Here is a 55994-nt window from a genome sequence, read left to right on the forward strand (position 1 = left end):
CAAATGCCCCGGAAAGTCGATGCTGGTCAGCGGAACCATCCCGCCTAGCTGTAACACGGACGTTTTCCTGCCAACAGTGGGGATGCTTCCACAAAGGGGATGCGTTCAGCATGTTCGCTTTGCTTGCCGGGATTGAAGGAACTGACTGGGCGGTGGTAGCCCATCACCCGCGTCCACACTTCGCAACGCTGGCGTTCGTTGTCTTCCAGTTTGATTGTTTGCTGTTTCATACAAATTCCTCCTGTTTTTGGCGTAATAATTCATCGTCACAGCGCGGGCAGAACTCGTGTTCCCCTGCGAGATAACCGTGTTTGGGGCAGATGGAGAAGGTGGGTGTCACCGTGATGTACGGCAGGCGGAAACATTCCAGACTGCGACGCACCAATTGCTTGCAGGCTGCCACACTGGAAATGCGTTCCTGCATATACAGGTGCAGCACCGTGCCGCCGTTGTACAGGGTTTGCAGCCCATCTTGCAGGCTCAGTGCCACAAACGGGTCATCGGTGTAGCCGACGGGCAACTGGGTGGAATTGGTGTAATACGGGCGTTCTGCTGTTCCCGCCTGCAAAATATCGGGGAAGCGTTTGCGGTCTTCCTTGGCAAAACGGTAGGTCGTGCCTTCCGCCGGAGTAGCCTCCAGATTGTACATATGCCCAGTTTCCGCCTGAAACTCACGCAAACGCCGCCGGATGTGGCGCAACAAACGTACTGCCAGTATTTGTCCGCCTGCTTCGCCGATGTGGGCGGTATCCGCGCTGAAATTGCGGATCATCTCGTTCACCCCGTTCACGCCGATGGTGGAAAAATGGTTACGCAAAGTCCCCAGATAACGTTGGGTGTAGGGGTAAAGCCCCTGATCCATGTGTTGCTGGATGACCTTGCGTTTGATTTCCAGACTATCACGCCCCAATTCCAGCAAGGTATCCAACCGCGCAAACAGCCCTGTCCTGTCACCCCGATACACATAGCCAAGTCGGGCGCAATTGATCGTGAATACCCCCAGCGAACCCGTCTGTTCCGCCGAGCCAAACAAACCATTACCACGCCGTTCCAGTTGGCTTAAATCCAGTTGCAGGCGGCAACACATCGAGCGCACCATGCCCGGTTCTAACCCTGATTTCAGGAAATTCTGGAAGTACGGCAAACCGTATTTCGCCGTGACCCGAAACAGCAAATCGGTGTCAGGGGCATCCCACGGAAAATCGCGGGTAATGTTGTAGGTGGGGATCGGGAAGGTAAACACCCGCCCACACGCATCGCCTTCTTCCATGATTTCGAGGAAAGCACGGTTGATCATGCCCATTTCCGCTTGGCAGTCGCCGTAGCTGAAGGGCATTTCTTCCCCCGCAATTACCGGAATCTGCGGTTTCAGGTCATCCGGGCACGTCCAGTCGAAGGTCAAATTTGTGAACGGGGTTTGCGACCCCCAGCGCGAAGGGAAATTCAGGTTGAAAATGAACGACTGCATCAGTTGCCGCACATAGCCATAGTCCAGCGCATCCTTGCGGATGTAGGGCGCGAGGTAGGTATCGAAGGAACTGAACGCCTGTGCGCCCGCCCATTCGTTTTGCAATGTGCCGAGGAAATTCACCGCCTGCCACAAGGCGCTGTCCAGATGCTTGGGTGCTTTGGCATCGGTACGCCCCGGCACGCCATTGAAGCCTTCATGTAGCAGGGTACGCAATGACCAGCCCGCGCAATAACCACCTAGCATATCGAGGTCGTGGATATGCACGTCGCCCTCACGGTGCGCCTGCCCAATATCCGGCGGGTACACATGGTCGAGCCAGTAGTTGGCAATCATTTTCCCCGCCGTGTTCAGGATCAGCCCACCCACGGAATAGCCCTGATTGGCGTTGGCATTTACCCGCCAATCACGCTGTTGCAAATAGCTGTCGATGGTGTCGGCAACCGCCACGCAGCTCATGCCAGCCACTCCCTTACCCCCGTACCTGCCAGCCTGTCCATGTAACGGGCGCGGTATAGCAGGCGGCGACGGTCTTGCGTGTCCGTAAAGCCGCTGCGGTCGTGCAGCACATTATTGCTGACCAAACCCATGCCCGGTTCGAGCTTGCCCCGGAAAATGTAGGTCGAGTCACCTTCCAGCCAGTCGCCAAGGGCTGCCAGTGCTTCGCGGGTCAGCGGGTCATCCTTCCATACCACATTCCTACCCCGGATGGTGTAGCGCATATGCAAATCCCCTGTCACCGCGTCAACCGAAAATACCGGCCCGACATTTTTCGCACGTGCCACGATGTCACCATCGGTGCGGGCGGGGATGGTCATCACATCCGGCTGCATCAGGGCGCGGATGTAGTCTGGGTTTTGGTCACGCAGGCGCAGGTAGGCAATTTCGTGATCCAGCAGACGATTTTCGCCGCCCTCTGGCGCACTTTGCACACAATGCAGCAGCAGTCCGTGGATTTGTTGTTCCGGCAGATTGTAATAGCCGTCGGTATGCCACTGGATCAGGCGGTTGCTGTAGGGGATGTAATGTTCGCGTGCCCCACTATTCACAGCAGCAACGGTCAAAGATGTCAGCCCATCATTATCCGCCAACCAATTGTGGTCGAGATGCTGCAAGCCAAATTGCTGCGCCATGCGATGTGGGATGGTGCGGTCGGGGTCATCCCCGGTGTTGCCTACGTAAATCACCATATTGGCCTTGCGGCAACGGGTCAGCATCGCCTGATGTTCTGCTGTTGTCAGCTTACGTGGATCATTGACTTCCACAATCAGGTCATCCAAACACACCGGATAGTGTTGCAGTTTTTGCTCACGCCAGCGTTGGTAAAGCGTGTCATTATCGGGTAGGAAAGGGCTATACATCGTAAGTGATACCTCGTTGTGAATACTACATGTAGTGTTTAAATTAAGTTTTTTTACTATATGTAGATAAAAGTACAGCCACCTTGACTTAAGTCAAGGTTTGTATGATCAGACTTCTGTCTAATCTTTACTCCATGAACCTTGCCAAACACCTCAACACTTTCGGGCAATACCTGCTGCGCCGCCACGGTGAGCGGGTACATAAACTCGCCCTCAATGCCAGCTTCACCTGCCCCAACCGTGATGGCAGTATCGGGCGCGGCGGCTGCACCTTTTGCAATAATGCCTCTTTCAACCCACAGGGCAGGCAACCGCCGAGCATCGCTGAGCAAATTGCCGCAGGGCGGGCGGTATTGGCAAAACGTACCGGGGCGAAAAAATTCCTCGCCTATTTTCAGGCATACACCAACACCTATGCCACGCTGGAAGTGCTGAAACCGCTTTATGACCAAGCACTCGCAGAACCGGATGTCATCGGTTTGAGTATTGGCACGCGCCCGGATTGTGTCCCCAATGCTGTGCTGGATTTACTCGCCAGTTACCGCGACCAAGGCTATGAGGTATGGCTGGAACTGGGGCTGCAATCCAGCTTCGATCGAACCTTACGCCGGGTCAACAGGGGGCATGGTTTCGCCGCTTATGCGGATGCAGTGCAACGCGTCCATGCTCGCCAGTTGCCTGTATGTACCCACTTGATTGCGGGATTACCCGGTGAATGTGCTTCTCACAGCCGCGTAACGCTGCAACGGGTGCTGGATTTGGGCGTGGAAGGGCTGAAATTGCACCCGCTCCACGTCGTCAAAGGCACGCAACTGGCAAATGAATGGCGGCGCAATGAATACCAACCGCTGACACTGGATGAATACGTGGAACTTGCCGTCACCCTGATCCGTAAAACACCAGCGGATGTTACTTTTCACCGTGTGACTGCTACCGCCTCACCCGACATCCTCCTTGCGCCGCAATGGTGCGGCAAAAAGTGGCTGGTACTGAACAAGATTGCCGAACAATTGGGAGCTTAAACCGTGCTGACGATTACCCTTGATGAAAACATTCCTTACGCTGCTGAAGCCTTCGATACGCTGGGGCAAACGCGGCTACTGGCGGGGCGTTCCCTGTGCAATGCCGATTTGCAGGACACGGATATATTGGTGGTGCGTTCCGTCACCAAAGTGAATGCATCACTGTTGGCAGGCACACCCGTGCGTTTCGTTGCCACCGCCACGGCGGGTTTTGACCACATTGACCTCGATTACCTGCGTGAACAGGGCATTGGTTTTGCGCGTGCGCCCGGTTGTAATGCGGTATCGGCGGCGGAATACGTGCTGGCTGCCATCAGCCACTGGTCATTGCTGCGGGATAAACCCTTGCAGGGGCGCAGCATTGGCATTATCGGGCATGGCAATGTCGGCTCACGGGTAAGGCAATTGTGTGAAGCCCAAGGGCTGCGTTGTGTGGCGAATGACCCACCCCTACAAGCGCAAGGGCACAATAGTTTGCATTCACTGGAAGCAGCTCTCGCCTGCGATATTGTCACACTGCACGTCCCGTTTACCCGCGATGGCGAACACCCGACCTTACGGCTGCTGGATGCGGAACGGATTAACCGCTTGCGCCCCGGAACACTCCTGCTGAATGCCGCACGCGGTGGTGTGGTGGAGGAAAACGCATTACTGGCTCGTTTGCGAAGCCGCACTGATCTGGATGTGGTGCTGGATACATGGGAAAACGAACCCGCCATCAACCTGACCATGCTCCAACATACCTTGCTGGGTACACCGCACATTGCGGGTTACAGCCTTGATGGAAAAGTGCGCGGCACGGAGATGGTGTATCGTGCCTGCTGTGAGTTTTTACAGGTGCAACCGCGTTGGCAGTCGCCGTTGCCCCCGACCGAAGCATTACCCAATACAGACACAGAAGATAAACGCCGCGACATCCTCCATGCTTACAATATTCGTGAAGATGACCGACGCATGACGGTATTACTGCATGATAAAGGGTTGGATGCGGCACAATACTTCGACCAGTTACGCAAAACCTACCCAGTACGGCGCGAGTTTAGTGGGCTGGTGTAAAGGTTTCTGCTTGCTGCAATGCCCGCTCCCGTACCCGGTTTATCATTTTGCCCACGACACCGGGGAAACTTGCCAGCAAGGTGTCAAACTCCACCCCATCCAGCATATTCTTGGTGCGCAAGCCCAGATCGGTATCGCCCTCAATCAGCAAGCGGCGGTTGAAAAACAGCGTATCCGGGTCTTCCAGCCGCATCGCTAAACGGATGAAATCCATCAGCGTGGCAGTAAATGTCACATCCGCCTCTTCCGCCGCGTGTGCCTGCAAGCCAGAACGCCCCACCGCAAACCCAAGCCTGATACCAAGGTCACGGATATGGACGCAAAAACGCCGCCCGTGCAGCGCATCCCACTCCAGCTCTTGCAAGCTTTTCCACACCGTCAGGTTGAAAGCACTGACGAAAGCCAGCGAAGCGGGGTAAGCAGGCAAGCGCGTCAGCAACTTTGCCAGTATTGCGGGAGGTGTTAGTGTCATCAGTATTTTCCTTTAAACAGTGACGGGATTTAAACCCGCCGTTCCCAACCAATACCCATCGCAAGCGGGGGCAGGCAAATACGTTGCCAACTGTGTTGCGGCTTGCGCAGCGGGTAACTCACCATCCAGCGCGGCACGGAAGGTTGCTACCACCTCTGCCATACCCTGTCGCTGCGGTGACAGGCGCAAGGCGGTAACGGGTGTTCCCACCAATTCGCCCAAATGGTGGACGAGTGAATGCACTTTGCCCGATTGGGTTTGCGTACCATTGATGGTGAGGAAACCTTCACCTTCGCGGGTATTCATGGTCAAACCGTCCGGGTGGTCGATGCAACGGAATTGGCAAGCATCTTTCTGCAAGTTGTAATGGCGGGCGGTAAAGCAGCGTGAAGAAAAAGCCAGCGGTAAACGCCCATAGGCAAACACTTCCGTTTCCATCGCAGCCGGAACGGGCATGGCAGCCAGCATGGTGCATGACATTTCCACCGGCGGTATCCAACGCACCGCCCCCCAACTTGCCAGCAATGCCAAGGTGTCGGGGTTGTAAACGTTTAAGGCAGAACCTGCCACAAACGGCATTCCTTCTTCAAACAGCAGGCGTACTGCTCCAAATTCGTTGGCTTCCACGCGAAAAGGGCCATTATCCACGATCTTACGCAATGCCTTGAGGTCGGATTCGGATTCGATCAAGGTCTGGGTAGCAAGCACCACTTCCTTGCCCGCACTGTTCAGCCGTTCCGCAATCCCCAACCAATCATCAAGGCGCAATTCGTGGCGGCGGGAGCACACAGTTTCGCCCAAATACACCGTGTCCACCGCCCAATTTTCTACCTGTTGGTAGAAAGACAACACCGTCTGACGCGGCCAATAATACAGCAAAGAACCGAGCGTGAGTTTGATAGCGGATGTCATACGGTTATTTCCACGGGCGATAATAAGCACCGAGGGTGTGCATACTGCCCTCGGATACTTTGTCGAGTTGTGCCAACCAAGCAGGTTGTGCTTTGAAGCCTTGCGGGTTGCGCTTCACCGCATCAATCGCGGCACGCCACACTTGCGTCACTTGGGCAACGTAGGCGGGGCTACGCTGGCGACCTTCGATTTTGATGGCGGCAATGCCAAGGCGGTGCATATCGGGCAACATTTCCAATGTATTCAAGCTAGTCGGCTCTTCCAGCGCGTAATAGGTTTCGCCTTGTACTTCAAAGCGACCTTTACACAGCGTTGGGTAGCCTGCTTTTTCGTGGTCAGCGTAACGGTCAATCAGCACCCCGTTGAGGCGGGTTTCCATGCCTTTCGGGGTTTGTTGCCAGCGCACAGCATGACCGGGGGAACACGCCCCAAAGGTATTGGGCGAATCACCGCATGCATAAGACGATAACAAACACCGCCCTTCCACCATTACGCACAAGCCGCCGAAACCGAACAGTTCGATTTCCACCGGAGTATGGCGCACCACATTTTCCACTTGCTGCAAAGACAGCACACGCGGCACGACGGCACGTTGGATACCGAAATGTTCGTGGTAAAAATTGATGGCTTCGTAATTGGTTGCCGAGCCTTGCACGGAAAGGTGCAGGCGTAACTGCGGGTGGTGCTTTTGCGCATAGGCCATCAAACCGGGGTCGGCAAGAATAATCGCATCCAAACCTGCGCTGGCGGCGGTATCTACCGCCTGTTGCCAACGCTTGAGCGTGGCAGGCTGAGGAAAAGTGTTGAGCGCCATCAGGACTTTGCGGTTTCGGGCGTGGGCGTAGCGGATACCTTCCGCCAGTGCTTTGGCATCAAAATTCAGCCCGCTGAAATTGCGGGCGTTGGTATTGTCTTTCAGACCAAGGTAAACACCGTCTGCGCCGTGGTCTATCGCCGACTTGAGAGCAGGCAAGCTGCCAGCGGGGCAAATGAGTTCGAGTAGTGGTTTGGGCATGGGCAATACTTATTACAAGGATGACGCTCCTAGATACGCCAGTTGGTCGGTTGCCACCTTGACCTATGTCAACGTTGCCAGTTATCTACCTCACAATGCCTCCAGTAACAAACATTGGTCGAGTTCGCCGATGATGGCGTACACGTTGTCGGTGACTTTTTGGGTAGTAGGTTCAAAGGCGTGGGCAAGTGGCGCGGCTAATAGCAGCAAGCCGATGAATCCTGATGAGAGTTTTCTTAACATGGTGTAGTCCTAACGGTTTCGGTTAATTTATTTGCAATTGTGGTGCAGTTTCCACATTTCGGCGTGCCCCATTTTCACTGCGAAATCGGGTGGCGTGCATTCATCGTTAGCCGCTCCATCACTAGCGGCGGCTTTATGATGCGTCATGGCAGCGGGTGTTGCGCTGTGAAGCTGTTGCCCCACCACGCCGATTAAGCCCAGAAATACCACAAGGCTGGCAACTTGTGCCATGCCAACTTTTTGAATGTCGTGGCGCGTATTGGCTTCGCACGCATCACCGGGGCAGAGTTTAGCCTTTTCGCGGAAGAACAGGTTGTAAACCTTGCAGCCCAAGCAAATCCCAAAAGCCGCTTCAAAAAACATCAACATCATGCAGGCAGAACACACCAGCATATTAATCGGCCCGACCACCCGATTGAGCACCATCAGGTAAAACATCAGCAGTGCCAAGGCAAACCCGATAATCCACGCAAAACGTTTCTGAGGTGCGCCGACGTATTCGGGGGTCTGATTGCGCACCGCGAAACGTCCCAGAATCATGCTGGGGGCAAACTGCGGATTGATAAACAGCCGTATCGTGAAATCCACCAAAAACGCGACGATAAACACCTGTGTCGGGTAGAAGTTACCCATCAAAAATGCATTCATGAAGGTGATAATGGCGAAGAAAAACAGGATGCCTGCCGCTGCCCGTATTTCGCGCTCATTGAGGACGGGGACTTCGTAGCCTGAGATAGTGTCGCCGAAACGCAAGAGTTTACTCATGGTGTTTATCCTTGTTGATTTAATCGGCACGGAATTGTGCGTGACAGCTCATGCACTGGTTCATGATTGTAGTGGTGTGCTTGAGCAAATCTTCCATGTCGTCGGTTTCAGCACGAATCACCAGCTCTTCAAACAGCATATGGGTAGGACCGCCGATGTCTTTGAAGGCTTGCGGCAAGCGGCTGCGTAAGGTGTCGGGGGTGGCGCGTGCCATGCGATTGCCGGATTGGGTGGCGAATTCGGCAATCAGCTTACGGTCTTCTGTGCTAATGCCTTGCAGGATACCTTGGATGCTACCGAGCATTTTACGCATTTCGCTGAGGAATTCGGTGCGTTCTTCCGGGGTCATGCCCAAGCTGGTACGCGGGTCTGCTACGGTAGTGTCAGCGGCAAACGTGGGTAAGGCACTGCTCAGGCACAATAGCCCAGCCAGTAGGTAAGCGGAATAAGGTTTCATGGTGCGGCGACTCGTTGAAATTGTGATTTCGCAATATTGCCACGTCTGCCTGACTAATGACATGATAGCTGTCATGTCTGAATCACTCATTACCCAATTACAAACATTGCCCGATAGCAAGCAACGCCAACTTGCCGCTGGTGCATTCCTGTTCCATCAAGGTGACAGCGTGGAGGCGTTGTTTGTGGTGTTAGCGGGTGAAGTCCGCTTAATTCGCCATCAACCCGACGGCGGCAGTCTTACCCTGCAACGCGCAACAGCAGGGCAAGTATTAGCCGAAGCTTCGTTGTACGTGCCCTGTTACCATTGCCATGCCGTTGCTGAAAAAGCCGCTTATCTCCATGTATTACCCAAAGCCGTGGTATTTGCCCGCTTGCAAAGTGACGCTGACTTTGCACAACAGTGGGCTGCGTATCTGGCACGGGAGGTACAACAAGCGCGGTTACGTAGTGAATGGCTCTCCCTGAAAACCGTGGCGGCGCGTTTGGATGGCTGGCTGAATTGGCACGGCGGCAAACTCCCGCCCAAAGGCGAATGGAAAGCCTTGGCTGAACAGTTAAGCATTAGCCCAGAGGCGTTATACCGCGAAATTGCCAAACGCTAATGGCGTTTTTACCCCCCCGTCATCGACATAAACCGCAATACCTGTGTTTGCGTTTGGTTGAAGTGATGTTCCTGTGGCTTCAACCACAATGCTTTGCGGATAACCCGTTGTAAGGCTTCATCAGTGATGCCCTCTCGCAGGAATGGACGCAATCCCACGCTGTGTTCCTGCCCCAAACACAAGTACAACGTGCCATCCACACCCAGCCGCACACGGTTACAGGTCGCACAAAAATGCTGCGAAATCGGCGTAATAAACCCAATCTTCAACCCCGTAGCGCCGATGGTGTAATACTGTGCCGGGCCACCGCCTTCCATAATCGACGGCAACAAATTGTAGTGTTCCGCCAGCCGTGCCTTAACCGTTTGCAGGCTCAGGTAATACGAATCGCGGGCATTGCGCCCCGTTTCGCCCATCGGCATGGTTTCGATAAAACGCAGGGTAAAGCGGTGTTCCAGACAGAATTCCACCATATCCAGCACTTCGTCGTCGTTAATGCCCTGCATCACCACCATATTGATTTTGATGGGGGTAAATCCGGCGGCTTTGGCTGCCATCAAGCCTGCCATGACTTTATCCAACTTGCCTTTGGTAATCAGTTGGAAACGTTTGGGTTGCAGGCTATCGAGACTGACATTGAGACGGGAAACGCCTGACTGCTTGAGTGCCACTGCGTCATGTGCGAGACGATTGGCATTGGTACTTAAGGATAAATCGGTAATGCCGGGTAATGCTGCCAGCCGCGTTGCCAGTTCGGGCAAGCCCTTGCGCACCAACGGTTCGCCCCCCGTCAAGCGCAACCGACTCACACCCAAGGCGGCAAACGCTGCCGTGACCCGCTCAATTTCCTCGAAACTCAGCCAATGATCCGGCACGGTATAATCGGTGAAGTGTTCGGGCATACAGTAAAAACACCGCAGGTCACAGCGATCCGTCACCGATACCCGCAAGTAGCTAATTTCACGCCCAAACGGGTCAATCAATCCATTACCCATACACCACCTCATGAAGAAAAAAACGGGCGATATTGCTACCGCCCGTACCCCCGGTCAGTGGCTTACTTCCGACCGGTTTCGGAGGGTCTGAAAAACTTACTGCACCAACGGCGAACCGGCTGTTGCAAACGGGATACCGTCCACCCCGATTTCATGACTCAGCAATTGCAAGTACTGGCTTAACGCTGTGCGCGTTGCCTGTTCATGCAAATACTGGCGGATGCGCGTTGCAACGTGTTCATAGTCCAACGGCTCGCCTTCCACGCGCTGATCCACCCGCACCAGATGAAAACCAAAGCGCGTTTCCACTGGCTGTTCGGCAAGTCCGACCGGCAAGCGCCATACTTGCCGCTCGAATTCTTCCACCGTTTGCCCTTTCGACAATTGCCCCAAACTGCCACCTTGCCCCGATGATGGGCAGGCAGAATACTGCTGGGCTAATGGCGTAAAGCTATCCGGGTCAGTTTGCAACTGCCGTAACAACTGGGTCGCAAGAATGCGCTGTTGGTCACGTTGCTGCACATCATCCGGTGCGGCGGGCAGCAAGATATGACTCACTGCCAGCAATACCGGCGTTTGAAAGCGTTGCCGATTGCTCTGAAAATAGTGAAGACACTGCGCCTCTGTTGGATCGGGTACTTGCATATCCCTTTCCAACAACAGGGCGGTGCGTTCTTCTTCACTAGCGGCTTCGATACCCAGTTGTGCAGCGCGTTGTTCCAGCAAGGTTTTCACCACCAAGCTGGTTGCCGCTGCTTGCCATGCTTCATCCAATTGTGCTGCCGAGTGGTATTGCAACTCCGCCGCAATCGCCTCTTCAGTCAGCACTTGCGCACCAACGCGCACGGGGGTATACGTCCCAACTTCCATACATCACCCCCGCGCCCGCACGATCTGATACTGACGGGTCACGTATTGCACCGGCACGCTCCAGATATGCACCAAGCGCGTAAACGGGAACAACAGGAAAATGGTCAGACCGAGGAAAATATGCAGCTTAAAGATAAAGCCCACATCCGCCAGATGCGCCGCCGCACCGCCTTTAAAGAACACAATGGATTGCGCCCATTCCGCCAGTTTCAGCATATTGCTGCCATCCAAATGCCCCAAGGTCGGCAAAATCGTCAGCAAACCCAGCGTCACTTGTACCAGCAAAATTGCAATCACCGCCAGATCCATCGTTGTCCCCGTGGCACGTACCCGTGGGTCATTTTTACGGCGCAAAAACAGCAACAATGCACCATACCAGCAAGCCGCTCCCGCAATGCCGCCGACAATAATCGCCATGACTTGCTTGGTTCCAGCCGACATAAACGGTTCATACAACCAATGCGGGGTCAGCAAGCCGACCAAATGCCCAAAGAAAATCACCAGAATGCCCACATGGAACAAATTGCTGGCTTTACGCATTCCCGTACCGCTCAACATCTGGCTGGAACCTGCCCGCCAGGTGTATTGCGCTTGGTCATAACGTAACCAACTACCGATCAGAAACACCGCCCCCGCTACATACGGGTACAGCCCAAAGAAAAGTGAATCAAAGTAAGACATATCAGTTCTCCCGAAAATGCAGCGTGTGGGTTTGGTTGGTGGATTGGGTGGGTCGGCACGACGCGCCTTTGTCTTCCACAAAAGCGACCATTTCCTCTTCCCAGACCTTATCCATCGCAGCGGCGGTATCGTCGCGGGGTTCAGTTGCCACTTTACCGCGCAATTCCCCCATGTTCGGCTGGATGCCAATCATCGCCAGCAACGCATCAAACAACAGGTGGTAATTGCTGCCGCGCTCCTGCAAGCGTGCCGATAACAGCGCGAGAATCGGGTGAACATCACCCAGTCCTTGCGCCGCTTCCGCTTCGCTGCGGGTGGCGAGGTATTCCAGATACAACGGGATGTAATCCGGCAATTCCTTGACACTCAACTCCAGCCCCGCATCGCGGTATTGCTGGAGCAAATCCACCATTGCCTGCCCACGATCCCGCGATTCACCGTGAACGTGTTCAAACAGCAACAAGGACAGCGAACGCCCGCGATCAAACAGCGCCACGTAGTCTTCCTGCGCATCCAGCAAATCGCCCGTACCCAGTTGCTGGATAAAAGCGGTCAGGGAATCGCGCAAGTTCACCGGCAAACGGGTTTCTTCGCGCACCACGTCAATCAAGGCACTCCGCGCTTCGATCAGTTCCGCCGTGGGGTAATCCATTAAGCGTGCCAGTACGGCAAAAATCTTAATCATGGCTTGACCTCCTGCTTCACGAAGTCGATTTTCTGCACCATTGTCACGGTTTGCTTGCGCCCGCCGAACAGGTTGGTTTGGTTCGTACCCGTGCTAGTGCCGCAACCGTCGCCGAAGCTGAAACCGCAGCCGCCGCGTTCTGGGAAGGCTTCGCGTGCCAGTTCGCGGTGACTGGTGGGAATCACGTAACGGTCTTCGTAATTAGCAATCGCGAGGTAACGGTACATTTCCTTGGCTTGCGCCTCCGACAAACCGACTTGTTCCAATGCACGGGTATCGTGGATGCCTTCCACGGTTTCCGCCCGTTTGTATTGGCGCATGGCCATCAAGCGTTTGAGTGCCAATTTCACCGGCTCTTCATCGCCCGCTGTCAGCAGATTTGCCAAATAACGTACCGGAATCCGCAAGCTGTCCACGTCCGGCAATACGCCGTCGTAGCCGATCTTGCCCGCATCCGCCGCTGATTGGATTGGGGAGAGTGGCGGCACATACCACACCATTGGCAAGGTACGGTATTCAGGGTGCAACGGCAGTGCCAGCTTCCAATCCATCGCCAGCTTCCACACGGGGGATTCTTGCGCGGCTTTCAGCACATTGTCAGGAATGCCGTCTTTCTTCGCCTGCTCAATCACTTTCGGGTCAAACGGGTCGAGGAATACCTCAAGTTGTTTCTGATACAAATCCTTCTCGTTCGGGGTGCTGGCAACAGCTTCAATCTGATCCGCGTCATACAACAACACGCCAAGGTAACGGATACGCCCCACGCAGGTTTCGGAACACACCGTCGGCATCCCTGCTTCAATGCGTGGGTAACAGAAAATGCACTTCTCGGATTTGCCGGATTTCCAGTTGTAGTAAATCTTCTTGTAAGGGCAACCACTCACGCACATGCGCCAGCCACGGCATTTGTCTTGGTCGATCAACACAATGCCGTCTTCGTCACGCTTGTAAATTGCACCGCTGGGGCAAGAGGCCACACATGCCGGATTCAAACAGTGTTCGCACAAACGCGGCAGGGTAAACATAAAGGTGTTTTCAAATTCACCATAAATGTCCGCCTGAATCTGGTCGAAGTTTTTATCCTTGCGGCGTTTGGAAAATTCTGTGCCGAGGATTTCTTCCCAGTTTGGTCCCCATTCGATCTTGTCCATACGCTGCCCAGAAATCAGTGAGCGCGGACGGGCTACGGGCTGATGCTTGCTATCCGGTGCGTTGTGCAAGTGTTGGTAATCGAAATCGAAGGGTTCGTAATAGTCGTCAATCGCGGGTAAGTCAGGGTTGGCAAAGATATTCGCCAGCAAGCGGAATTTACCGCCGATGCGCGGCTCAATCTTGCCATCGGCACGACGCAACCAGCCGCCTTTCCACTTTTCCTGATTCTCCCACTCTTTGGGATAACCAATACCGGGCTTGGTTTCGACGTTATTGAACCATGCGTACTCCATGCCTTCGCGTGAAGTCCAAACGTTTTTGCAAGTAATCGAGCAGGTATGGCAGCCGATGCACTTGTCTAAATTCAGCACCATGCCGACTTGGGAACGGATTTTCATTTTACTGCCTCCTGAATGGTGTCATTGCCTTCGCCGTCCAGCCAATCGACGTTGGTCATCTTACGCACAATGACGAATTCATCGCGGTTAGAGCCGACCGTGCCGTAGTAGTTGAAGCCGTAAGCCTGTTGCGCATAACCGCCGATCATGTGGGTCGGTTTCGGGCAAACGCGGGTGACGGAGTTGTGGATACCGCCGCGCTCGCCAGTAATCACCGAACCGGGTACGTTCACAATGCGTTCTTGCGCGTGGTACATCAGCACCAATCCCGGCATGACGCGCTGGCTGACCACTGCCCGCGCTGCGATTGCACCGTTGGCGTTGAACAGGTCGATCCAGTCGTTATCGACAATGCCCAGCTTTTTGGCATCGTCCTCACTCATCCACACAATCGGCCCGCCGCGTGACAGCGTAAGCATCAGCAAGTTGTCGGTGTAGGTGGAATGGATGCCCCATTTTTGGTGCGGGGTAATCCAGTTCAACGCCAGTTCCGGGTTGCCGTTGGACTTTTGGTTGAGCATCGGCTTGATGGTTTTGGTGTTGATCGGCGGGCGATACACCAACATGCTTTCGCCGAAATCACGCATCCAGTCATGGTCGAGGTAGAACTGCTGCCGCCCTGTCAAGGTACGCCACGGAATCAACTCGTGAACGTTGGTATAACCCGCGTTGTACGACACATGCTCATCTTCCAAACCCGACCACGTAGGGCTGGAAATGATTTTGCGCGGTTGCGCCACGATGTCGCGGAAGCGGATTTTCTCGTCTTCCTTGTTCAAGGCAAGGTGGGTATGGTCAATGCCGGTAATTTTCGACAAGGCTGCCCACGCTTTCACCGCCACTTGCCCGTTGGTTTCGGGGGCAAGCGTTAGGATCATTTCCGCCGCATCAATTGCGCTGTTCAGGCAGGGGCGACCTTCGTTTGTGCCGCTGGTGTGTTGGTGATTGAGTTTGCCAAGGAACGCGACTTCGGTTTCGGTATTCCAGCCGATGCCTTTGCCACCGTTACCGAGCTTTTCCATCAACGGACCAATCGAGGTGAAGCGGTCATAGGTTTCAGGATAGTTGCGTTCGACCGCAATCATGGCTGGGGCGGTTTTGCCCGGAATCAGGTCGCATTGGCCTTTTTTCCAGTCTTTCACGCCGACCGCCTGACCGAGTTCGGCGGGCGCATCGTGCAACAATGGCAGTGTCACCAAGTCGGTTTCCACGCCCAAATGCCCAACGCACACCCGTGAGAATTCCTTGGCAATGCCTTTGTAAATTTCCCAGTCGCTCCGCGCTTCCCATGATGGGTCAACGGCGGCGGTCAGCGGGTGAATGAAGGGGTGCATGTCAGAAGTATTGAGGTCATCCTTTTCGTACCACGTCGCGGTCGGTAGCACGATGTCGGAATACAAGCAGGTGGTGGACATACGGAAATCGAGCGTCACCAGCAAATCGAGTTTGCCTTCGGGCGCGTCTTGATGCCACTTCACTTCTTGCGGTTTCACCCCGCCCATTTCACCGAGGTCTTTGCCTTGCACACCATGCTTTGTGCCCAGCAAATACTTGAGCAAGTATTCATGCCCTTTGCCCGAAGAACCCAGCAAATTGGAACGCCACACGAACAGGTTACGCGGGAAGTTTTGCGCGTTATCGGGGTCTTCCGCCGCAAACGCGATCTTGCCGGATTTGAGGCTGGCAACGGTGTAATCCGCCGGACTCATGCCAGCGTCTTTGGCTGCCTTGGCAATGCGTAACGGGTTGGTATTGAGCTGGGGTGCGGAAGGCAACCAGCCCATGCGCTCGGAACGCACGTTGTAGTCGATCAGATTGCCCGAATGGCGTTCAAGGTTCGCCAGCGGGGAGAGGATTTCCTTGATTTCGAGCTTTTCATAACGCCATTGGCTGGAATGGTTGTAGAAAAACGAGGTGGAATTCATTTGACGCGGCGGACGACTCCAGTCCAGTGCGAACGCCAGCGGCAACCAGCCCGTTTGCGGACGCAGCTTTTCCTGCCCGACATAATGCGCCCAGCCGCCGCCGGATTGCCCGACACAGCCGCACATGGCGAGCATATTGATCAAACCACGGTAGTTCATGTCCATGTGATACCAATGGTTCATGCCCGCGCCGACGATAATCATCGACTTACCCTTGGTCTTGTCGGCAGTATCGGCGAATTCCCGCGCAATGCGGATCACTTTGTCACGCGGTACGCCCGTAATCGTTTCCTGCCATGCCGGGGTGTACGGTGCATTGGCATCGTCGAAACCTTTGGCACTGTCATCTTCACCCAAGCCACGGCTGATACCGTAGTTGACCATGTTCAGGTCATACACCGACACCAACCTGCCTTCGCTGCCATCTGCTAGAGTCACTTTGCGGGCAGGCAGTTTGTAGGTGAGGACATCTTTCAGCACATTGCCCTTGAAGTAATCGGAAGGCACGCCACCGAAATACGGCAGGGCAACATCCACCACTTCATCGTGACGTTCCACCAATGACAATGACAGCGTGACCTCTGCGTGGGTTTTGGCATCTTTTTGTTGCAGATTCCACTGACTGCTGCCATCCCAGCGATAGCCGATGGAACCATTCGGGGAAATGATTTCACCCGTGGCATCGTCAATCGCCACGGTTTTCCAGTCCGGGTTTTTCTCTTCGCCCAAACCAGCAACGAAGTCGCTGGCACGCGCAAAACGTCCCGCCTGATAGCTGCCATCGGCACGCTTTTCCAGCAACACCAGATTCGGCCAGTCGGTGTAACGGCGCACGTAATCGGTGAAATATTCGCTGGGCTTGTCAACGTGGAATTCTTTCAGAATGACGTGTCCGAATGCCATTGCCAACGCCGCATCCGTGCCCTGCTTCGGGTTCAGCCATTGGTCGGCGTGTTTGGCAACTTCCGCGTAGTCCGGCGTAATTGCGACGGTTTTTGTGCCTTTGTAACGCACTTCGGTAAAGAAATGCGCGTCGGGGGTACGGGTTTGCGGAACGTTAGAACCCCACGCAATGATATAACTGCTGTTGTACCAGTCGGCGGATTCGGGTACGTCGGTTTGCTCACCCCACATCATCGGCGAGGCAGGCGGCAAATCGCAGTACCAGTCGTAGAAACTCATGCACGTCCCGCCAATCAAGGACAGGTAACGGCTGCCAGCAGCATACGACACCATCGACATCGCCGGAATCGGTGAGAAGCCAATCACACGATCCGGGCCGTATTGCTTGGCGGTGTAGACATTGGAAGCTGCAATCAGCTCATTCACTTCATCCCAGTTGGAACGCACGAAACCACCCAAACCACGCCGAGTTTTGTAGGATTTCGCCATGGTTGGATTTTCAACGATAGATTCCCACGCCGTGACCGGATCAGGGTTTTTCGCTTTGGCAGAACGCCACAATTCCATTAACTGGCGGCGCATCAAGGGGTATTTGAGGCGGTTCGCACTGTACATATACCAGGAATAGCTTGCGCCACGCGGGCAACCACGCGGCTCATGATTCGGCAAATCCGGGCGGGTACGCGGGTAGTCGGTTTGCTGGGTTTCCCACGTCACCAAGCCGTTTTTCACGTAGATTTTCCAGCTACACGAACCCGTGCAATTTACGCCGTGGGTGGAACGTACCACCTTGTCGTGCTGCCAGCGTTTGCGGTAGCCGTCTTCCCAGTCGCGGCTCTCTTCGGTCGTCGCACCATGCCCGTTGGAAAACGGTGTTTGGGTGCGTTTGAAAAAATTCAGTCGGTCAATAAAGTGGCTCATGGCAATCAATGCTCCCCTTTGGTTCTACGGATACCCGCCAAGCGATTGCCCTGCTTCTGCGGGCCGCCTTTAGGGAAAATTTCGTGCAGGTAATGGTTGGTGGCGAACTCTTCACCCCACGCTTGTTTGAAGTGCTTGAGCATGTCGCGCACGGGGGCTTGCACCCCGTGTTCCTGATGGTAGTTACGCAGGAACTCAATGATTTCCCAATGCTCGTCGGTCAGCACCAAGCCTTCACGTTCGGCGAGGGCTTCCACGAAACCTTCGCTCCAGTCATCCATGTTTTGGATGTAGCCTTCCTGATCGGTGAGGATTTGCTTGCCATCCACTTCCAACGCCAAGGTATAAATCGCGTAAGGGTTGGTTTGCAGATTGTCGTCATACTGTTGAATTGCCATGTCTAGCTCCTTGTCTTAGCCCCTCTCCCCCTGAGGGAGAGGGGTTGGGGTGAGGGGGTTCTTTAAGGGTTCTTGATCTCACTGCCACTACGCAGATAAAACCACCAGTTCAAAATCAGGCACAGCGCGTAGAAAATCGCAAAGCCATACATCGCGTTTTCTGGTGATCCCGCTTTGATCTGGTCGCCAATCACCACCGGCGCAATGAACGAACCGTAAGCGGCTACTGCTGAAGTCCAGCCCAATACCGGCCCGGCTTGCAGGCGGTCAAAGATGACCCCAACGGTACGGAAGGTAGAGCCGTTACCAATGCCGGTAGCAGCAAACAACACCACAAACGTGATCAAAAACTGGTTGAAGTAGATTTCTGGGGTAGCGGACTGGTAAGCCTGCATCATGATGTAACCCGCGTAAGCAGAAGCTGCGACCATCACCACTGAAATGACTTGCGTCACAATAGAGCCGCCCACCTTGTCAGAAATCCAGCCACCGAGTGGACGAATCAACGCCCCCACGAAAGGGCCAATCCATGCGTAAGCGAACACTGGGATTGCGTTAGGGTTTTTCGCGTGTACCCACGCTTGCGTGGTCGCATCAAACACATGGGTATTCCCGAAAATGACATTGATGGAGAGTGGCAATGCCATTGAAAAGCCAATGAATGAACCGAAAGTGACGATATAGAGAATGGTCATTGACCAAGTGTGCTTATTTTTAAAGATCGCAAACTGATTATTGATATTGGTTTTCATCTCACCAAAAGCAGCCATCTTCATCACGCCAAGCGTCAGGATGATGGTCAATGGCAATGCAATCCACATATTCAACAACCCTAAACCGCTTGGTGCAGGCAGATAAAGGTACAAACCGAAGGCGGCTGTCGATAAAGCCAAGCCATACAACCAAAGGATTTTAAGGAATGCCATCAACGTGCCACCGGCATTAGGGGAAATCGGCAGCAGATTATTCATCCCCAAAAAGCCGAAAAACGCCAGTGGAATCAGGAACACCAGCCACACCAAGCCCGCGTTTTGAATCCAAGTTTGGGTTCCGGCAGTGATCTTGCCCAGAATCCAGCCAGAATCTTTCGCCAGTGGTAAAGAATCACCACCCAACACACCAAACACGCCCATTGTCATCACCAAGGGAATAAGGATTTGCATGGTGGTCACACCAAAGTTACCCAAACCTGCATTCAAGCCCAGTGCCGTACCCTGCAAACGCTTCGGGAAAAACGTGCTGATATTGGACATCGAGCAAGCAAAGTTACCGCCACCAATGCCCGACAGTAACGCCAGAATCTGGAAGGTCAGCAACGGCGTATCCTTATCCTGCAAGGCAAGCCCTGTACCCAATGCCGGAATCATCAGCAATGCCGTGGTCAGGAAAATGGTGTTACGCCCACCCGCAATACGGATGAAAAACGAAGCCGGGATCCGCAACGTTGCACCCGACAAACCGGCAATAGCGGTCAACGTAAACAATTCTTCGGTTTTAAACGGAAAGCCCAAATTGGACATCTGTACGGTAATAATTCCCCACATCAACCAGATGGCGAATCCCATCAACAGGCTGGGGATCGAAATCCATAAATTGCGGTTGGCAATCTTCTTGCCGGTGCTTTCCCAAAACGTGGTGTCTTCCACGTCCCAGTTTTTAATGTTAGTCATTAGGAATTCCTCGTATTAAGGGTTTGTGGTGAGGGATTTTTCGTGTAAATCAGCATGAACCGGGCGCACTTCGGTGAAATACATCCACATCAGCGACACCCACACGATTCCGAACATCAGCATGAAGGCGGAAGAGCGGATGCCGGTGAGATCAAGCAATGCGCCGAACATGATCGGCATAAAAAAACCACCCAAACCGCCTGCCAAGCCCACCACGCCGGACACCACCCCAATGTTGTCGGGGTAATCGTCTGAGATGTATTTGAAAACGGAAGCTTTACCGATGGCGAAGACAATACCGAGGGTGAACATAATGATGGTGAATACCGTGGCATTCAGACCAATACCGAAGGTGGCGGGGCCGTTAACGGTCTGGATAGTCAAACTGGTTTGCGGGTAAGACAGGAAGAACAGGCACACCAGCGAAATCCACAGCACCCACCAAGTGATGGTATGTGCGCCGAATTTATCCGAGAAATACCCACCCATTGCCCGCAAAATTCCACCGGGAATGCTGAAGGCTGCCGCCAGGAATGCAGCGGTTTTCAGATCGAAACCGTATTCCCCGATGTAATATTTGGTCATCCACAGTGCCAATGCCACGTAGCCGCCAAACACGATGGAATAGTATTGGCTGTAACGCCATACCTTGGGATCTTTGAGCACGGCAAGCTGTTCGCGCATGGTCACGGTTTTAGCCACTTTGTGACTCGGATCACTAAAAGTGAAAAACCAGAACACCAGTGCCATCACCAACATCAAGACCGCATAGACTTTCGGAACCATCGTCCAGCCGTAGCCCACCACAATAATCGGTGCAACCAATTTAGTGACCGCCGCACCGGTATTGCCCACCCCAAAAATCCCCATGGCCGTACCTTGTTGATGTTTGGGAAACCAACGGGCGCAATAAGAGATGCCCACCGTGAATGAACCACCTGCCACCCCGACAAACAAACCAATCGTCAGAAAATGCCAGAATGCGGTGGCATAAGACATCATCCAAATCGGAATGACCGTCGATAGCATCAGCACGGTGAACACAATGCGTCCGCCAAACTTGTCTGTCCACATACCTAGCGGCAAGCGGATAAGTGAGCCAGTTAACACGGGGGTTGCGATTAAAATACCGAACTGGGTTTCGTTCAAACCCAAGGTTTCCTTGATGGGAATGCCGATGACGGCGAACATCATCCAGATCATAAAGCACACGGTAAATGCCAGCGTACTCATAATGACGACCGACCATGCCTTGTATTGCTGTGTTGCCATAACTCACCTCGTAACAAAACCGTAAGTGGTTTCAAGGTGATTCTAGGCTGATGAATTCCTAATTCCAGTGGGGGTAATGGGCGAAAAGAGAGGCGAAGTACCACTTTAGTGGTACATGATAATTTTCCTAAAGCACTGTTTTAATTTGATTTTTTATTAAGGCTTAGATTGGATTTTGGTGTTGGCGGCATAGAGGTGGTACACCCTTTAACCCACGGAACTGCCCCTTACGTTGATGCTAGTGTGGTTACTTTACAGGACAATGCTTAACCCATACGGCATGTAGATCAGCCCAACCTGTCGAATGCGCCCCTAATTTTGCTGCTTGCCGAGGATGAACAAGCGGAAGAAGTTGCAACTGTTTGCCAGCCACCGAAAAAGGATACAAACGACCATACTGTTTTTCTGTGTTTCCATAAGCAGATAATTTAGACGCTGTTCCATAATGTTGCGTAAACCATTTTAACGGCTGATCTCCCAACGTGATAACAATGTCGGCATTGGAACGAATCAGCTCTTGCTCAATCTCCAATCGTCTTCCGCAACTAACCAACGTATCAGGCAAACGAGACCAAGTGTATTCAGGAAGCTTTAGCGAATCAATGAGGGGATCGTATTCCCGCTTTAAGGCGACCTCCTGATTTTCGTTCATGCAACTATACGGAATCAGATCACATAGCCACACATCATTCCGAGACATACCCAACGGGGCAATAAAACAATCATCAAGGGCTTTGCCAGATGGTCCATTCAAATGCTTGCTTGCAGGAAGCAAGCGTCCTGCACCCAGCGGAAGCTGAATAGTTGAAATAATCTCCTGCGCTGATGCCGTACTGCCTCTCCAAAATATTTCTGGCTCAGAAGCCACGGCTAACGCACCTATTTTCTGACGACCATCTTGCCCTATCCAACGAGCATGTACCGCACTTGCATATACACCTAAAATAAACACGCGCTTAGGTGTTTGATCTTTTTGTACCAATGAAAGAATTGGCTTTCCGAATGGGAACGTACCAACATTTAGCACCATAAAATTACTCCCAACTTCAAATATGTTGCTGTTCAGCAATCGCCAGCAAACGCACCAAACCAATAAACGTCAGTCCTAATTTCGCGGCTTGCCGACGTGCTAACTGGTCATCCACGATCAGCAGGGAATGTTCATGTTGGATTGCCAGACAAATGGCTTCTTTTTCACCATCACCCAAGCTACGGGGCAAAACCACCGAAGATACGGCATCACTGGAAATGACTTGTAAGTGTTGGCTATCAATCGCTTGCTGGATGCGCTGGCTATCTTCACCAGACTTTGCCATACATTCCCGTTGCACGGCTTCTGGTATCAATACTGTGCCAAACAGTTTTTCTAACAGGTGTAAACCATCCAGTTTTGCCAAAGCAAGCAAAGGTCCAGCATCAGCAATTACGACTTGAGCCATGCACTCATATCCTTCGCTTCTTGGGCAACGGTTTCATCGGCTTTGACGATTTCAATATCGAGGCTGCTAAGGTGTTGGATGAAATCCACCAATGGCAAACCACTAAGTTTGGCAGCCGCCCCCAAGGACAGCACCCCGTCACGGAATAGGACAGAAGCCAATGCAGGGCGCAATGTCAGCAGCGTGTCACCCAACGTTGATTCCAGATGCAGTAAAACCGCGTCGGGTTGATTACCTTTGAGGATGAGTACCGGCTCATCGCGTGCATGGCGCAAAGCGGCGGATGGATTTTTTTTCAAGTCGCGGACATTAGTGGCGTACATAAGTTGCACCTCTTTAGATAGTACTTCCAGTGTAGTCCACGCCCGATGGATTTGCAATTTTGGATTTTGGACTACGAAGCAGCGCGGCATGGCAATTACAGCACCGCGCTGGTGGAACAGCTTACATCGCCAAGCTGGAAGAGCATGGCAGCTATCACTTCCTGTTGCGCCCGCGCCGTTTTGGTAAAAGCCTGTTCATTTCGATGCTGGAACACTACTTTGCGGCGGGTTGATCACCTTAATGGTGCGCACAAGATACGCCTCTTTAAATTATACCTCCAATTGTCCAAGTCTTTCCAACCACGCATTAAACAATGGGCATTCCCGCCGGATACTTCCCAAGCCGATTTCCAACGCAGCCAATGAGCCATGCAACGGCTTGTCATACGCTTCAAACATTGCCAGCAGCCGCTTGCTGGGCGCGGTTTCAGGGCTGTCATTAATCATTTCAGGTGAGGCAAAAGCCAGCCGAATCGCTTCAAAGTCATCTGCCAACGCCGGTTGATTAATGCCTTGAGCCAAACCGCTGGTATCGCTAAACAGCAAGCCTTCAAACTCGTACATTTGCACGTAAGGGATGAAACGGCGCATGGCGTCAGTACCCAACGCAGCCTGTAAACGTGCGGTCATTGCCTGCGTGATGCAATGGGCTTTGTCTGCATTCAGCGTGTATTGCATTGCTTCGTTTTTGCCGGGAAAGTTCGGCGGTAGACCGTAAAAATCAAAGAAGGTGGTGCAATAAGCACGGGCATCTCCCAACAAACGCACGCGGACATCGGTCAGTAACCGCTCGAAGCGGAAGTTGCCGCCTTTATGCCCCGGTTTGCCAATCAAGGAGGGAATCAGGTAAACACCCTGAACCGCGAAACTTTCCGCCAACACTTCGTTAACGAACATTTCCTCGGTCTGCCCTTCGCAAATGATGTGGACACGAATCATTTGTGCGGCCTCCCACCCAGAATATTCTTCTCCCATAATTCGCCGACAGAATACTCATCCAACCATAATTGCAGGTCTTGGGCATCCAAGCGCTTGAATACTGTCGCGCCTTGTTCGCGTTCCACAATCACCAAGTCATCGACGGTAAATTCATTCACCAGTGGCACAGATTGCGTGGAAATAATCACCTGCATCCGTTTAGAAGCCGAACGCAACAATGATCCCAATAACGTAATAGCGTAAGGGTGCAAGCCCAGTTCTGGCTCATCAATAATGATGGTGGAAGGTGGATCAGGTTGCAGCAACGCCGTCACCAGACAAATGAAACGAATTGAGCCATCCGATAACTGGCTAGGCCATAGCGCGTAATCGCTGTCTTGTTGCCGCCACAGCAAGCGAAGTTGCTCTTCTTCTGTCGGTAACTTGTGGGGTTTCAACACGAAGTCATCGAAGAAAGGCACTGCCAACCGGATAGTTTTACAAATTTGCTGATACACATCGGGATGTTCGGCTTTCATACGGTAGAGAAATGCCGCTAAATTGGATGCATCTTGACGCAAATATTCGTTGTCGTGCAGCGAACACAACCGTTTTACGCCCGCAGTCTCGCTGGTGTCGTGAAAGTGAAAAACTTTCCAACTGGAAATAGCTGTGTGAGCATTGCCTGTCTGTTCAATAGGCGTAAACACAACCCCGTCATCCACCGTGGTTTCCAGCATAAAATGGTAGTGACCTTGTTGAAACATGATCACGGATTCAAGTTTGCTGGTTTCCTTCACCCCAAAGCTGAGAATGCGGTCAGCACCACCCTGTTTGCGTACCCAGCTATGCAAACGCATTTCCACCAACTCGCCCAACATGCGGAAGTACGAAACAAAATTGCTCTTACCCGAACCATTCGCGCCAATCAAAACATTCAAGTTGGTCAGCGGGAATTGCTCCAACTGGCGGATGGACTTGAAGCCCTGAATAGTCAATTTTTCAATAGGATTTTGGGTGTTCATGGCCTGAATAGCTTGCGTGGATATGAAGATGAGTATATATCAAATGCAGCATGATCCTAGAACCAAAGCGCAGCACCCAATAACAACACGAGGAAATCCACCGCGTGAATCGTTTTCTGTGGAACAAACTCCGAAATTCCCTGCTTTTACGGCTGGGCGGCATGATCGCAGCCATTACTGTGTTGGCTATCGTCGGCATGTCCACCTCGTGGATGGTCGCAGAAACCACCCAAGGCAACGGCGAAGCCATTAATATTGCAGGCAGTTTGCGGATGCAAAGCTGGCGCATGGCCTCCCTCTACCAACGTACTCTCCAAACCGACACTGCCGAATACCGCACCACCCTGCAACAAGCCATTGAACGCTTTGAAAACGATTTAAGTGCTGAACCCATCCTTTCCGTGCTGCCAGTTGATGAAACCACACCACTCAAAAAAGTCTACCGCCAGGTTGAGGCGAATTGGCAGACACAGGTTAAACCGGCATTACAGCACCCCTCCAGCACGGTTCAAAATGCACGGGTACTCGACGAAATTCCGCTATTTGTGGCGCATATCAACGATCTGGTCAAACAAATTGAAGAAGCCACCGAGGCTAAAATCTTTGTACTGCGTGTCGTGTTGGGGGTTGCGATTATTGGTACCATGCTCGTGGTCATCTTGTCGATTTATCTGGTAAAAAACATCCTTGTGAGTCCACTCCGTGGCTTATTGGGCTTAACCGACCAAATCCGTCAAGGCAATCTCGCAGTGCGTACCGAACTTGACGGTGAAGACGAAATCGGGCAATTGGGACAAGCCTTTAACCTCATGGCAGAAGATTTGTCCAAGCTCTACCAAGACCTCGAAGCGCGGGTCGAACAAAAAACCGCAGAACTCACCCGCAGCAACCGTTCGCTGGATTTGCTGTACCGCTCCATCACTCGCTTGCACGGCATTGCCCCCGACCGCGCCGTCTTCCATAACGTATTAAAAGATGCCGAAGCCGTGCTGGGTTTAGGCAATGGCACGATTTGCCTCAAAGAAGACAATAATCAGCAAGGCGATGTCGTCGCCACCACCGCCATCAGCGGCAAAAGCCCCATGTGCCAACGCGCCAACAGTTGCGCCGAATGCCACGACCCGCACGCCGCCCGCATGGATACCCTCCCCGACGGACGGCAAATCTTGCGAATGCCACTCACCGATGCGGAAAAACGCTACGGCATGTTAGCCGTCGATGTCCCCGCCAACACCACCGCCGAACGCTGGCAAGTGCAATTGCTGGAAGCATTATCGCGCCACATCGGTGTCACCATCGCCTCCGAACAGCGCAGCGAACAGCACCGCCGCGTCTCCCTGTTGGAAGAACGCGCCGTCATCGCCCGCGAACTACACGATTCCTTGGCACAATCGCTGGCGTACATGAAAATTCAAGTCAGCCGCTTACGTGCCGCCGTGAAAAACCCGGCAGATGCCACCGAAGTCACCGCCGCCTTGGAAGAATTGCGCGAGGGTCTTAACAGCTCTTACCAACAATTGCGTGAACTGCTCTCCACTTTCCGCTTGCGCATGGAAGACGACGATTTAGGCATGGCACTGGCGCAAACCACCACCGAATTTGCCGAACGCGGCAACTTGCCGATTGCGCTGGATGTCAGTTTAGGCAATCTCAATCTGACTCCCAACGAAGAAATTCACCTGCTGCAAATCGTGCGCGAAGCCTTATCCAACACCCTTAAACACGCGCACGCCAGCCAAGCGTGGGTATCGTTACAACGTCAAGAAGGCAATAACAGCCTGCAATTGCGCATCGAAGATGATGGCGCAGGTATCCAAAAAACCGCCAACCTGCACCATTACGGCATGGCAATTATGGACGAACGCGCCCGCGCCCTGCATGGCATACTGCAATACTTGCCACGCACGGGTGGTGGCACTTGCGTACAACTCGATTTCACCCCCAAAACAAGGATTGCCCATGCCGCTTGAAACCCCACAAAGCCTGCTGATCGTGGACGATCATCCCCTGTTTCGCAAAGGCGTGCGCTATTTGGTCAATATGGTGCCTGATTTCATCATCGTCGGCGAAGCTTCCTGTGGGCAGGAAGGTATCGACATGGCATTGGAACTTGCCCCCGACATGATCCTGCTCGACCTGAACATGAAGGACATGAGCGGCATTGAGGTACTAAAAGTCATCAAAGCCTCTGGCAGTGATGCGCGTGTAGTAATGCTGACGGTTTCCGATCAGGCGAGTGATTTGGTGGCAGCGTTACGCGCAGGCGCAGACGGCTATTTACTCAAAGAAATGGAACCCGAAGATTTGGTCGCAAAACTGGCGGAAGCAGCGGCGGGACGCATTACCCTCACCGAACGCCTGATCAACTTGCTGGCACACGCGATGCGCCACGATGCTGCCCACCCCAAAAGCAGTTCCGAAGCCGGTTTGACTGAACAGGAACAACGCATTCTGGAGCGAGTTGCAGCGGGCAAAAGCAATAAGCTGGTGGCACGGGAACTGGGCATTACCGAAGGCACGGTAAAAGTCCACGTCAAGCACCTGTTGCGCAAGCTCAACCTGCGCTCACGGGTGGAAGCGGCGGTGTGGTTTGTGGATCAGCAAAAATAATTAGGCGATCACCCGTTACAACAACCACTCGTCTGAGTGCTGGGAACACAGCAGGCTTCATCCGCTGAAGCAACGCCCGGCACACAACAGCCACCCGACTGGCTAACGGTATCCGAGCCAAACGCTTCAACTTCGCCCATGGTCTGGTAATGTTCCCAAGCGATACCCGACGGGTCTACTGTCCAATGTTTGGTGCTGGCTGCGTAACAACAGAGGGTTTCCCCCTGATCCAACACGGCATCTCCGGCTGCTGCATCCGCCCGTTGCCGTAGTGCCTGCAATTCGGCTGCATCTTCTGCCTGAAAGCCAAAATGGTTTAAGCCGATGGCATGTCCACGGGCTGAAATCGCAAAATTAACGCGCGGATCATCCAGCATCCACTTGGCGTAATCGCTACGTTCAAGCGTCGGTGCTTGTCCAAACAGCTTGCTATAAAAGTCGATGCTCTTCGCAAGGTCATCAACGGCAATATGGGCGTGAAAGCGTTTCATCAGATGTCTCCTTAGCAGCACTTGCCGCCACTGCAACAGCCACCCGCTGCCGGTGCTGCGGCTGTTGCGCCACCCAACCAACCTTCCACCGCCGCTTTGGAAGGAATGCCACCTGCATGAACCACTTTGCCATCCACCACCACGCCGGGGGTAGACATTACGCCGTAGCCCATAATGGAAGGCAGGTCTTCGACCTTCTCCAATTCCACCGCCACGCCTTTTTCTTTAGCCATGTCTTCGATCAGCTTGAAGGTGGTTTTGCAGTTGGCACAACCCGTGCCGAGAACTTTGATTTGCATGAAATGCTCCTTGATGCAGTAAAACGTTACAAAACGAGATTAAAAATATACCCGACCAGCAAGATGCCAGTCGCCACGACACCGATAAAAGTAGCGATCAGACGCGGTTTCAGCACCTTGCGCAAAATGATCATTTCCGGCAAAGACAGCGCAATCACGCTCATCATGAATGCCAACACCGTGCCGAGAGCCGCACCTTTCGCCAGCAATGCCTGCACGATCGGAATAACCCCGGCAGCATTGGTGTACATCGGCACACCTAGCAATACCGCCGCAGGCACTGCCCACCACACGTCCTTACCCATGAAAGATGCCATGAAATCTTCCGGCACAAAGCCGTGAATTAGCGCACCCAAACCCACGCCGACAACGATGTAAGGCCAGACCTTGCCGACAATTTCACGCACATGCCCGAAACCGTGCTGGATGCGTTCCCCCCACGACATTACGCTTGCGCCAACATTGCCAGCGGATTGGGTGTTTTGCATCTTGCGTACCCAGTCTTCGAGGTGATCTTCCATGTTCAGTTTGCCAATCAGCATTCCGGCGAAAATCGCAATCAACAAACCCATCACCAGATACAGCGCGGCAACTTTCCAGCCAAACAAGCCGAACAGCAAGATCAAGGCGACTTCATTCACCATCGGCGCGGCAATCAGGAACGAGAACGTCACCCCCAACGGCACACCTGCTTGCAGAAAACCGATAAACAGCGGCACAGCAGAACACGAGCAAAACGGGGTGACAACTCCCAAACCGGCTGCCATCGTATTCCCCACACCCAACCGCTTGCCGGAGAGCATGGCACGGGTACGTTCCGGCGACACGAAGGTGTGAATAATGCCCATCACAAACACAATGCCAATCAGTAGCAGCAACACTTTCGGCGTGTCGTAGAAAAAGAACTGCAACGCCCCGCCAAGGTGGCTATCACGCTCAACAGGCAGTGCGGCAACCAATGCTTCCGAAGCCGGAATCAGCGAGCGGTACAGCAAAAACCACACCACCACCGCCAGCAGCAGGAATAGCAGCGGTTGTTGCGTGGGAAAGCGTCGTAATTGTTGGATAGCTTGCATCGGTCATCTCCTAAAGCGTCAGCCATTTTCTTATTATATACGGATAGACGAATGTAAGTACAAAAGGATGCAGCCGGAGGTGTAATACTTCCTACTATGACAGCAAATATTGCCATGCAGGTACGATGGCGATGCGCTTTCCTTCAATCGTCAGCACGTCTTCACGTTCTTGCGTGACCAGCGTTGCCTCCTCCAAGCCGGTATAACGCATCCCTTCCAGCAAGCCATTGATTTCACGCTCCAGTGTCGCGGGCGTGCGTATATCCACACTCACATTGACCAGTTGGGAAGGTTTGCCCGGTACGTAAAAATCCACTTCCTGCGTTTGTTTGTAGTAATACACTTCGCGGCTTTGGCGGCGTAAATGCAGGAACACCAGATTCTCATACAACTTGCTGTAATCCGGTGACAGGGAGGTGTGCAACAACGTTTTGAAACCATTATCCACCGCGTAAATCTTACGAGGGTGGTGCTGTTCCTCGCGGACTGAGTTGCGAAAAATCGGCACATTGAACAGGGTATAGGCATCTTCCAGATAGCCCAGATAGAGATACAACGTTTCTTTGCTGACTTTATGCCCCAGCCCTTTGTATTCATTAAACAGCTTGTTAACGCTAATCAGTGTGCCAATATTGCTCATCGCGTAGCGAATCAGATGACGCAATAACGTGGTGTTTTTGATGTCATAACGTTCGATCAAGTCGCGGTAGATGATTAAATCCAGATAATCACGCCAAGTGCGTTGCTGAATATCGGGCGTTTCCCCAAAGGTTTCGGCAAACCCGCCCTGATGCAAATAATTGTTGAAAGCGTGTTGAATGTAGCTGCGGCTATGGGATGAATGCAGGTTAACGTCAATCTGGTGATAAGCCAGATATTCACGGAAGGAAAACGGGAAGACTTCATACGTCAAGGTTCGCCCGCGCAAACTGGTAGCAATTTCTTGGCTCAACAGGCGTGACGATGAACCCGTCACAAATAACTGCACATTCAAGGTGTCGTGGATGCGCCGCACGTAACGTTCCCATTCGGGAATGTTCTGAATTTCATCAAGGAACAGGTAGACCTTTTCGCTGCGCTTGTCGGGGTAGAGCGCGTAATAACCTTCCATCAGACTGTCTAAATCCTGCAAGGTTAAGGGATGCAGGCGGTCATCCTCAAAATTCAAGTAGATGATATTACGCGGGTCAACGCTGGCGCGTAGTTGATTAATCAGCCCATACAGCAAGTAGGTTTTACCGCAGCGGCGCACCCCGATCAGCGAAATGATCTTGCGGCTATCCACGGGGATCACCTGCTCACGCGCAATCACCTGTTTGGGTGGTGTATCCTGAAAATCGGTAATGAGCCGCTGGAAAAGTGCTTGCATGGCGTTTCTTTCCTTCTTAAAAAGAACAGTATCTATGGATTATAGATGCTTTTAGAAGAACAGATTCAAGATTTTAGCCACCTATCAGCGTTGAGGCTTACGCTGCCACCATGCGCTGCATACTCTGCATCAGTGACGTTTTGAATGCGGCATCACCTGAGAACAATTTGTAAAACTCCAAATCATCCTTGCGCCGTTGCAACATAACCTCCTTGAAGAGCTTTTCAAACGCCAAGTGCTGGTTATGCGGATCGTGTTCGTTTTGGTACTTGTCGTGAAAATCAGGGTGCGACTTGATGGATTCCGCCATGCTGAGTAAGCGTACGCGCTGTTCTTCCGGCGTGGCACTCCAGCCCTGAAACCAACGCTCGTTGAAGGTACGGATAATCTCATCCAGCGGATCGGCTTCGCTTTCTGTGTCGTGTGCTCCGCGTGGATTGGGGTTTTGCGGGTCAAGTTCCGATGCGGCATCATCCAGCGCAATCGCATGGTTCAGTTTCACCCGTTGCAAGCCATAAGTGCTTAAATCCACCGAATTCAGCAACTCATCCAGCAATTCCGCGTCAGGGTCGGCGACTTTCAGTTTCGGGATCAGGAATTTCAGAAACCAGAACAGCTTTTCCCACATCACCATTTCATAGGGCATGATCGCCGCCATTTGCCCGTAGATTTTCACGAACTGCTTGGCTTTGATCTTGAAATCCACCTTGGCGGCATTATCCAGCTCCAACTCGTGGTTAAAACGCGCCGCCGCTACATCAATCACTCCGCTTAAAGTTTGCGCGTCTTCGTTGTTGAAATAGCGCGTGACGAAGTTTTCGACTTCCTGCCATTCGTACACGCCGACTTCATCCAGCGCGTCTTTCAGCTCGTGCAGCACGTTAATGTCGGTGGCTGCTGACAAGGAAGTGGAGGTGTAAAACGGATCAAAAGCGGTCTTGATGTCATCCACGCTATTGAAAAAATCCAGCACAAACAGGTCTTCGGTTTTCTTGCCCCACTTGGGTGCGGCACGGTTGAGGCGCGACAGGGTTTGCACACACAACACGCTGGCGAGTTTCTTGTCCACGTACATGGCGCACAACTTGGGCTGGTCGAAACCCGTCAGGTATTTGTTCGCCACCACCAACAGGCGGTATTCGTCGGTATCGAATTTGTCCTTGGTGTCGGTTTCGGCAAAACCATTCACATCCGCTTCGGTGTATTCCACGCCATCCACAGTTTTGCTGCCCGAAAACGCAATCAGGGCTTTGAACGGGTTGCCTTGTTTTACCAGCAAGCGGGTAATCGCTTGGTAGTAACGAATAGCGGTTTCAATATTTTGCGTGACCACCATGCCCTTGGCTTTGCCCTTGAGCTTTTTAGCAGCCACTACCTGCGGGATGAAATGCTCCAGCATGATTTCGGCTTTGGTATCAATGGTGTGCTGCGAACGCTCGACATAAGCGCGAAGCTTTTGCTGCGCCTTTTTGGTGTCAAACAGCGGATTGTCTTCAATGGATTTCTGGATTTCGTAATAGCTTTTGTAGGTGGTGTAATTGGCGAGTACGTCGAGAATGAAGCCTTCTTCAATTGCCTGTTTCATTGAGTACAGGTGGAAAGGTTGGAATGAGCCGTCGGGTTGTTGTTGCCCGAACTTTTCCAAGGTGGTGTTTTTCGGGGTGGCGGTGAAGGCCAAGTAGGAGGCATTGCCGCGCATTTTGCGGGAACGCATCGCTTGCAGGATTTTGTCTTGTGCATCCTCGATTTCCTCCGCTTCTTCTTTCCCCATTGCGCGGTTCATATTGTCGTGGGCTGAACCGGATTGGGAACTGTGCGCTTCGTCGATGATGACCGCGAAACGCTTGTCGCTGAGGTCGGCAATGCCGTCAATGATGAACGGGAATTTCTGGATGGTGGTAATAATGATCTTCTTGCCGTTTTCCAATGCCGCTTTCAGTTCGGAGGATTTGTGGGCGGGGGCAATGATGTTTTTGACTTCGGAAAACTCTTTGATGTTGTCGCGCAATTGCTTGTCCAGCAGGCGGCGGTCTGTCACCACGATGACGGAATCGAATAGTGGGCGTGGGGTGTTGGCTTCGACTTCGCTCAGCCAACGGGCACGATCCGTTCCCTGAGCGGAGTCGAAGGGAACACGGACGGCAGGATAAACCTCAATCAATTGGTACGCTGCCCAAGTAATCGAGTTGGATTTGCCCGAACCGGCGGAATGCTGGATCAGGTAGGTTTGCCCTGCTCCGTGCATAGCGGCATGGCTGATGAGCTTACGCACCACGTCGAGTTGGTGATAGCGTGGGAAATACAGGGTGCGTTTGTCCAGCGCGTCTTTGCTCGTGCCATCCAGCCGCACGAAATGCTGGATGATATTGGTGAGGCTTTTCGGCGTGAAGATTTCTTCCCACAGGTAGGCGGTTTTATGCCCGCGTGGATTGGGCGGGTTGCCTTGCCCTTCGGCGTGACCTTTGTTGAAGGGCAGGAAAAACGTGTCTTTGCCCGCCAGTTTGGTGGTCATGTAGACTTCATCAGTATCCACCGCCATGTGTACCAAGCAACGCCCGAACTGCAATAAGGGCTGGGTGGTGTCGCGGTCTTCGCGATATTGCTTTTGCCCGTGGTAGCGGGCGGTTTGCCCTGTCCACGGGTTTTTAAGCTCCAGCGTAATTAGCGGTAAGCCGTTGAGAAACAGCACCATGTCGATTTCTTGCAGCGGGTTAGCGCTGGAATAGCGTACTTGGCGGGTGCAACTGAACAGATTGGCAGCAAACTGTTGTTTCACCTTGGCACTGCTGCTTGCCAACGGCGCGGGGTACATCAGGTGGAAGTGGGCATCATCCACGCCCAGCCCTTTTTTCAGCAGGTGCAACAAACCGTGCTTTTTAATCAGGCGGTCGAAACGCTCCACGATTTTGCGCTGCCAATCGCTGGGGCTGTGCTTTTGGAGTTTTTCCAGTTCATCGGCTTGAGTGGTTTGCAGGAATTGCCAGAAAAACTGTTCGTCGAGGGCAACTTGTTTGTTGAATTTGGCGGGGTTGCCGAGGTGGTAGCGGGCGGTGTTGTTCCCTTCGACTCCGCTCAGGGAACGGATCGTGCTCGCTGGCTGAGCGGAGTCGAAGCCAACATTGTACAGACCAGCGGTTTCACCCAGTTTCTTCTGTAACTCTTCCGAAGAAATGCCGCACAGGTGTTTTTCGATCGCGGCTTCAAATGCCTGTTCGTTGGTTTGACTTGCCATGTTTGCCCTTTAAACTGAAACCCAATTGCGAAACAAGTTGTTGCGTAATTGTACTGTAACCCCCTAGGATAAACACGATGACGGCAGCAAAAAGGGATTTTAAGCGCGAATGACTCACTATCTGGAAATTACCGAAATCCGTCATCAAGCACGTCAAGGCAAAACCAAACCCTTTATGTGTACAGCAGCAGATGGCAAGGCTTACGTCGTTAAAGGCAAGTCAGCCATGTTCCTAGGGTGCATAAAAGAATGGATGGGGGCAAAACTGGCTACTGCTTTCGGCTTGCCCGTTCCACCCTTTACGATAGCCGTCACCAGTTCAGAGTTGCTCGAACTTTACGGAAGTGAGGCACTGCTTGACTTAGGTACTGATTCCGCCTTTGCTTCACAACACATTCCCGCCAGCCATGAGCTAAAATATGAAGTGCTATCACAAATCGATAAGCAGTTGCGGCGTGATGTGTTGATGTTTGATGCTTGGGTAAGAAATGAGGATCGCAGCCTGACCCAACAGGGTGGCAACCCAAATTTGCTCTGGAGTGAGAATTCGCTGTATGTCATTGATCATAATTTAATTTTTGACAAAGACTTCGCTACAGATATTTTTTTAGACACCCATGTTTTTCAGGCAGAGATAAGCGAAATCCTGCAAGACTTCTTGCTAAGGGAACACTATCAAACGAGAATGCAGGACGCACTCAACGTCTGGTCGTCAGCATGGGACACCCTGCCGGAAGAGTGGTGCGAACAAAACGAAGAATCGGGATTATTTGATCCAGAAGCGACATTCCAACAACTGCGGGATGATGCCCAAGGTGCAATCTGGACGAGGCTAATGCAATGAAACAAGCGTGCAAATACAACATTATCCGTTTTCAGCCTTACCCTGAAACACAAGAGTTTGCCAATATTGGCATCGTCTTGTATGCGCCTAAATCCCGTACTTTCGTTTTCCGGCTGTTGACTGCCAACCGTCACGGGCGTGTTACGCAATTTTTCGACACGTTGGATAAAGCCATCTTTCAGAATGCCGTGACGCTGGTGCGCGATGAGCTGAAACGTATCCAGCGTATGATGGCAACGATGGAAAAGCCTGAAGCGTTGTATGACGAGTTGGTGCGCCCGCGTGAAGATATTGTTGCCTATAGTGGGCACTATGTACGCTTTACTGAAGACCCTGAAACCACGGTGGCTGAACTGTTTGAGCATTACGTTCATCACAGTTTTGCCCATCAACCAGGGCATGAGGAGCGGATGAAGGCAAGCCTTACCAAGTTACTCATCTCTCATCAGTTGGCGGCACGCTTCAAAGAGCGCACGCTAGGTAATGCGTTGTATGAAGTGCGCTTGCCTTTTGTGACGGAGAACAGCAGCCCGACCATCATCAAGCCAATTCATTTCTGCCACCCGCAATCTAAACAACTGCTCAATCACGGTTTGCAGTGGAAAGCTACCATGCAGCAATTGTTTCGGATGAAAGTGGCTACGCCTGAACAAACGCTGTTTACTTATAAAGCTCCTGAAAGCAATGCAGGTATTTTGCGCGATGCTTTTGAAGAAACCCGCATCCAGATAGAAGAACTCGGTATTCGGATGCTGGACATTGAGGAACAGGAACGTATCACTGCGTTTGCGCGGGAAGCTGTCGCTTGATTTTGGAGGGGTTGCCGATGTGGTAGACGGAAATACCGCATAGGTGTTTTTCAATCGCGGCTTCAAATGCCTGTTCGTTGGTTTGACTTGCCATGTTTGCCCCTTGCTTGTATCCCTGTTCTAAAATCAACAATCCATCAACAAAATATACACAATACTATCATATAGTTAGCCTGAAGAATCCCAGTAAATATTGGATAAAATCAACAATCCATCAACAAAATCAACTCCAGAACGGTACGTAACGGCGGCTTTTTGCCCCTACCGTCGGATCATAGGCTCGAATCAGCCCGTTTCTAATGGTCTCTTTGATGATGTTAGATGCTTGAGCTTTGTTATGCTCCTCAATCCCGAATCGCTCCCGAACAGAAGCATTGTTCATTGACTCCCTGTTGACGTAACGCAAGCAGCAATGCTGGTAACATGCACGCACACGGTCTTCAACATCCATATCTTTATAAGCTTTGTGGGCAAATAAAACAGCACGGGTATGTTGGGCAGTCTGCTCAAAAATAGGGGCGGGTAACTGGTAAACTTCGATTTCTGTAATTACCTTGTCAATACCACTGCCACGCTCTTCGCAAATACCAATTCGGCGCATGAAAGAGGCTAATGCTTCATTACGACTTTGTGGTGGTGTATCCAAAAAACGCTGCGTATCCACTAGTGGCACTCCGGGATTGGTTATTTCCAAACGATTATCGAATAACTCAATCATCGGGCCTGTACCCGTAATCGTGAAATCCTGATGAATAATTGCGTTTGCAACCAGCTCCCGTAAAGCCAGCTCAGGATACATCGGCACTTCTTCACGAAAAGCCTTGCCTATTTCCTCGTTAGACGGAAGCAAGGTTTTCAGATAATCAATTAAGCCCTCAAATCCAATGGCATAACCTTTATTTCCCGTAATTTCACGAATTGTTTCCAGCTTACTGTTGCCTTTGTACAAAATCAGCCGAACTGACTTTCGGGAAAGTATTGGAAAATCCTGTAACTTTTTAGCAAACAAAATTGCCCCCAAGTTAGTGATACTCCATTGCCCTGCATCATTCTTTTTGACCAGCTTGTCTGCTGCCAAGGCAGATAAAATACCTTTTCTGCCTTCAGGAAGTGATTGGTTTAGCAAATCAAAATAAGCCGGGTAATCCAGCAGCTTCAATACCAAATCATCGGTGACACTTTCCAATGCCATTTGCTGCTCGAATGGCGTTCGGTCAAATATGCGCCACAACTCGCGTTCTTTTTCTGGGTATTCTCTTAGTCTCTTTTTGTATGAACCAACTCGAATAAATTCAGCCCCATCAAACTGAACAGGTGTATGGCTAGCTGCCTGTATTTCTAAAATAACAACGGGAAGATCACTCGATGAAACAAACTCGAAAAAACGGAAATGAATTTTTGGCGCAGTTTTTTGCAGCAACCAACTTTCAAGCTCTTGTTGCTTATATTTACTCGTCGATGGCTTAAACTTTGTGCCAACAATATTGTGGCTGTCATTTTCTACTCCCCAAACCATATAAGCGGACTGTTTTCCAATCAATGCAGCCGAGTTTGCCAGTGCAGAAATGTACTCACCAATCTGTTGGGGGTCATCATTATTGTGCTTGAACTCCACCCACTCTGTTTCTGTTGGCAGTTTTGTCAGCTCACGCAATAATGAACGTAAATAATCTTCGTCACGCTCCATGCTCACAAATTTTCTCCCACTAAGGTATATTCGATAGGCGGATTCACCACCCGATAATACTCGTTCAGGATACAAGCGTTAATAAAAGTTGTCCCTCCCTGTTCACGGATACCGTAACTTTCGTGGATATGCCCACAGGCGTGGATTTTGGGCTGGATACGCTGAATAACTTCCAGCAAGTCTTCACAGCCGACCCTTGCGCCGTGCGTACACCAGTCGAGAATGCCAAAGGCGGGGCCGTGGGTAATCAGCACATCTGTCTCTGCTGGAATTTTCTCCCAGTGTTGGCGGATAGGTGCGCCGCGTTGGCGGTTGAATGCCCAATCCATAAATTCGGGTTGGATGGGTGAACCCCAGAATGTCACGCCGTCGAGCACGATGCCGGAATCGTTGAGGTAGATGATGCCGTGGTCATTGAGGATGCTTTCCGCTTCTTGGCTGCGCTGGTCTTCAAAGCACCAGTCGTGGTTTCCGGCAATCGCGATTTTGTGGGTGAAGTTTTGCTTCGCCATGAATTGTGCGAAAGCCAGCGTATCCTCAAGGCTGCCACGCCCGGTGAAATCACCGCAGTGAACCAGCACGTCGCCTGTGCCGAGGGTTAGCAGAGAGTGCAGAGAATGCGTGTCGGAAATGAAGGTCAGTTTCATACGTCGTCTCTTTTTATTTCCCGCTTGTGCTCAACATGTGCATGATCAAGCGGATCAGGGTTTCTTTTTGTTTGGCATCGGACTCAGCAGCCAAGAGGGTTAATTACGAAACAAGCTGTTTCGCAATTAGGCAACAGCTTGTTGCCCAATTATAACATCTGCCCCATCGGCAAACTGTGCGTCTTCCGTGATTGTGCTGCGGCTTGAAGGGGTTTCTTGAAAGCCTGTTCAAGCCGAATCATGTGTTCCAAATGCCATGCAATCCATTCTGACCAACGTTCTTTGTTGAAGCCCTCGGCTTGGTGGGAGTATTGAATGCGGCATGATTTTTTACCCTCCAAACGCAGCCATTCCAACTCGTCACCGAAGGCTGTTTCGATGGATGACTTATTCGATTCGAGGTAGTCAAAGATAAACGTGTTTTCTTCGCCTTGTGCTTTGGCTATCCACAATTCAACGCGAATTTCTTTTTGCAAAAAGATCAGGTTGTATGGGCATCCGCTAACGCCAGAACCGGCGGATAACCAGTGATCTTTGCCGGGGCTGATATTGTTGAACAGCGAGCAATGGCTGTTGTGGAAGACTTCCAGTGCTTTTTCCCAGTAAGCTAGCCGAACATTATGGCGTGACTTGACTACCACTTCCGTGGTTTTCTCTTCGGCTTCTTTGGCATTAATGCCGATCATCAACTCGGTAGCTTCAGGGGTTGGAATGATTTGGTCAATGTTCAACAGTAACTGCGTTCCCAGCACATAGGGGGTCACTTTGAAACACTGAACAGAAATACCCTGCCCCAACAGCCACAAGGCTGTGCTGGTAACCTCCTTCCTGAAATTGGCGGCAACCAGCATTAAACGCTGGCTATTGCCAAGATTCAGTTTGACCTCATCCAGATCAGGGGCATCGAGAAAATCCGCAATTAATTGTGTGGCTTCCTGTTCCTGATTGGGTTCGTAGCGTTTGAGGTATTGCTGGAAAATTTCCACGATTTGGAGTTTGGTCAGGCTGGCGCAATAGGATGCGTATTTGATCGCTTGCCAGACGACATCCCGACCGCTGTCATCCAGCTTGTTTTCGATGATGACCAGATTGCCATCCTTATCCAACGCCAACAAATCCAAGCGTTCCCGCGTGTCATCGAAACCGTCAAACTCTTTCTGGATAATCAGCAGCTCTTCGCCCAGCGCATCGGGTTGATGAGCCAGCCACTCTTGCAGGTGTTTGCGTTCAGTAAAGCCCAGTTCCGAGAAGGTTTTGACGGCGATGGGCGTAATCCGGTTTTGCTCGTGATTTAAGGTGTACATATTTCATCCCCAGACGTGACCCTAATCTTACCCGTCACCGCGCTGTTAATCAGCGTGGTTTTATACTCCCGCAACTTCTCGATCTGCTGTTCTTGACTCAATATTGCCGCATCCATCTTTGATGTTTGAGAAACAAGATAGCCAACAATTTCTGTTTGCTCTTCAAAACTAGGGAAGCCAATTTTCATATCAAAGAACATATGCCCATAGAAACGCAATCGGGATGAGTGCAATCCTGTCGATACTTTATTGTAGTGCTCTATGTATTTAGCAGTCTTTAAAAGACCTTCCAAGTAAAACGCTTGAAACGTATTCTCAGATTTCTGTCGAAAAACACCATATGAAGGGCTTACTATTCCTTCATAGCTAGAAACGCCCAAAGCTCCCATCCATGCCCACATAATATTGATAACCAAGTCATTAGGCTGACATGTTTTTGATCCGGTGTAATCTTCTGCCATAAACATACTGACATTCTTTTCTGAGCGTGGTGTTACACCTGTCAAATGAGACACCGAAAGTAACTCTTCATTACCTGTATTCGATCTTTCATCAATTTCATCAAAAATAAACTTAGCTTTCTTAACCTCCCAATGCGCCGGAATCTTCCCAATCCACTCCACCCCAGAGTCTTTCATCGGCACAGTCGGGTCTAAGCCTTGGGTAACGGCTTGTTGGATAAGGATTTGCTTGCGCTCTTTCAATAAGGCGATTTGTTGTTCTTTAATGGCAATGGCTGCGTCGATTTGCGCGGTTTTTTGGTCGAGGAAATGGGCGATAGCGGTTTGTTCTTCTGGTGATGGCAACAAAAATGGGATAGCCTTCATTCGAGCTTTGGATAAATCCCATTGCCCAATCCGCACACCATCAGATGCACTCCCGAAATAAGATACATAAAGTTTACTACGAATTGCCCAGTTGAAAAAAATTGGATCAATCACTTTCGCAAAATCAAAAACAAAATAAGCTGGACTAACAATACCCGTGTGTTTCGATACACCGTAAGAACCTTGCCAAGCCTTCATTTTATTCATTCCGAACTGACCTTTTTCAAGCACTTTGTAGCCGCTCAAATCATCAGGAATGAAATTATGATTACTTTCTGCATCTTCTATGTCACGTTCGATAACGCCCTGTTCCCTTGTAATGGAAAGCAAGGGCAAATCAGCCCTGTTTTTCTTAGAAACTGGCGTGAGACAAGTTCCTAACTTCGTTAGCTCCCATGAATCGGGTATTTCGCCGAGCCATTCGATACCGGAGTCTTTGTAGGTTTCGTATTTGGGGAAGGTATTCATGCAGGAATTCCTCCTAACACGTTGCGGCTTTGCCGTTCCCCCCATCCCCACCCCTTCCCCCGCAAGGGGTGAAGGGAGCAAGAGGGAGATTCTATGTGAAATTTTGCCGTTGCTAGGTACAAATCGCACTTCTTAGCCCCTGCCCCCCTTGCGGGGGAAGGGGTTGGGGAAGGGGGGAACGGCGTAGCCGCAACAGGGTTGGTGAGAGGTTTCTTTGGCAACATCTTACTCACGCTGGTAACTCCTTCAAACCCAGTATATCCGCAATCAGCCCATCTGCCTGCTGTTCCAACGCCAGAATATCCGCCGCCACCGCTTCCAGCGAACGCAACGGTTTGTGACGGTAGAAATACTTGTTGAAGCTGATTTCATAGCCGATTTTCACCGATTCCATATTCAGCCACGCCTCGGCAACGTGCGGTTTCACCTCATCAAGGAAATATTGGTAAATGCTGTCTTTGAGTGGAATCGACTCGCTATCGCGCAAATCCGCGCTGGTTTCATAGGTGAGGTATTCGCCCTTTTTGCTGGTCAGGTAATACCCAAAGTCCGGTAAATCGTCCACCACGCAATCATAGCGTTCCAGCAACTCATCCAATTCCTTGCCCGCCAGTTTCACCACCTTTTTCACCACTTTGACGGCGGTTTCGTCATACCAACTCACCGCGTTCAAAATGGCGTTCTTTTCAGAGACAGACAGCTTGATAGCGCGGGTTTTCAGCGCAGCATCCACCTGTTCCTTGAACACGTTAAAGTCGTCAAATTCCGCTTCACCCAACTCAACCATGAGTCGCTGCGCCGTCTCGAATAGCTGTTTCAAGCCCGCCCAATACTTCACGTCGAGCAGCTTGGCTTTCGCTTTGCTATTGAGGCTAATGTCGTTGTCTTCGCACCAACCGAGAATGGTTTTTTCCTGCGCCTTCAAAAAGGCGGATTCATACACCTTGTCGCCGTGCGCGCTGTAAAGGTGTTCCATCACTTCCGCCAACGCTTTATCGAAGCGTAACGGCGCAATCGCATCAGCGGAAAACCGTGCCTTGCGCCGATCTGGGCGTTCAATGGTCACTTTGTAATAACCGAAGTCCTGATTGCGGAACACTTTGCTGGCAATGCCAATAGGGTCGCCGTTGGCATCGAGTTCGCGTTCAATCGCGGCGCAATCCAGATAGGTTTGGGTAATCTGCTGAATGTGTTCCGACGCAAACTCACAGTTTTTATTGCCCAGATTTTTGCGCAGCTTGCGGAATAACAGACTTGCATCCAACAATTGCACCTTACCCTTGCGCTCCTTCGGCTTGTTGTTGTTCAGCAGCCAGATGTAGGTGGTAATGCCGGTGTTGTAGAACAGGTTGTTCGGCAATTGCACAATCGCATCGAGCCAATCGTTTTCGATAATGTAGCGGCGGATATTGCTTTCCCCACCGCCCGCATCACCCGTAAACAAGCTAGAACCGTTATGCACCGAAGCAATGCGGCTGCCGCCTGTTTTCATCTTGCTGACCATTTCCATCAGGAACAGCAATTGCCCATCGCTGGAACGCGGCGTGGCATCCGCCACTTCCGGCTTGCCCCAATAATCGTACAGCGTCACTTTAAAGCGCGGGTCAATCACATCCGCACCGTCTTTAATATTTTTTTGTTCCGAAGCCCAGCTTTTGCCGTAAGGCGGGTTGGAGAGCATAAAGTCAAAACGGTCAGCGGCGAACTCATCGGTGGAAAGCGTCGAGCCGACTTTGATGTTTTCGGGGTTATTGCCCTTGATCATCATGTCGGATTTGCAGATGGCGTAGGTTTCGTCGTTGATTTCCTTGCCGTACAGGTAAATGTCGCGTTTAGTGGTGGTGCTGGGGTATTTTTCTTCGATGAAGTTCTGCGATTCGGTAAGCATTCCACCGCTACCACACGCGGGGTCATACACGGTCAAGGTCAGCGGCAAATCGGTTTTGATCGGGTCAAATACCAAGTGCGTCATCAGCTCAATCACTTCACGCGGGGTAAAGTGTTCGCCCGCCTCTTCGTTGTTTTCTTCGTTGAATTTGCGGATCAGTTCCTCAAACACGTAGCCCATGCCGAGATTGGTGAGTGCGGGGAGTTTGTTGCCGTCGGGGTCTTCGGCAATGTCGGGCGTAAGGTTGATATAGGGCGAGACAAACTTTTCCACCACATCCAGCAGCACTTGCTTGGAAGCCATGTGGCGAATTTGCGCTTTCAGGTTGAAACGCCCGATGATTTCTTTGACGTTTGCGCTGAAGCCCAACAGGTATTCTTCAAAATTTGCCAGCAGGATTTGCTGGTTATTGGTGGCGGTGCTGAACAGCGTTTTCAGCGTCCAGCGCGAAGTGTTGTAGAACACGTACCCGGAAGCGGCTTTTAATGGCTCATCGTCCAGTTCGGTGGCGTGCATTTCCTCGCGCTGGAAGTTGACCTCATCCAGCACCGCCTGTTTGCTGGTTTCCAACAGGGTGTCGATACGGCGTAACACCACCATCGGCAAAATCACATCGCGGTACTTACCGCGCACATACACATCGCGTAAACAGTCATCGGCGATAGCCCAAATGAATGAAATGAGTTTGTTGTGTACGCTGTGATCCATGACTTTCCCTAAGTATTGCGTGGACTGCTACCCTAGCAGCTTGCCAGCAACAGGCAAAGCAAAAAGGGCGTATGCCATACACCCTTTTCTATGCAATGGTTAACAGCAAGCCTGCCCAGATGCCGTCGGCGTGCAGCAAGCTCCGTCGCTAACCACGGGGATGTCCGCCACACTGTCCGCTGTTGGTGGAGCGGCTTGTTCATCAAACGCCTCATCCAGCTTTTGCGCCGCTTCATCGCGGATATGGCGGGCAATTTCTACCGCCGTTTGAATGTGATCTTCCGACACGCCCAAGGAGCGCAGGCGTTGCACTTGGCACAGCCCCATTGCGGGGTGTTTTGCCGCAATGCCAGCCGCCAGCGACACCAGCGCGACGATGGAAGAATGTAAGGGTGGTGTTTCACTCATCAAGCTATCTCCAATTTTGCTGTTTTACAGTGAAAAGTCGTCATCATACGGCTTGTCACCTTGCACGATCGGCAGGGTCATTGCGCCATCCCATGCAGGCCAGCCACCGTTCATGAAACGGATGTCTTTGTAGCCAAGGCTTTTCAATTGCAACCAGCCCAAGCTCATGCGGAAACCGTCATGGCAATACAGGTATACGGTTTTATCTTTAGGAATATCTTTGTACATCGCTTCGAGTTCTTCAGCAGAACGCCAAGTCTGGCTTTGCCCTTCCACGCCGTCGAGGCTAACGATATTGATTGCACCGGGGATATGACCACCTTGCACCGCGTGACGGATGGTTGCGCCGGTATACATATCGGCAGGGCGTGCATCAACTAACACGATATTGTCTTTGCGGTTAGCAACAACATCAGCGTAAATGTCCATCCATTCCACCATTAATTGGGGGTTGGCTTCTTTGAGGGTCACGTTACCCTCTTTCGGTGCTGGGGTTGGCTCTTTGGTGAGTTCGTTGAAACCTGTCCAGCCAATCGTGCCGCCATCGAGAATTTTCACCTTGCTCATGTCATAACCGAACAGCTCCAACATGCCATACAAACGGGACACCAAAGCGGTGCTGGAATCGTCGTACATCACAAGGGTGGAATCGTTATTCACGCCCCATGAACGCAGCGTTTGCTCGAACTTTTCTTTGGTGGGAAAGCGCATGATCGGCTTGGCAAGATTGTCGCCCAAGTCGGTAAAACGTTGCACTTGTACCGCGCCTTCAATATGCCCGACGGTGTGATAACGGTGTGGGTGATAGCGCACTTCCAGAATCACCAAGTCCTTGTTGCTTTCTTTTTGTTCGGTCAGCCAATCGGCATCCACCAGAAAATCGCGACCTTCTGCCCATGCGGGTGACAGCATTATCAGGCTCAAAAGCAGCACGACGCTGCTGATACGTTTCAGGAATAATGTCATTGGGTTTCCTCCTCCAGTACTAATGACGAGTAAGAAACTATACGCGCACCGCTATATATATGTCTATGCGAATATATTCATGGCGACGCAAACCGTGAACGTTCCAATGCTTGTAGCTGCATACGCAAATGATCAGCCGCCCCGTAATGCTGTTCCCAGCAACTTAACCATTGCGCCACACTGAAGTTTTCTGCCCAACCGTGGGCAGCCGCACAGTCACGCATGGCGTTACGTACCTTTTGTGGGGAATCCGGTGGTTGTAATGCCTGCAACATACGCTTTTTGCTACGCCAGCGCCGCCAATGCTTCCCCGCCAGCTTTACGCCAAACCCTAAGCCAGCCAACACTGCCAGCAGACTAAACACACCGCTGACACCACGCCATACCCAACCCAGTACCCACGGGCGCGGCGGTGAATATTCAACCTGTTCCAAACGTCCCGTTGCGGGGTCAAACCAATGCCATTGCAAGGTCGGTAAATCCAGCGTGCCACTGCCCTGCGCCTTGAACGGAATACGATAATCCAACCGCTGTAGGGGCGGTTCACGAACCGCCCTGACGGTCGCCGGAAAAATCTCCACACCATGGGTGTTTTTTATCTGTTTGAGAATCGGCGGAAATTGTGCCGTGTTTACCGTATCGCTATGCAAACTGACATGCCAATACGCCAGATGCTGCGGTTGCAACACGCCACTGGGTTCGATGTGGGATTCGATCATCACATTACCGACAGGAGTCGTGGGCGGCAAATACGGCGGCAGGGCTTGCACCTCCAGCGTTTGCAGCGGCGGTTGCCATTGCGCCGCATCGCGCCCGTTGAGGTTGTAGCGGATGACGGGAAACTGAAGGGTTTGTGTACCGGGGGTATGCGCGGACAATTGCCAGCTCAGGCGCAACACACGTTTACCATCAGCACCCGCTTCATTGGTGGCGGGCAAGGCTTGCACATCGACACTTTCGATGCGCGGCAAACTGGCTTCGAGCCTGGCGAAACGGTCGGTGGATTGCACTTCTACCGTAAGCGTGGTGCGTTCGCGCTGCCAGACTTGCGCGTCTTCCAGTTGGATTGTCCAAGGCAAATCGGCTACCACGGCAGAACTCCCGGTAATGCGTTGGATTGGGTTTGGGGGGCGGGGTAGCCTTCTTCCACTTCAAACAAGCGTTTCCACAAGGCGGCGGGGTCGTCATTCAGTTGTTGCAAAGCAATGCGGGCATCGTCGAGCGATTGTTGGCTTTTACGCCAAGTTTGCGGGTCAGTTGCGCCAGTTTCGGCTAAGCGTGCCATGCCTTTGGCGACCAGTTGGTTGAAATCCGGGGGTAAATCGGGCGGTGGAGCGTTTACCGGTGCGTCTTTGCCTTCGCCTAGGGTGAGGGTGCTGGCTTGATCCCAATCGAGGGTATTGGTGTCGCGTTCGCGGCGTGCACCAGTACTCGCGTTGTCGGCGGCAGCGCGGTTGGCGGCGGCGAGGCGGCGTTCGAGTTCGGCTTGCAATTCGGCAGCGAGTTCGAGGTTTTGTTCGGTGGCAGGGTGTTCAGGGCGATAGGTGAGCGCATCACGGAACACGTGCGCGGCGGCAGCGTAATCGCCTTGTTGGAAATAGCTGTTGCCGAGGTTATGCAGGGCGCGAGCGCGTTCAGTGTCGTCGCGGGCGGCGAAGACGGCAGCGGTGAAATGTTGGGTGGCGGTGGCGTATTGTTCAGCGCGGTAGGCGGCAATGCCGTTGGTTAAATCGGTTTCAGCGGCTTGGGGCGGGTCGGAGAATGCGATTAGGAAGCAGAGGAAGAAAATCCCCCTCAATCCCCCTTTTGCAAAGGGGGAGACCGGAGAATATCGCCCTTCTGGTTCCCCCCTTTGCAAAAGGGGGGTTAGGGGGGATTTTTTCCCCAGCGCAAAGAACATGACACCCATTGCCGCTAGTAACGTCCACACATACAACTCTCGCCACTGTTGCCCAGCTTCGGCTTGCGCTGGAAACGCTTGTGCAATCCCCTTGGTATACAGCCTTTGCCAATCGCTGGCATCGTCTTTCACCGCGCTGTACGCACCGCCCGCTTGCACTGTCAGGCTTTGTAGCAAGGTGCTATCGAGGCGTGAACGCACCGCTTGCCCGTCATGTTCCAACCATTTGCCGCCGGGGAGCGGGATGGCTTCGCCGTCTTCTGTGCCAACGCCAAGGCTGTAAAGTGGAATGCCAGCCGTTTGCAAAATTTGCACACGGGTTTGCAAGGCAGCGTGTTGGTCGGCAGGAATATCGCCATCGGTAATCCACAGCACGGCGGCGGGCAATGCTTGTTCACGCGCCGCGAGTTCTTGCTGGGCAAAATCGAGCGCGACGGTGTGATCCGTACCCAACGTCGGTAACACCAACGTTTCCAGATGTTGCAGGTAAAAGCGCACGGCGTTGGTATCGTTGGTCAGCGGCGCGAACAGGTGCGGGCGTGCGCCATACACCACAATCCCCACGCGGCTTCCTTGGGCAAGGCTGAGGAGTTCGTGCAATTCCAGTGCGGCGCGTTGCAAACGGTTGGGGGCAAGGTCGGTGGCTTGCATCGAGCGCGAAATGTCCAGCACCACCAGCACGTCGAATTGGGCAGGGCGTAAATCATCGGGCTGGGTTTGCGGAATGCGCGGCCCGGCAAGGCTGATGGCGAATAATACCCATGCAATCGCCCACAGTGTTTGCGGTGAAAGCCACTTGCGCCAACTGTGTTGGCTGGCGGTCACTTGCACCCACGGCAACAAATGCGGATCGGCGTAAGTTTGCGCTTGGCGGCGTTGCTGGAAATATCCCCATACTGCAAGCAGTAGCGGGAACAATGCCAGCAACAGCCACAAGGGTTCGCGCCAGTGTAAAGCTTGCCAGAACGTCATGCGTTTGCCCGCCGTTGCCAGAGTTGCCACAACATCAACGGCAATAAACCAGCGAGTAGTAGCCAGTGGTACAGGGGTTGCTGTTCGTAGCGCGGGGTTTGTTCCGCTGCATTTTGGTGTTGGCGGGTAATGTCAGCAAGGGCTTGTTCCACCGCTTGCGCATCACCAGCTTGGTAGGTTTTCGCGCCTGTGCGTTCTGACAAGGTTTGTAACAGAGCAAGGTTGACGGGTTGGTAGGCTAAGCCGCCAGTGTCGCCTGCCATCGTGGCGGCGGTGGAGCCAATCGCGATGGTGTACAGTGGAATCTTGCTTTCGGCAGCTAGGGCTGCGGCGGCTTCGGGGTCTACGCGCCCGATGGATTCGTCGGCATCGGTGAATAGCACGAAAATGGGTTTGCGTTGCGGTTGTTTGCCCGCTTCTTTGAGGGCGAGGGTGATGGCATCGCCAACGGCACTGACACGCCCTGCCAAGGTTGGGGTGAGGCGTTGCAGTTGGCGTTGTACTAGCGTCGGGTCGCGGGTGAGCGGCACGAGCAGGTAGGGGTTTTCGGCGAACACAATCATGCCGAGGCGTTCGCCTTGCAGACGGTTGGCGAAATCGTGCAGCAGGGTTTTGAGGACTTCCATGCGGCTGCGTTTTTGTCCGTCGAGAGTGTAGTCGGTGAGGGTCATGCTGATGGATACGTCTACCAGTAGCAGGATGTCGCGTTCGGGCGGCAGGTCGGGGAGTTTTGCGCCGCGTTGCACCGGTTGGGCGATGGCGACGGTTAGGCAGAGCCATAGCCATGTGAAAAGGGCGTGTTGGAGGTGGCGTTGCCATTGGGGTTCGGGAGTTGTGGGTAGCAAGTGGGCTAGAGGATGAAGAAAGACCCCGCTTCCCGTGTTCCCTTCGACTTCGCTCAGGGAACGCTGTGTCCGTTGGCTGCGGTGGCTGAGCGGAGTCGAAGCCAGCGAAGTCGAAGCCAACAGTAGCAGTACAGGTATTAATGCCAGATACGGGGTGAGCCAGTCGATGTTCATCGGGCTTGTTCCAGCAGGGCGCGGGCTTCGCGTTTGAGGGTGGCGAAGGTTCCGGGGGTGCAGGGTGTTGGGGCGAAGCGGGCGTGGTCGAGTTGAGAAAGAAACCCCTCCCCAGCCCTCCCCTTATCAGGGAAGGGAGCAAGAGCTTCGCGCATTATCGCAACCAGTTGCGGCAGATTGGCAGGATCATCCGGTAGCTTTGCAAGCTTGTGCGAAGCCATCGCCACAGGGCTTTGGCGTTTGCGCCAGTACCAGAATACGCCAGCCAGCAATAAACAGATGACGAATGCGATCAGCCACCACACCATCATGGGCAACGCTTCGGGTGGTAATTCGAGGTCGTGCAAACTGGTATTCATGTGCCCATCCCATGCGGTAATGGTACTGCCAATTCGGGTGCATCCACGTCTGTCAGCAGTTGCGAGTAATGGCAGCCCCAACCGCGCAGGCGTTGCGCTTGCCCTTCGTGCAATGCCGCTGCTTGCTGGCGAAACTGTTCACGCAATAGCGGATCAGCCAGATTGACACGGTGGGTAACACCATCCAGCCCTTGCAGATTTAAACGTCCGGCGGCGGGTAATTCGCATTCGGCACTGTCCAGCACTTGCACGGTGAACAGCGGGTGATGCTGGAGGAGTTGCAGGATGTGTGCCTCACAAGCCGCGTCCAGATCGAAAAAATCACTCAGTAAATAAACGTGTGTGCCGCGTACCAGTTGCGCATTGATGAGCGGCAAAATACTTGCCAAGGCAGGTTCATCCGTCGACGGCAACGGTGGGCACGTTGCCGCGCACTGGTGCACGAATTCCCACACGGCGTGGGTATCGGTGGAGGCGGGAAACCAATGCGGTTGCAGTTCCAAGATTACGCCGGAAACTGCCCAACCTTGTTGCGTGGCAGCAAAAGCGGCGAGCGCCGCAACACGGGCAGCTTGCGCGGCTTTGAGGCGTACCCGCGTGCCGAAACGCATGGCTTTGCGCCGATCCAGCAGGATGAAAATGGCGGGGCGGCGTTCTTCACGGAATTGTTTGACGTGCGGTTTGCCGGTGCGGGCGGTGACGCTCCAGTGCATAAAGCGCGGTTCGTCGCCGGGTTGGTAGGGGCGGCTTTCCGCGTAATCCAGCCCTGCACCGCGATAACGCGAAGCTACGTCACCGGCTTGGCGTTGTTCCAGCAGGTTTTGTAGGGAAACGTCAGCAGCGGCACTGCGGGCGCGTTGGTAGAGGGCTTGCAGTTCGGGTTCGGTGAGGAGGGGCATAACGGTTGGCATCAAAACCCGTCAAAACTATTCAAGCTCAACGCAAAGCTGACAGCCTGATCAACTTCCGCCAGTTTGTGCACAGAAAGCGTGGTAATCAAAGCGCCCAACTTGCCTTTCTGCACTGTCTGAATGTGGTCGAAATTGATGGCACATTCTCGCGGCATACCATCCTGCACGGTCAATGCCACTTCGCTGGGAATGTCGCGGATCGTGGTGGTAATCGGCGCGATAGTCACCTCACCCAAATACGGGATAATGTCAGAACGCAGCAAAATCATTACTGGGCGACGTTTATCCGGCTCTTTGAACGTGTACCAACGAATTTCACCACGCTTCATTCATCACCCCACGCTTGTTCTTCTTCCCACACTGAAAATTCGTCGGGGGCAACAGGGTGACGCAAGTAGCCAGCACGGTGTTTTTCTACCAATTTGCGTTGATGGTAGACCGCAATTGCCATCCGCAAGGCTTCGCGGGTGAAGGCGGAGCGGTTGGTGTGGCTTTCCTGAACAACCTGATCGAGTTCAGCCACCAGATCGTCATCGAGGGTCATTTGCAAGGTTCGCATAGTGGTTTCCATGTGGATGATTATAGCTATATTAGCATGGATTCACGGAATCGCCACCCCTTCCAACACCTTACGCACCACCGCATTCGCATCCACACCCGCTGCCCGTGCCGCATACCCCAACACCAGCCGATGGCGCAATACATCCGGCGCAATCTCCAAAATATCATCCGGCACGACGTATTCCCTGCCACGCAAATACGCCAGCGCACTGCTGGCTCGCAGCAACGCAATCGACGCACGCGGCGATGCACCCACCTGCAAATACTCTGCCCATGCTGCATCAAACTGCCCCAAGTCGCGGGTAGCCCCGACCAGCGCAACAATGTACCGTTCCAGTTCCGGCGCAACATGCACTTCCGCCACTTCGCGTCGAGCTTGCAGGACTTGCTGCGGGTGTAAGGGTGAATGCAGCACGGGTTTATCCGCGCCGTAATGCCGCGCCCGATCGCGTTGCAAAATCAGCAATTCGTCGTCAGCCGTTGGGTATTGCAGCACCACGTGCAGCAAAAAGCGGTCGAGTTGCGCTTCGGGCAAGGGGTATGTGCCGCTTTGTTCCAGCGGGTTTTGCGTCGCCATTACGATGAACAGTTCGGGCAAGGGGCGAGTCACGCCGCCGACGGTGATCTGGTGTTCCTGCATGGCTTCGAGCAGCGCGGATTGCACTTTGGGCGGAGCGCGGTTGATCTCATCCGCCAGCACAATTTCGTGGAATAACGGCCCCGGTATGAAGCGAAATGTGCCGTGTTGCGGCTCGAAAATATCCGTGCCGGTCAAATCCCCCGGCATCAAATCCGGCGTGAATTGGATGCGTTGGAAGCTGGCGTGGACACCGCTGGCGAGCGTGGTGACAGCGGTGGTTTTTGCCAGACCGGGCAGGCTTTCCAGCAGGATATGCCCGCCAGTGAGCAGTGCAATCATTAGGCGGTCGAGCAAGGCGGATTGCCCCACGATCACTTGTTCGAGGTGGGAACGCAGTTGCAGGAATTCGGTTTGGGTTTGCATGGGTTACTCCTTGGTGAATGCCAACGCAACCCACGCGCCGGAGAGCAACATCGCTACCCCGACCAGCCAGAAGGTTACATCCAAGCCTTGCGCCCATTGTGCCAGCAAGCCCATGCTCAGCGCACCTACCGCGTACCCGAAGTCACGCCAGAAACGGTATACACCAAGCAAGGTGCTGCGTTGTGCGGGTGGGCTAACGTCGGCGACTGCCGCGCCAAGCGTGGGATAAAGCATCGCCATGCCGAAACCGATTAGACCTGCTTCCAGCGTCCACAGCCATACCGATTCCGTGAGTACCAGCAACAATACGCCGATACCGCATAGCCACATGCCGCCGACAATCAAAGGTTTTCGCCCGAAACGGTCGGAGGCGGGACCGGTGATCAGTTGACTTGCGCCCCATACCAGCGCGTAGATGCCGATGATAGAACTAGCTTGCACGAGGGTGAGGTTTTGTGAGACGAACCAGACGGGAAGGATGATCCATACCAGTGCGTCGGTGAATTTTTCTACCAATCCAGCTTGGTTTAGGGCTAATAGATTGCGGTTTTGCCAACTGGCGTAGAGGAAGGCTTGACCTAGTGAGGGTGAAGAAACCCCTCCCAGCCTCCCCTTATCAGGGGAGGAGCGAAGAGAGTGATCCGTTTCTTGTCCCTCCCCTGATAAGGGGAGGTTAGGAGGGGTTTCTTTCACATGAGCCAATGCCCACGGTCGTGTTTCCTTCACCACAAGAACCGCCAGCACCAAGCCCAGCACAATCACCGTTGTGCCAAATAGAAACAAGCCCAACCGTGCGCCATAAACATCCACCAACCACGCAGTAACCACACCCGCCAGCGCAACTGCCGCATAACCAGAAAACTCATTCAGCCCATTGACCAGCCCTTTCTGGTTCAGGTGGGTCATGTCAAGTTTGCTGTTCAAGGTCATCGACCAACACAAGCCTTGGTTAATGCCAAGCAAGGCGGTGGCGGCAACGACCCAACCCCAATTCGGTGCGTAAAGTAGCAAAAACGGAATCGGCAACGCCGCAATCCACCCCGTAATCAAAACCCGCTTGCGCCCGAAACGATCAGAAAACCGCCCCGCAAACAGGTTCATCACCGCTTTGACCGCGCCGAATACCACCACAAACGTGGTCAGCAAAAAGAACTGTTGCCCGCCCAATCCAAATTCAGTTTCCGCCAAGCCGGGGACGACAGTGCGCGTCATGCCGATGGTTAAACCGACCAGAAACACTTGCAGGAGCTGGTGCAAGATTTGCGCGAGATTGGCGTGGATACCGTGTTGCAACGTGGGCATGAAAACAACCTGTGGTGGAAACAGCTTGCAGGATACGCATTGTCATGCAATCATTCAAGTTATCAATTGAATGAGAAGACCCTGATGTCATCCCCCGTTTTTAAACAACACGTTAACGCCCAATTTGCGCTGATTGCGCAAGCACTTGCCTCCCCGCAACGCTTGGAAATCCTCGATTACCTCGCGCAAACCGAGCGCAGCGTGGAGGAACTCAGCCAGCTTGCTAACCTCACGGTAGCCAACACCTCACGGCATTTGCAAACCCTCAAACAAGCCGCGTTGGTGAATGTACGCACCGATGGCAAACGCCGTTGCTACCGCCTCGCCGGAGATGATGTGGTGCAACTGATTGCCAGCTTGCGGCGCACGGCGGAATTACATCTGGCAGAAGTGGAGCGGCTTGCCCACACCTACCTGACCGACAAACAGGCGATGGAAGCCATTAGCGCGGAAGAATTGCTGACCCGCATTCAACGCGATGAAGTCACCGTGCTGGATGTGCGTCCACAAGCCGAATACGCCGCCGGACACATCCCCGGCGCGATTCATCTGCTGCCGGAAGAAGTCGCCGAACGCCTGCACGAACTCGACGACAGCAAAACCATCGTCGCGTATTGCCGTGGGCCGTATTGCGTGTATTCCTACCAGATGGTGCAAACCTTGCGCGGGCATGGCATTAACGCCATGCGTCTTGTCGATGGCTTGCCCGAATGGAAAGCCGCTGGATTACCTGTTCAAACCTTATAAGACCCTCACCCCACCCCCTCTCCCAGAGGTAGAGGGGCTAAGAAAGGAGTATCCCTTATGTTTTTCTTGCAACGTGCCGCACCATCCAACCCTTCCTCGCTTGCTTATTTGTTTGGCTGTGGTGGCAAAGGTCACGCTATCGCGGTCGATGTTCATGCCGAAGATGTAGAGTGGTTTTTGCAGCAAGCCGCGCAACAGGCGGTGAAGATTGATTACGTGATCGACACGCACATCCATGCCGACCACTTATCCGGCGGGCGTGAATTAGCGCAACGTTGCGGCGGCGAGTATTGCTTGCACGAAAGTTCCACGCCGCAATTTGCGTTTACCGCGCTTAAGGATGGGCAGGTGCTGACCATCGGCAATGTGACTGCGCAAGTGCTGCACACGCCGGGGCATACGGCGGATAGCATTTGCTTGCTGGTATCCGATGTACGCCGTAGTGCTGAACCGTGGTTTTTGTTGAGTGGGCATACGCTGTTTGTGGGCAGTGCTGGACGACCCGATTTGCGTGGTGAAGAAGAACGCATGGGTGCATTGCTGCACGCTTCCATTTTTAACAAGCTGCTGACCTTGCCGGATCACGTTGAAATTTTCCCCGGTGCGCAAGCGGGTAGTGTGTGTGGCGCGGGGATTTCGGGCAAACCATCTTCTACAATTGCGTTTGAAAAGCGCTTTAATACGGCGTTGCTGGCGGATAAAGCGGCGTTTGTGGAGACAATTCTCGCCGATTTGCCGCCACAGCCAGAAGGCATGGCAGAGATTATTCGGCGTAATGTGCAGGGGCAATGATATTGTGAAAAAACTAATTTCATTAACATTTTCAATGATAGCGTTTCTGGCAGTACCCAGTCTCGCGGAAGAAGCTAAGGCTAAGGTAAGCCCCACACCTACCGTCCAGAAGACCGAGCAGGGCGTGACGTTTTCCTTACAACAACTGTTACCTGATCAGGTCAATGCTTTTTATCTGGGGCGCGGTTTCACGAGTGAGCAAATTAAGCCTTATGCGGAATCCTGTGTTTATACAGCCATCTTGCGCAACGATAATGCAGAAGAGCGTATTCACTTTGTGCGCAGTGGCTGGAACGTTAAAACCAATGATGCATCCCAAACGATCAAAACCAATGCTGAGTGGTTAACCGAATTCACCCAACAACAAACAACACCCGCAGCCCTGCTTGCGTTTGATCTTGCCCAGATTCCTGAGGAACAAGAGTATGAACCCAAAGGTGACTGGAATCAGGGCATGTTATCCGTTGGTCTGCCAGCAGGCAGTGTCTTTGCTATAACCATCATTTGGGACATCGCGGGCAAACCCTATCAATTGACACTAAATGAGGTAAATTGTGTTAAATAAGTGCAGCAGTCGTCTATTCACGAGCCTTTGTTTTGCCGTGTGCTTGATTGTCCATGCCCCCGTGCTTCATGCCGAAGATCCACCGCCGCTGACACATAGTTTGACGGAAATTAATCCACCACTTGCCATTCCTGAATTAAAACTACCGGATATGGATGACGAGATAGTTGACATTGAGTCCATGAAAGGCAAAGTCGTTGTTGTTAATTTCTGGGCAACGTGGTGTCCGCCTTGCCGCCGCGAAATGGCCTCTTTGGAAAATCTGTATCAGGAAACCAAGGACAAGAATGTGGAAGTTATTGCCGTCAATGTGGGTGAAGACACGGATACGGTCTTTCCATTCATTAACGGTCTCGATGTGATACCAACTTTCGCGGTGTTATTGGATAAGGATTCCAGTGCGATGAAACGCTGGAAGGCGCGTAGCCTGCCAACAACCTATGTCGTGAATGCTGAAGGCAAAGTGATTTACCGTGCGGTGGGTGGGCGTGAGTTTGACCATCCTGATATTGTCAGCAAGGTTTTGTCTGGGCTGCCACCCAACAACAAATGAGGATGGCAAACAGGACAGATGAGTTATAGGCGCAACACCATCAGGGATTATCAATCTGCCGAGCTGCCCGCAAACCCGATAGGTATGCCCCATGCACACTGCTGAAATGCTTACGTTCAGTGGCTTCCCCAGCAAACAACACCGTCTTGCCCAGACTTTCCGCCAAATGGTCGCGCATGGCTAGCGTTGAACCCACGCTGTTAAAAGAATACGCGCCCCGCGCATACGGGTCGGTATTCCAGCGGGTAATCTGGTAATCGAGCGGCGCAGGGATGTCAGCCCCGAACAGTTTGCGCAGGGTTTGCATGGCATCAGCCACGATTTGCGGGTCTGTCCATTGCTCAATGCGCTTGCCACGTTCTGCCGCATTGAAACCCAACAACACCGGCCAGCCTGCTACCCGCGTTAGGCTGACCCATTCTGTCCATGCGCCTGCTTCGGTGGGAATGTGTTCCAGCCAGTCCTGATCTTCCGGCCAGAAAACGCTGGGAAATTGCAGGTAGCATTTGTTTAACGTGCCCATTCCCAGCGTATTAATGGCTTGTTGTTTGCGAGCAGGCAAAGGCGGGGAAAAGGTGACTTGCCCACTTTTCAACACACCCAGCGGCAAGGTGATAATGGCGTGATCGGCTTGAAACATGCCACGGTTGGTTTGCACCGTCACCTGTTGTTCTGACCATGTGACTGTTTGCACGACGTGTTGCAACTGCACATTCAGCCCATTTGC

58 protein-coding genes and 1 pseudogene (2 of these 59 running past the window's edge) are annotated in these 55994 nt (G+C 52.7%); 12 read left to right on the plus strand and 47 right to left on the minus strand.

From position 1 onward, the window contains the following. The 4 genes in view from L2Y54_RS20100 to L2Y54_RS20115 are tightly spaced (each overlapping or abutting the next) and all read right to left on the minus strand, a layout consistent with a single transcriptional unit that may run on beyond the window. On the minus strand, positions 1 to 57 hold the beginning of the coding sequence (locus tag L2Y54_RS20100; protein ID WP_236498553.1) for an anaerobic ribonucleoside-triphosphate reductase activating protein. 537 nt of this gene lie to the left of the window's left edge; the window shows 57 of its 594 coding nt (coding positions 1-57); it begins with the start codon at positions 55 to 57; its stop codon lies beyond the left edge, outside the window. Then, positions 45 to 230, minus strand: a complete 186-nt coding sequence (nrdD, locus tag L2Y54_RS20105) for an anaerobic ribonucleoside-triphosphate reductase (protein WP_236498555.1) — start codon at positions 228 to 230, stop codon at positions 45 to 47. The genes L2Y54_RS20100 and nrdD overlap by 13 nt, the downstream gene beginning before the upstream one ends. Then, the gene (locus L2Y54_RS20110; protein WP_236498557.1) at positions 227 to 1927 is read right to left on the minus strand and encodes a ribonucleoside triphosphate reductase; all 1701 of its coding nucleotides are present in this window, start codon (positions 1925 to 1927) and stop codon (positions 227 to 229) included. Before L2Y54_RS20110 ends, nrdD begins: the two co-directional genes overlap by 4 nt. Further along, complete coding sequence (locus tag L2Y54_RS20115; RefSeq protein ID WP_236498558.1) at positions 1924 to 2829, minus strand: TauD/TfdA family dioxygenase; 906 nt, start codon at positions 2827 to 2829, stop codon at positions 1924 to 1926. Before L2Y54_RS20115 ends, L2Y54_RS20110 begins: the two co-directional genes overlap by 4 nt. Positions 2830 to 2933: 104 nt before the next feature. On the opposite strand from L2Y54_RS20115, the gene mnmL reads away from it, so the two are divergent. Then, on the plus strand, positions 2934 to 3851 hold the full coding sequence (mnmL, locus tag L2Y54_RS20120; protein WP_236498560.1) for a tRNA modification radical SAM protein MnmL/YtqA: 918 nt from the start codon (positions 2934 to 2936) through the stop codon (positions 3849 to 3851). Between the two features lie 3 nt (positions 3852 to 3854). Beyond that, positions 3855 to 4907 (plus strand): 4-phosphoerythronate dehydrogenase, encoded by a 1053-nt coding sequence (locus tag L2Y54_RS20125; protein ID WP_236498562.1) that lies wholly within the window; start codon positions 3855 to 3857, stop codon positions 4905 to 4907. Here L2Y54_RS20125 and ubiT read toward each other — a convergent pair. The 6 genes from ubiT to L2Y54_RS20155 form a co-directional block, all read right to left on the minus strand. After that, entirely contained in the window at positions 4891 to 5379 is a 489-nt protein-coding gene (gene ubiT / locus L2Y54_RS20130; protein WP_236498563.1) for a ubiquinone anaerobic biosynthesis accessory factor UbiT, read from the minus strand. The genes L2Y54_RS20125 and ubiT overlap by 17 nt on opposite strands. Positions 5380 to 5391: 12 nt before the next feature. Further along, the gene (ubiV, locus tag L2Y54_RS20135) at positions 5392 to 6291 is read right to left on the minus strand and encodes a ubiquinone anaerobic biosynthesis protein UbiV (protein ID WP_236498565.1); all 900 of its coding nucleotides are present in this window, start codon (positions 6289 to 6291) and stop codon (positions 5392 to 5394) included. A 4-nt stretch (positions 6292 to 6295) separates the two neighbouring features. Next, positions 6296 to 7306, minus strand: a complete 1011-nt coding sequence (gene ubiU / locus L2Y54_RS20140; protein ID WP_236498566.1) for a ubiquinone anaerobic biosynthesis protein UbiU — start codon at positions 7304 to 7306, stop codon at positions 6296 to 6298. A gap of 90 nt (positions 7307 to 7396) precedes the next feature. Continuing rightward, a complete protein-coding gene (locus tag L2Y54_RS20145; protein ID WP_236498568.1) occupies positions 7397 to 7549 on the minus strand; it encodes a hypothetical protein in 153 nt (50 codons plus the stop codon). A 27-nt stretch (positions 7550 to 7576) separates the two neighbouring features. Beyond that, positions 7577 to 8314 carry a DUF4395 domain-containing protein gene (locus L2Y54_RS20150; protein WP_236498570.1) on the minus strand — a complete coding sequence of 246 codons (738 nt, stop codon included), beginning with the start codon at positions 8312 to 8314 and terminating at the stop codon, positions 7577 to 7579. Positions 8315 to 8333: 19 nt separating this feature from the next. Beyond that, entirely contained in the window at positions 8334 to 8771 is a 438-nt protein-coding gene (locus L2Y54_RS20155) for a hypothetical protein (protein ID WP_236498571.1), read from the minus strand. 73 nt (positions 8772 to 8844) lie between these two features. Between L2Y54_RS20155 and L2Y54_RS20160 the strand changes: the two genes are divergently transcribed. Further along, positions 8845 to 9375, plus strand: a complete 531-nt coding sequence (locus tag L2Y54_RS20160) for a Crp/Fnr family transcriptional regulator (RefSeq protein ID WP_236498573.1) — start codon at positions 8845 to 8847, stop codon at positions 9373 to 9375. Positions 9376 to 9383: 8 nt separating this feature from the next. Here L2Y54_RS20160 and moaA read toward each other — a convergent pair whose 3' ends face one another. The 12 genes from moaA to L2Y54_RS20220 form a co-directional block, all read right to left on the minus strand. Then, a complete protein-coding gene (moaA, locus tag L2Y54_RS20165) occupies positions 9384 to 10370 on the minus strand; it encodes a GTP 3',8-cyclase MoaA (RefSeq protein ID WP_236498574.1) in 987 nt (328 codons plus the stop codon). A 96-nt stretch (positions 10371 to 10466) separates the two neighbouring features. Next, positions 10467 to 11240: a peptidylprolyl isomerase gene (locus tag L2Y54_RS20170; protein ID WP_236498576.1), complete on the minus strand. Its 774-nt coding sequence runs from the start codon at positions 11238 to 11240 to the stop codon at positions 10467 to 10469. Positions 11241 to 11243: 3 nt separating this feature from the next. Continuing rightward, the gene (gene narI / locus L2Y54_RS20175) at positions 11244 to 11921 is read right to left on the minus strand and encodes a respiratory nitrate reductase subunit gamma (RefSeq protein WP_236498578.1); all 678 of its coding nucleotides are present in this window, start codon (positions 11919 to 11921) and stop codon (positions 11244 to 11246) included. Position 11922: 1 nt separating this feature from the next. Further along, on the minus strand, positions 11923 to 12606 hold the full coding sequence (narJ, locus tag L2Y54_RS20180) for a nitrate reductase molybdenum cofactor assembly chaperone (RefSeq protein WP_236498580.1): 684 nt from the start codon (positions 12604 to 12606) through the stop codon (positions 11923 to 11925). Beyond that, positions 12603 to 14156, minus strand: coding sequence for a nitrate reductase subunit beta (gene narH, locus L2Y54_RS20185; RefSeq protein ID WP_311196209.1), 1554 nt, complete (start codon positions 14154 to 14156; stop codon positions 12603 to 12605). Before narH ends, narJ begins: the two co-directional genes overlap by 4 nt. Then, complete coding sequence (locus L2Y54_RS20190; RefSeq protein WP_236498582.1) at positions 14153 to 17905, minus strand: nitrate reductase subunit alpha; 3753 nt, start codon at positions 17903 to 17905, stop codon at positions 14153 to 14155. The genes narH and L2Y54_RS20190 overlap by 4 nt, the downstream gene beginning before the upstream one ends. Before the next feature lie 5 nt (positions 17906 to 17910). Further along, positions 17911 to 18303 (minus strand): TusE/DsrC/DsvC family sulfur relay protein, encoded by a 393-nt coding sequence (locus L2Y54_RS20195; RefSeq protein WP_210217504.1) that lies wholly within the window; start codon positions 18301 to 18303, stop codon positions 17911 to 17913. Between the two features lie 62 nt (positions 18304 to 18365). Continuing rightward, complete coding sequence (locus L2Y54_RS20200) at positions 18366 to 19973, minus strand: MFS transporter (protein WP_236498583.1); 1608 nt, start codon at positions 19971 to 19973, stop codon at positions 18366 to 18368. Between the two features lie 15 nt (positions 19974 to 19988). Further along, positions 19989 to 21245: an MFS transporter gene (locus L2Y54_RS20205; protein WP_236498585.1), complete on the minus strand. Its 1257-nt coding sequence runs from the start codon at positions 21243 to 21245 to the stop codon at positions 19989 to 19991. Between the two features lie 247 nt (positions 21246 to 21492). Next, the gene (locus L2Y54_RS20210) at positions 21493 to 22275 is read right to left on the minus strand and encodes a uracil-DNA glycosylase family protein (RefSeq protein ID WP_236498587.1); all 783 of its coding nucleotides are present in this window, start codon (positions 22273 to 22275) and stop codon (positions 21493 to 21495) included. Between the two features lie 16 nt (positions 22276 to 22291). Further along, complete coding sequence (locus tag L2Y54_RS20215; RefSeq protein ID WP_236498589.1) at positions 22292 to 22684, minus strand: PIN domain-containing protein; 393 nt, start codon at positions 22682 to 22684, stop codon at positions 22292 to 22294. After that, positions 22669 to 23007 (minus strand): UPF0175 family protein, encoded by a 339-nt coding sequence (locus L2Y54_RS20220; protein ID WP_210228898.1) that lies wholly within the window; start codon positions 23005 to 23007, stop codon positions 22669 to 22671. The genes L2Y54_RS20215 and L2Y54_RS20220 overlap by 16 nt, the downstream gene beginning before the upstream one ends. A 56-nt stretch (positions 23008 to 23063) precedes the next feature. Here L2Y54_RS20220 and L2Y54_RS20225 point away from each other — a divergent pair. Next, positions 23064 to 23228: pseudogene (locus L2Y54_RS20225) on the plus strand (AAA family ATPase); the annotation flags it as partial. A gap of 49 nt (positions 23229 to 23277) precedes the next feature. Here the strand turns inward: L2Y54_RS20225 and L2Y54_RS20230 are convergent. Together L2Y54_RS20230 and L2Y54_RS20235 are read right to left on the minus strand one after the other, a co-directional pair. Continuing rightward, positions 23278 to 23946, minus strand: a complete 669-nt coding sequence (locus L2Y54_RS20230; RefSeq protein WP_236498590.1) for a DUF4276 family protein — start codon at positions 23944 to 23946, stop codon at positions 23278 to 23280. Then, positions 23943 to 24950 carry an AAA family ATPase gene (locus L2Y54_RS20235; RefSeq protein WP_236498591.1) on the minus strand — a complete coding sequence of 336 codons (1008 nt, stop codon included), beginning with the start codon at positions 24948 to 24950 and terminating at the stop codon, positions 23943 to 23945. The genes L2Y54_RS20230 and L2Y54_RS20235 overlap by 4 nt, the downstream gene beginning before the upstream one ends. A 104-nt stretch (positions 24951 to 25054) precedes the next feature. Here L2Y54_RS20235 and L2Y54_RS20240 point away from each other — a divergent pair, with 104 nt between their 5' ends. Together L2Y54_RS20240 and narL are read left to right on the plus strand one after the other, a co-directional pair. Further along, positions 25055 to 26920, plus strand: a complete 1866-nt coding sequence (locus L2Y54_RS20240) for a histidine kinase (RefSeq protein ID WP_236498592.1) — start codon at positions 25055 to 25057, stop codon at positions 26918 to 26920. After that, positions 26910 to 27560: a two-component system response regulator NarL gene (gene narL / locus L2Y54_RS20245; RefSeq protein ID WP_236498593.1), complete on the plus strand. Its 651-nt coding sequence runs from the start codon at positions 26910 to 26912 to the stop codon at positions 27558 to 27560. Before L2Y54_RS20240 ends, narL begins: the two co-directional genes overlap by 11 nt. Positions 27561 to 27568: 8 nt before the next feature. On the opposite strand, the gene L2Y54_RS20250 is transcribed toward narL, so the two are convergent. The 5 genes from L2Y54_RS20250 to L2Y54_RS20270 form a co-directional block, all read right to left on the minus strand. Beyond that, on the minus strand, positions 27569 to 28051 hold the full coding sequence (locus tag L2Y54_RS20250; protein ID WP_236498594.1) for an ArsI/CadI family heavy metal resistance metalloenzyme: 483 nt from the start codon (positions 28049 to 28051) through the stop codon (positions 27569 to 27571). Between the two features lie 11 nt (positions 28052 to 28062). Continuing rightward, on the minus strand, positions 28063 to 28350 hold the full coding sequence (locus tag L2Y54_RS20255; protein WP_207252356.1) for a thioredoxin family protein: 288 nt from the start codon (positions 28348 to 28350) through the stop codon (positions 28063 to 28065). A 26-nt stretch (positions 28351 to 28376) separates the two neighbouring features. Next, positions 28377 to 29426 (minus strand): permease, encoded by a 1050-nt coding sequence (locus tag L2Y54_RS20260; protein WP_236498596.1) that lies wholly within the window; start codon positions 29424 to 29426, stop codon positions 28377 to 28379. 94 nt (positions 29427 to 29520) lie between these two features. Beyond that, positions 29521 to 30795, minus strand: a complete 1275-nt coding sequence (locus L2Y54_RS20265; RefSeq protein WP_236498597.1) for an ATP-binding protein — start codon at positions 30793 to 30795, stop codon at positions 29521 to 29523. 97 nt (positions 30796 to 30892) lie between these two features. Continuing rightward, positions 30893 to 34027, minus strand: coding sequence for a type I restriction endonuclease subunit R (locus L2Y54_RS20270; RefSeq protein ID WP_236498599.1), 3135 nt, complete (start codon positions 34025 to 34027; stop codon positions 30893 to 30895). 109 nt (positions 34028 to 34136) lie between these two features. On the opposite strand from L2Y54_RS20270, the gene L2Y54_RS20275 reads away from it, so the two are divergent. Together L2Y54_RS20275 and L2Y54_RS20280 are read left to right on the plus strand one after the other, a co-directional pair. Continuing rightward, the gene (locus L2Y54_RS20275) at positions 34137 to 34871 is read left to right on the plus strand and encodes a HipA family kinase (RefSeq protein ID WP_236498601.1); all 735 of its coding nucleotides are present in this window, start codon (positions 34137 to 34139) and stop codon (positions 34869 to 34871) included. Next, complete coding sequence (locus L2Y54_RS20280) at positions 34868 to 35680, plus strand: DUF3037 domain-containing protein (RefSeq protein WP_236498602.1); 813 nt, start codon at positions 34868 to 34870, stop codon at positions 35678 to 35680. The genes L2Y54_RS20275 and L2Y54_RS20280 overlap by 4 nt, the downstream gene beginning before the upstream one ends. On the opposite strand, the gene L2Y54_RS21725 is transcribed toward L2Y54_RS20280, so the two are convergent. From L2Y54_RS21725 to L2Y54_RS20360, 17 genes are all read right to left on the minus strand, one after another. Beyond that, on the minus strand, positions 35649 to 35774 hold the full coding sequence (locus L2Y54_RS21725) for a hypothetical protein (protein ID WP_255697799.1): 126 nt from the start codon (positions 35772 to 35774) through the stop codon (positions 35649 to 35651). The genes L2Y54_RS20280 and L2Y54_RS21725 overlap by 32 nt on opposite strands. 129 nt (positions 35775 to 35903) lie before the next feature. Then, positions 35904 to 37367 carry an ATP-binding protein gene (locus L2Y54_RS20285; RefSeq protein WP_236498604.1) on the minus strand — a complete coding sequence of 488 codons (1464 nt, stop codon included), beginning with the start codon at positions 37365 to 37367 and terminating at the stop codon, positions 35904 to 35906. A 2-nt stretch (positions 37368 to 37369) separates the two neighbouring features. Continuing rightward, a complete protein-coding gene (locus tag L2Y54_RS20290; RefSeq protein ID WP_236498606.1) occupies positions 37370 to 38014 on the minus strand; it encodes a metallophosphatase domain-containing protein in 645 nt (214 codons plus the stop codon). A gap of 149 nt (positions 38015 to 38163) precedes the next feature. Next, a complete protein-coding gene (locus tag L2Y54_RS20295; protein WP_236498608.1) occupies positions 38164 to 39318 on the minus strand; it encodes a DUF4268 domain-containing protein in 1155 nt (384 codons plus the stop codon). Then, complete coding sequence (locus tag L2Y54_RS20300; RefSeq protein ID WP_236498610.1) at positions 39306 to 40613, minus strand: restriction endonuclease subunit S; 1308 nt, start codon at positions 40611 to 40613, stop codon at positions 39306 to 39308. The genes L2Y54_RS20295 and L2Y54_RS20300 overlap by 13 nt, the downstream gene beginning before the upstream one ends. A gap of 229 nt (positions 40614 to 40842) precedes the next feature. Further along, positions 40843 to 43209, minus strand: a complete 2367-nt coding sequence (locus L2Y54_RS20305; RefSeq protein WP_236498611.1) for a type I restriction-modification system subunit M — start codon at positions 43207 to 43209, stop codon at positions 40843 to 40845. 99 nt (positions 43210 to 43308) lie between these two features. After that, complete coding sequence (locus L2Y54_RS20310; RefSeq protein ID WP_236498613.1) at positions 43309 to 43617, minus strand: UBA domain-containing protein; 309 nt, start codon at positions 43615 to 43617, stop codon at positions 43309 to 43311. A gap of 24 nt (positions 43618 to 43641) precedes the next feature. Continuing rightward, complete coding sequence (locus L2Y54_RS20315) at positions 43642 to 44583, minus strand: sulfurtransferase (RefSeq protein WP_236498614.1); 942 nt, start codon at positions 44581 to 44583, stop codon at positions 43642 to 43644. Between the two features lie 77 nt (positions 44584 to 44660). Then, positions 44661 to 45674, minus strand: a complete 1014-nt coding sequence (locus L2Y54_RS20320; protein ID WP_236498616.1) for a hypothetical protein — start codon at positions 45672 to 45674, stop codon at positions 44661 to 44663. Continuing rightward, on the minus strand, positions 45668 to 47485 hold the full coding sequence (locus tag L2Y54_RS20325) for a vWA domain-containing protein (protein ID WP_236498618.1): 1818 nt from the start codon (positions 47483 to 47485) through the stop codon (positions 45668 to 45670). The genes L2Y54_RS20320 and L2Y54_RS20325 overlap by 7 nt, the downstream gene beginning before the upstream one ends. After that, positions 47452 to 48474 carry a vWA domain-containing protein gene (locus L2Y54_RS20330; RefSeq protein ID WP_236498619.1) on the minus strand — a complete coding sequence of 341 codons (1023 nt, stop codon included), beginning with the start codon at positions 48472 to 48474 and terminating at the stop codon, positions 47452 to 47454. The genes L2Y54_RS20325 and L2Y54_RS20330 overlap by 34 nt, the downstream gene beginning before the upstream one ends. Next, the gene (locus L2Y54_RS20335) at positions 48471 to 48833 is read right to left on the minus strand and encodes a DUF4381 family protein (protein WP_236498621.1); all 363 of its coding nucleotides are present in this window, start codon (positions 48831 to 48833) and stop codon (positions 48471 to 48473) included. The genes L2Y54_RS20330 and L2Y54_RS20335 overlap by 4 nt, the downstream gene beginning before the upstream one ends. After that, a complete protein-coding gene (locus tag L2Y54_RS20340) occupies positions 48830 to 49744 on the minus strand; it encodes a DUF58 domain-containing protein (RefSeq protein ID WP_236498623.1) in 915 nt (304 codons plus the stop codon). Before L2Y54_RS20340 ends, L2Y54_RS20335 begins: the two co-directional genes overlap by 4 nt. Then, complete coding sequence (locus tag L2Y54_RS20345) at positions 49744 to 50073, minus strand: type II toxin-antitoxin system PemK/MazF family toxin (protein ID WP_236498624.1); 330 nt, start codon at positions 50071 to 50073, stop codon at positions 49744 to 49746. Before L2Y54_RS20345 ends, L2Y54_RS20340 begins: the two co-directional genes overlap by 1 nt. Beyond that, positions 50070 to 50303, minus strand: coding sequence for a CopG family ribbon-helix-helix protein (locus L2Y54_RS20350; RefSeq protein ID WP_210228843.1), 234 nt, complete (start codon positions 50301 to 50303; stop codon positions 50070 to 50072). Before L2Y54_RS20350 ends, L2Y54_RS20345 begins: the two co-directional genes overlap by 4 nt. Positions 50304 to 50345: 42 nt before the next feature. Further along, the gene (locus L2Y54_RS20355) at positions 50346 to 51308 is read right to left on the minus strand and encodes an AAA family ATPase (RefSeq protein ID WP_236498626.1); all 963 of its coding nucleotides are present in this window, start codon (positions 51306 to 51308) and stop codon (positions 50346 to 50348) included. Positions 51309 to 51311: 3 nt separating this feature from the next. Then, entirely contained in the window at positions 51312 to 52610 is a 1299-nt protein-coding gene (locus tag L2Y54_RS20360; RefSeq protein WP_236498628.1) for an MFS transporter, read from the minus strand. Positions 52611 to 52694: 84 nt separating this feature from the next. Here L2Y54_RS20360 and L2Y54_RS20365 point away from each other — a divergent pair, with 84 nt between their 5' ends. Genes L2Y54_RS20365 through L2Y54_RS20380 form a run of 4 tightly spaced genes read left to right on the plus strand, consistent with a single transcriptional unit; the run spans position 52695 to position 55267 of the window. After that, positions 52695 to 53357: an ArsR/SmtB family transcription factor gene (locus L2Y54_RS20365; protein ID WP_236498630.1), complete on the plus strand. Its 663-nt coding sequence runs from the start codon at positions 52695 to 52697 to the stop codon at positions 53355 to 53357. Between the two features lie 57 nt (positions 53358 to 53414). Continuing rightward, positions 53415 to 54149, plus strand: coding sequence for an MBL fold metallo-hydrolase (locus tag L2Y54_RS20370; RefSeq protein WP_236498632.1), 735 nt, complete (start codon positions 53415 to 53417; stop codon positions 54147 to 54149). A gap of 4 nt (positions 54150 to 54153) precedes the next feature. After that, the gene (locus tag L2Y54_RS20375; RefSeq protein ID WP_236498633.1) at positions 54154 to 54714 is read left to right on the plus strand and encodes a hypothetical protein; all 561 of its coding nucleotides are present in this window, start codon (positions 54154 to 54156) and stop codon (positions 54712 to 54714) included. Positions 54715 to 54751: 37 nt separating this feature from the next. Beyond that, a complete protein-coding gene (locus L2Y54_RS20380) occupies positions 54752 to 55267 on the plus strand; it encodes a TlpA family protein disulfide reductase (RefSeq protein ID WP_236498635.1) in 516 nt (171 codons plus the stop codon). Between the two features lie 40 nt (positions 55268 to 55307). Here the strand turns inward: L2Y54_RS20380 and L2Y54_RS20385 are convergent, their stop codons facing one another. Further along, a protein-coding gene (locus tag L2Y54_RS20385; RefSeq protein WP_236498637.1) for a flavin monoamine oxidase family protein crosses the window boundary here: on the minus strand, positions 55308 to 55994 show its 3' portion. It continues 663 nt past the right edge of the window; the window shows 687 of its 1350 coding nt (coding positions 664-1350); the start codon falls outside the window, past its right edge — the gene reads right to left on this strand; it ends in the stop codon at positions 55308 to 55310.

The sequence above is a fragment of the Thiothrix winogradskyi genome, from assembly GCF_021650935.1.
Lineage (GTDB): Bacteria > Pseudomonadota > Gammaproteobacteria > Thiotrichales > Thiotrichaceae > Thiothrix > Thiothrix winogradskyi.

What these genes read in the sequence shown, in the direction of transcription:
- nrdD (WP_236498555.1), bottom strand. Translation starts at nt 230, where the DNA reads ATGAAACAGCAAACAATCAAACTGGAAGACAACGAACGCCAGCGTTGC.
- L2Y54_RS20110 (WP_236498557.1), bottom strand. Translation starts at nt 1,927, where the DNA reads ATGAGCTGCGTGGCGGTTGCCGACACCATCGACAGCTATTTGCAACAG.
- L2Y54_RS20115 (WP_236498558.1), bottom strand. Translation starts at nt 2,829, where the DNA reads ATGTATAGCCCTTTCCTACCCGATAATGACACGCTTTACCAACGCTGG.
- mnmL (WP_236498560.1), top strand. Translation starts at nt 2,934, where the DNA reads ATGATCAGACTTCTGTCTAATCTTTACTCCATGAACCTTGCCAAACAC.
- ubiT (WP_236498563.1), bottom strand. Translation starts at nt 5,379, where the DNA reads ATGACACTAACACCTCCCGCAATACTGGCAAAGTTGCTGACGCGCTTG.
- ubiV (WP_236498565.1), bottom strand. Translation starts at nt 6,291, where the DNA reads ATGACATCCGCTATCAAACTCACGCTCGGTTCTTTGCTGTATTATTGG.
- ubiU (WP_236498566.1), bottom strand. Translation starts at nt 7,306, where the DNA reads ATGCCCAAACCACTACTCGAACTCATTTGCCCCGCTGGCAGCTTGCCT.
- L2Y54_RS20145 (WP_236498568.1), bottom strand. Translation starts at nt 7,549, where the DNA reads ATGTTAAGAAAACTCTCATCAGGATTCATCGGCTTGCTGCTATTAGCC.
- L2Y54_RS20150 (WP_236498570.1), bottom strand. Translation starts at nt 8,314, where the DNA reads ATGAGTAAACTCTTGCGTTTCGGCGACACTATCTCAGGCTACGAAGTC.
- L2Y54_RS20155 (WP_236498571.1), bottom strand. Translation starts at nt 8,771, where the DNA reads ATGAAACCTTATTCCGCTTACCTACTGGCTGGGCTATTGTGCCTGAGC.
- L2Y54_RS20160 (WP_236498573.1), top strand. Translation starts at nt 8,845, where the DNA reads ATGTCTGAATCACTCATTACCCAATTACAAACATTGCCCGATAGCAAG.
- moaA (WP_236498574.1), bottom strand. Translation starts at nt 10,370, where the DNA reads ATGGGTAATGGATTGATTGACCCGTTTGGGCGTGAAATTAGCTACTTG.
- L2Y54_RS20170 (WP_236498576.1), bottom strand. Translation starts at nt 11,240, where the DNA reads ATGGAAGTTGGGACGTATACCCCCGTGCGCGTTGGTGCGCAAGTGCTG.
- narI (WP_236498578.1), bottom strand. Translation starts at nt 11,921, where the DNA reads ATGTCTTACTTTGATTCACTTTTCTTTGGGCTGTACCCGTATGTAGCG.
- narJ (WP_236498580.1), bottom strand. Translation starts at nt 12,606, where the DNA reads ATGATTAAGATTTTTGCCGTACTGGCACGCTTAATGGATTACCCCACG.
- narH (WP_311196209.1), bottom strand. Translation starts at nt 14,156, where the DNA reads ATGAAAATCCGTTCCCAAGTCGGCATGGTGCTGAATTTAGACAAGTGC.
- L2Y54_RS20190 (WP_236498582.1), bottom strand. Translation starts at nt 17,905, where the DNA reads ATGAGCCACTTTATTGACCGACTGAATTTTTTCAAACGCACCCAAACA.
- L2Y54_RS20195 (WP_210217504.1), bottom strand. Translation starts at nt 18,303, where the DNA reads ATGGCAATTCAACAGTATGACGACAATCTGCAAACCAACCCTTACGCG.
- L2Y54_RS20200 (WP_236498583.1), bottom strand. Translation starts at nt 19,973, where the DNA reads ATGACTAACATTAAAAACTGGGACGTGGAAGACACCACGTTTTGGGAA.
- L2Y54_RS20205 (WP_236498585.1), bottom strand. Translation starts at nt 21,245, where the DNA reads ATGGCAACACAGCAATACAAGGCATGGTCGGTCGTCATTATGAGTACG.
- L2Y54_RS20210 (WP_236498587.1), bottom strand. Translation starts at nt 22,275, where the DNA reads ATGGTGCTAAATGTTGGTACGTTCCCATTCGGAAAGCCAATTCTTTCA.
- L2Y54_RS20215 (WP_236498589.1), bottom strand. Translation starts at nt 22,684, where the DNA reads ATGGCTCAAGTCGTAATTGCTGATGCTGGACCTTTGCTTGCTTTGGCA.
- L2Y54_RS20220 (WP_210228898.1), bottom strand. Translation starts at nt 23,007, where the DNA reads ATGTACGCCACTAATGTCCGCGACTTGAAAAAAAATCCATCCGCCGCT.
- L2Y54_RS20230 (WP_236498590.1), bottom strand. Translation starts at nt 23,946, where the DNA reads ATGATTCGTGTCCACATCATTTGCGAAGGGCAGACCGAGGAAATGTTC.
- L2Y54_RS20235 (WP_236498591.1), bottom strand. Translation starts at nt 24,950, where the DNA reads ATGAACACCCAAAATCCTATTGAAAAATTGACTATTCAGGGCTTCAAG.
- narL (WP_236498593.1), top strand. Translation starts at nt 26,910, where the DNA reads ATGCCGCTTGAAACCCCACAAAGCCTGCTGATCGTGGACGATCATCCC.
- L2Y54_RS20250 (WP_236498594.1), bottom strand. Translation starts at nt 28,051, where the DNA reads ATGAAACGCTTTCACGCCCATATTGCCGTTGATGACCTTGCGAAGAGC.
- L2Y54_RS20255 (WP_207252356.1), bottom strand. Translation starts at nt 28,350, where the DNA reads ATGCAAATCAAAGTTCTCGGCACGGGTTGTGCCAACTGCAAAACCACC.
- L2Y54_RS20260 (WP_236498596.1), bottom strand. Translation starts at nt 29,426, where the DNA reads ATGCAAGCTATCCAACAATTACGACGCTTTCCCACGCAACAACCGCTG.
- L2Y54_RS20265 (WP_236498597.1), bottom strand. Translation starts at nt 30,795, where the DNA reads ATGCAAGCACTTTTCCAGCGGCTCATTACCGATTTTCAGGATACACCA.
- L2Y54_RS20270 (WP_236498599.1), bottom strand. Translation starts at nt 34,027, where the DNA reads ATGGCAAGTCAAACCAACGAACAGGCATTTGAAGCCGCGATCGAAAAA.
- L2Y54_RS20275 (WP_236498601.1), top strand. Translation starts at nt 34,137, where the DNA reads ATGACTCACTATCTGGAAATTACCGAAATCCGTCATCAAGCACGTCAA.
- L2Y54_RS20280 (WP_236498602.1), top strand. Translation starts at nt 34,868, where the DNA reads ATGAAACAAGCGTGCAAATACAACATTATCCGTTTTCAGCCTTACCCT.
- L2Y54_RS21725 (WP_255697799.1), bottom strand. Translation starts at nt 35,774, where the DNA reads ATGGCAAGTCAAACCAACGAACAGGCATTTGAAGCCGCGATTGAAAAA.
- L2Y54_RS20285 (WP_236498604.1), bottom strand. Translation starts at nt 37,367, where the DNA reads ATGGAGCGTGACGAAGATTATTTACGTTCATTATTGCGTGAGCTGACA.
- L2Y54_RS20290 (WP_236498606.1), bottom strand. Translation starts at nt 38,014, where the DNA reads ATGAAACTGACCTTCATTTCCGACACGCATTCTCTGCACTCTCTGCTA.
- L2Y54_RS20295 (WP_236498608.1), bottom strand. Translation starts at nt 39,318, where the DNA reads ATGTACACCTTAAATCACGAGCAAAACCGGATTACGCCCATCGCCGTC.
- L2Y54_RS20300 (WP_236498610.1), bottom strand. Translation starts at nt 40,613, where the DNA reads ATGAATACCTTCCCCAAATACGAAACCTACAAAGACTCCGGTATCGAA.
- L2Y54_RS20305 (WP_236498611.1), bottom strand. Translation starts at nt 43,209, where the DNA reads ATGGATCACAGCGTACACAACAAACTCATTTCATTCATTTGGGCTATC.
- L2Y54_RS20310 (WP_236498613.1), bottom strand. Translation starts at nt 43,617, where the DNA reads ATGAGTGAAACACCACCCTTACATTCTTCCATCGTCGCGCTGGTGTCG.
- L2Y54_RS20315 (WP_236498614.1), bottom strand. Translation starts at nt 44,583, where the DNA reads ATGACATTATTCCTGAAACGTATCAGCAGCGTCGTGCTGCTTTTGAGC.
- L2Y54_RS20330 (WP_236498619.1), bottom strand. Translation starts at nt 48,474, where the DNA reads ATGAACATCGACTGGCTCACCCCGTATCTGGCATTAATACCTGTACTG.
- L2Y54_RS20335 (WP_236498621.1), bottom strand. Translation starts at nt 48,833, where the DNA reads ATGAATACCAGTTTGCACGACCTCGAATTACCACCCGAAGCGTTGCCC.
- L2Y54_RS20340 (WP_236498623.1), bottom strand. Translation starts at nt 49,744, where the DNA reads ATGCCAACCGTTATGCCCCTCCTCACCGAACCCGAACTGCAAGCCCTC.
- L2Y54_RS20345 (WP_236498624.1), bottom strand. Translation starts at nt 50,073, where the DNA reads ATGAAGCGTGGTGAAATTCGTTGGTACACGTTCAAAGAGCCGGATAAA.
- L2Y54_RS20350 (WP_210228843.1), bottom strand. Translation starts at nt 50,303, where the DNA reads ATGCGAACCTTGCAAATGACCCTCGATGACGATCTGGTGGCTGAACTC.
- L2Y54_RS20355 (WP_236498626.1), bottom strand. Translation starts at nt 51,308, where the DNA reads ATGCAAACCCAAACCGAATTCCTGCAACTGCGTTCCCACCTCGAACAA.
- L2Y54_RS20360 (WP_236498628.1), bottom strand. Translation starts at nt 52,610, where the DNA reads ATGCCCACGTTGCAACACGGTATCCACGCCAATCTCGCGCAAATCTTG.
- L2Y54_RS20365 (WP_236498630.1), top strand. Translation starts at nt 52,695, where the DNA reads ATGTCATCCCCCGTTTTTAAACAACACGTTAACGCCCAATTTGCGCTG.
- L2Y54_RS20370 (WP_236498632.1), top strand. Translation starts at nt 53,415, where the DNA reads ATGTTTTTCTTGCAACGTGCCGCACCATCCAACCCTTCCTCGCTTGCT.